The 57,671-nt window shown below is 34.5% G+C and carries 51 protein-coding genes and 2 riboswitches (1 of these 53 running past the window's edge); of the genes, 10 read left to right on the forward strand and 41 right to left on the reverse strand.

Features of this window, described 5'->3' with window-relative positions; translation table 11 throughout:
• Positions 1 to 872: 872 nt before the first annotated feature.
• Complete coding sequence (locus DFR66_RS11860; protein ID WP_114755049.1) at positions 873 to 2,099, reverse strand: ABC transporter permease; 1,227 nt, start codon at positions 2,097 to 2,099, stop codon at positions 873 to 875.
• Positions 2,100 to 2,295: 196 nt separating this feature from the next.
• On the opposite strand from DFR66_RS11860, the gene DFR66_RS11865 reads away from it, so the two are divergent.
• Positions 2,296 to 3,429, forward strand: a complete 1,134-nt coding sequence (locus DFR66_RS11865; protein WP_242008674.1) for an exo-beta-N-acetylmuramidase NamZ family protein — start codon at positions 2,296 to 2,298, stop codon at positions 3,427 to 3,429.
• Positions 3,430 to 3,506: 77 nt separating this feature from the next.
• Here the strand turns inward: DFR66_RS11865 and DFR66_RS11870 are convergent, their stop codons facing one another.
• Entirely contained in the window at positions 3,507 to 4,001 is a 495-nt protein-coding gene (locus tag DFR66_RS11870) for a YkgJ family cysteine cluster protein (protein ID WP_114755051.1), read from the reverse strand.
• A 73-nt stretch (positions 4,002 to 4,074) separates the two neighbouring features.
• Here DFR66_RS11870 and DFR66_RS11875 point away from each other — a divergent pair, with 73 nt between their 5' ends.
• Together DFR66_RS11875 and DFR66_RS11880 are read left to right on the forward strand one after the other, a co-directional pair.
• On the forward strand, positions 4,075 to 4,791 hold the full coding sequence (locus tag DFR66_RS11875; protein WP_114755052.1) for a class I SAM-dependent methyltransferase: 717 nt from the start codon (positions 4,075 to 4,077) through the stop codon (positions 4,789 to 4,791).
• Positions 4,792 to 4,804: 13 nt separating this feature from the next.
• A complete protein-coding gene (locus DFR66_RS11880) occupies positions 4,805 to 5,347 on the forward strand; it encodes a YfiT family bacillithiol transferase (protein ID WP_114755053.1) in 543 nt (180 codons plus the stop codon).
• Positions 5,348 to 5,413: 66 nt separating this feature from the next.
• Here DFR66_RS11880 and DFR66_RS11885 read toward each other — a convergent pair whose 3' ends face one another.
• The 7 genes from DFR66_RS11885 to DFR66_RS11920 form a co-directional block, all read right to left on the reverse strand.
• Positions 5,414 to 6,046, reverse strand: coding sequence for a 7-carboxy-7-deazaguanine synthase QueE (locus tag DFR66_RS11885; protein ID WP_114755054.1), 633 nt, complete (start codon positions 6,044 to 6,046; stop codon positions 5,414 to 5,416).
• Between the two features lie 211 nt (positions 6,047 to 6,257).
• Complete coding sequence (locus DFR66_RS11890; RefSeq protein WP_114755096.1) at positions 6,258 to 7,925, reverse strand: tetratricopeptide repeat protein; 1,668 nt, start codon at positions 7,923 to 7,925, stop codon at positions 6,258 to 6,260.
• A 16-nt stretch (positions 7,926 to 7,941) separates the two neighbouring features.
• Positions 7,942 to 8,862 (reverse strand): PstS family phosphate ABC transporter substrate-binding protein, encoded by a 921-nt coding sequence (locus DFR66_RS11895; RefSeq protein WP_114755055.1) that lies wholly within the window; start codon positions 8,860 to 8,862, stop codon positions 7,942 to 7,944.
• A 233-nt stretch (positions 8,863 to 9,095) separates the two neighbouring features.
• Complete coding sequence (locus DFR66_RS11905; protein ID WP_114755057.1) at positions 9,096 to 9,893, reverse strand: energy transducer TonB; 798 nt, start codon at positions 9,891 to 9,893, stop codon at positions 9,096 to 9,098.
• Between the two features lie 38 nt (positions 9,894 to 9,931).
• The gene (locus DFR66_RS11910) at positions 9,932 to 10,495 is read right to left on the reverse strand and encodes an ExbD/TolR family protein (RefSeq protein ID WP_114755058.1); all 564 of its coding nucleotides are present in this window, start codon (positions 10,493 to 10,495) and stop codon (positions 9,932 to 9,934) included.
• An 18-nt stretch (positions 10,496 to 10,513) separates the two neighbouring features.
• The gene (locus tag DFR66_RS11915; protein ID WP_114755059.1) at positions 10,514 to 11,125 is read right to left on the reverse strand and encodes an ExbD/TolR family protein; all 612 of its coding nucleotides are present in this window, start codon (positions 11,123 to 11,125) and stop codon (positions 10,514 to 10,516) included.
• 36 nt (positions 11,126 to 11,161) lie between these two features.
• A complete protein-coding gene (locus tag DFR66_RS11920; protein WP_114755060.1) occupies positions 11,162 to 11,980 on the reverse strand; it encodes a MotA/TolQ/ExbB proton channel family protein in 819 nt (272 codons plus the stop codon).
• A 373-nt stretch (positions 11,981 to 12,353) separates the two neighbouring features.
• Here DFR66_RS11920 and DFR66_RS11925 point away from each other — a divergent pair, with 373 nt between their 5' ends.
• Positions 12,354 to 13,874 (forward strand): helicase HerA-like domain-containing protein, encoded by a 1,521-nt coding sequence (locus DFR66_RS11925; RefSeq protein WP_114755061.1) that lies wholly within the window; start codon positions 12,354 to 12,356, stop codon positions 13,872 to 13,874.
• A gap of 59 nt (positions 13,875 to 13,933) precedes the next feature.
• Positions 13,934 to 14,296 (forward strand): cupin domain-containing protein, encoded by a 363-nt coding sequence (locus DFR66_RS11930; protein ID WP_114755062.1) that lies wholly within the window; start codon positions 13,934 to 13,936, stop codon positions 14,294 to 14,296.
• A 54-nt stretch (positions 14,297 to 14,350) separates the two neighbouring features.
• Here DFR66_RS11930 and DFR66_RS11935 read toward each other — a convergent pair whose 3' ends face one another.
• Positions 14,351 to 15,688: an FAD-dependent oxidoreductase gene (locus DFR66_RS11935; protein ID WP_114755063.1), complete on the reverse strand. Its 1,338-nt coding sequence runs from the start codon at positions 15,686 to 15,688 to the stop codon at positions 14,351 to 14,353.
• 62 nt (positions 15,689 to 15,750) lie between these two features.
• Positions 15,751 to 18,141: a penicillin acylase family protein gene (locus DFR66_RS11940; RefSeq protein WP_114755097.1), complete on the reverse strand. Its 2,391-nt coding sequence runs from the start codon at positions 18,139 to 18,141 to the stop codon at positions 15,751 to 15,753.
• Positions 18,142 to 18,308: 167 nt separating this feature from the next.
• On the opposite strand from DFR66_RS11940, the gene DFR66_RS11945 reads away from it, so the two are divergent.
• Both DFR66_RS11945 and DFR66_RS11950 read left to right on the forward strand, forming a co-directional pair.
• Positions 18,309 to 18,953, forward strand: a complete 645-nt coding sequence (locus DFR66_RS11945; RefSeq protein ID WP_114755064.1) for a flavin reductase family protein — start codon at positions 18,309 to 18,311, stop codon at positions 18,951 to 18,953.
• A complete protein-coding gene (locus DFR66_RS11950) occupies positions 18,953 to 20,485 on the forward strand; it encodes a cryptochrome/photolyase family protein (protein WP_114755065.1) in 1,533 nt (510 codons plus the stop codon). The genes DFR66_RS11945 and DFR66_RS11950 overlap by 1 nt, the downstream gene beginning before the upstream one ends.
• Before the next feature lie 75 nt (positions 20,486 to 20,560).
• On the opposite strand, the gene DFR66_RS11955 is transcribed toward DFR66_RS11950, so the two are convergent.
• Complete coding sequence (locus tag DFR66_RS11955; RefSeq protein ID WP_114755066.1) at positions 20,561 to 20,983, reverse strand: YMGG-like glycine zipper-containing protein; 423 nt, start codon at positions 20,981 to 20,983, stop codon at positions 20,561 to 20,563.
• 98 nt (positions 20,984 to 21,081) lie between these two features.
• Positions 21,082 to 22,359: a kynureninase gene (gene kynU / locus DFR66_RS11960; RefSeq protein WP_114755067.1), complete on the reverse strand. Its 1,278-nt coding sequence runs from the start codon at positions 22,357 to 22,359 to the stop codon at positions 21,082 to 21,084.
• 182 nt (positions 22,360 to 22,541) lie between these two features.
• On the opposite strand from kynU, the gene DFR66_RS11965 reads away from it, so the two are divergent.
• Positions 22,542 to 23,276 (forward strand): SIMPL domain-containing protein, encoded by a 735-nt coding sequence (locus DFR66_RS11965; RefSeq protein ID WP_114755068.1) that lies wholly within the window; start codon positions 22,542 to 22,544, stop codon positions 23,274 to 23,276.
• Positions 23,277 to 24,014: 738 nt separating this feature from the next.
• Here DFR66_RS11965 and queA read toward each other — a convergent pair.
• From queA to DFR66_RS12015, 10 genes are all read right to left on the reverse strand, one after another.
• Positions 24,015 to 25,064 (reverse strand): tRNA preQ1(34) S-adenosylmethionine ribosyltransferase-isomerase QueA, encoded by a 1,050-nt coding sequence (gene queA, locus DFR66_RS11970; RefSeq protein WP_114755069.1) that lies wholly within the window; start codon positions 25,062 to 25,064, stop codon positions 24,015 to 24,017.
• A gap of 174 nt (positions 25,065 to 25,238) precedes the next feature.
• Positions 25,239 to 26,474, reverse strand: coding sequence for a 3-phosphoshikimate 1-carboxyvinyltransferase (gene aroA / locus DFR66_RS11975; protein ID WP_114755070.1), 1,236 nt, complete (start codon positions 26,472 to 26,474; stop codon positions 25,239 to 25,241).
• A gap of 100 nt (positions 26,475 to 26,574) precedes the next feature.
• Entirely contained in the window at positions 26,575 to 26,901 is a 327-nt protein-coding gene (locus DFR66_RS11980) for a nucleotide pyrophosphohydrolase (protein ID WP_114755098.1), read from the reverse strand.
• Between the two features lies 1 nt (position 26,902).
• The gene (dtd, locus tag DFR66_RS11985; RefSeq protein WP_114755071.1) at positions 26,903 to 27,355 is read right to left on the reverse strand and encodes a D-aminoacyl-tRNA deacylase; all 453 of its coding nucleotides are present in this window, start codon (positions 27,353 to 27,355) and stop codon (positions 26,903 to 26,905) included.
• A gap of 36 nt (positions 27,356 to 27,391) precedes the next feature.
• Positions 27,392 to 28,369 carry a ribosome small subunit-dependent GTPase A gene (rsgA, locus tag DFR66_RS11990; protein WP_114755072.1) on the reverse strand — a complete coding sequence of 326 codons (978 nt, stop codon included), beginning with the start codon at positions 28,367 to 28,369 and terminating at the stop codon, positions 27,392 to 27,394.
• A gap of 203 nt (positions 28,370 to 28,572) precedes the next feature.
• Positions 28,573 to 29,655 (reverse strand): bifunctional 3-deoxy-7-phosphoheptulonate synthase/chorismate mutase type II, encoded by a 1,083-nt coding sequence (locus tag DFR66_RS11995; protein WP_114755073.1) that lies wholly within the window; start codon positions 29,653 to 29,655, stop codon positions 28,573 to 28,575.
• Positions 29,656 to 29,783: 128 nt separating this feature from the next.
• Positions 29,784 to 30,644 (reverse strand): prephenate dehydrogenase, encoded by an 861-nt coding sequence (locus DFR66_RS12000; protein ID WP_114755074.1) that lies wholly within the window; start codon positions 30,642 to 30,644, stop codon positions 29,784 to 29,786.
• Positions 30,645 to 30,705: 61 nt separating this feature from the next.
• Complete coding sequence (locus DFR66_RS12005; protein WP_114755075.1) at positions 30,706 to 31,857, reverse strand: pyridoxal phosphate-dependent aminotransferase; 1,152 nt, start codon at positions 31,855 to 31,857, stop codon at positions 30,706 to 30,708.
• 50 nt (positions 31,858 to 31,907) lie between these two features.
• The gene (locus DFR66_RS12010; RefSeq protein WP_114755076.1) at positions 31,908 to 32,735 is read right to left on the reverse strand and encodes a prephenate dehydratase; all 828 of its coding nucleotides are present in this window, start codon (positions 32,733 to 32,735) and stop codon (positions 31,908 to 31,910) included.
• Between the two features lie 391 nt (positions 32,736 to 33,126).
• Positions 33,127 to 34,380, reverse strand: a complete 1,254-nt coding sequence (locus tag DFR66_RS12015; RefSeq protein ID WP_114755077.1) for a dicarboxylate/amino acid:cation symporter — start codon at positions 34,378 to 34,380, stop codon at positions 33,127 to 33,129.
• A gap of 147 nt (positions 34,381 to 34,527) precedes the next feature.
• On the opposite strand from DFR66_RS12015, the gene gldA reads away from it, so the two are divergent.
• Positions 34,528 to 35,424, forward strand: a complete 897-nt coding sequence (gene gldA, locus DFR66_RS12020) for a gliding motility-associated ABC transporter ATP-binding subunit GldA (RefSeq protein ID WP_114755078.1) — start codon at positions 34,528 to 34,530, stop codon at positions 35,422 to 35,424.
• 128 nt (positions 35,425 to 35,552) lie between these two features.
• Here gldA and metF read toward each other — a convergent pair whose 3' ends face one another.
• The 11 genes from metF to DFR66_RS12075 all read right to left on the reverse strand — a co-directional run bounded on the left by metF (position 35,553) and on the right by DFR66_RS12075 (position 49,803).
• Entirely contained in the window at positions 35,553 to 36,509 is a 957-nt protein-coding gene (metF, locus tag DFR66_RS12025) for a methylenetetrahydrofolate reductase [NAD(P)H] (RefSeq protein ID WP_114755079.1), read from the reverse strand.
• Positions 36,510 to 36,589: 80 nt separating this feature from the next.
• Entirely contained in the window at positions 36,590 to 39,271 is a 2,682-nt protein-coding gene (gene metH, locus DFR66_RS12030) for a methionine synthase (RefSeq protein WP_114755080.1), read from the reverse strand.
• 363 nt (positions 39,272 to 39,634) lie between these two features.
• On the reverse strand, positions 39,635 to 40,132 hold the full coding sequence (locus tag DFR66_RS12035) for a GNAT family N-acetyltransferase (protein ID WP_114755081.1): 498 nt from the start codon (positions 40,130 to 40,132) through the stop codon (positions 39,635 to 39,637).
• A 105-nt stretch (positions 40,133 to 40,237) separates the two neighbouring features.
• A complete protein-coding gene (locus tag DFR66_RS12040) occupies positions 40,238 to 41,287 on the reverse strand; it encodes a homocysteine S-methyltransferase family protein (RefSeq protein WP_114755082.1) in 1,050 nt (349 codons plus the stop codon).
• A gap of 263 nt (positions 41,288 to 41,550) precedes the next feature.
• Positions 41,551 to 41,670: riboswitch (SAM riboswitch) on the reverse strand.
• A 92-nt stretch (positions 41,671 to 41,762) separates the two neighbouring features.
• Entirely contained in the window at positions 41,763 to 42,815 is a 1,053-nt protein-coding gene (locus tag DFR66_RS12045) for an NAD(P)/FAD-dependent oxidoreductase (protein WP_114755083.1), read from the reverse strand.
• A 188-nt stretch (positions 42,816 to 43,003) separates the two neighbouring features.
• Complete coding sequence (locus tag DFR66_RS12050) at positions 43,004 to 43,609, reverse strand: precorrin-2 dehydrogenase/sirohydrochlorin ferrochelatase family protein (RefSeq protein WP_114755099.1); 606 nt, start codon at positions 43,607 to 43,609, stop codon at positions 43,004 to 43,006.
• 68 nt (positions 43,610 to 43,677) lie between these two features.
• Positions 43,678 to 44,451, reverse strand: a complete 774-nt coding sequence (gene cobA, locus DFR66_RS12055; RefSeq protein WP_114755084.1) for a uroporphyrinogen-III C-methyltransferase — start codon at positions 44,449 to 44,451, stop codon at positions 43,678 to 43,680.
• Positions 44,444 to 46,534, reverse strand: a complete 2,091-nt coding sequence (locus DFR66_RS12060) for a HEPN domain-containing protein (RefSeq protein ID WP_114755085.1) — start codon at positions 46,532 to 46,534, stop codon at positions 44,444 to 44,446. Before DFR66_RS12060 ends, cobA begins: the two co-directional genes overlap by 8 nt.
• A gap of 139 nt (positions 46,535 to 46,673) precedes the next feature.
• Complete coding sequence (locus tag DFR66_RS12065) at positions 46,674 to 47,918, reverse strand: sulfate adenylyltransferase subunit 1 (RefSeq protein ID WP_114755086.1); 1,245 nt, start codon at positions 47,916 to 47,918, stop codon at positions 46,674 to 46,676.
• A 173-nt stretch (positions 47,919 to 48,091) separates the two neighbouring features.
• Positions 48,092 to 48,991: a sulfate adenylyltransferase subunit CysD gene (gene cysD / locus DFR66_RS12070; protein WP_114755087.1), complete on the reverse strand. Its 900-nt coding sequence runs from the start codon at positions 48,989 to 48,991 to the stop codon at positions 48,092 to 48,094.
• A gap of 110 nt (positions 48,992 to 49,101) precedes the next feature.
• Positions 49,102 to 49,803, reverse strand: a complete 702-nt coding sequence (locus DFR66_RS12075; protein WP_114755088.1) for a phosphoadenylyl-sulfate reductase — start codon at positions 49,801 to 49,803, stop codon at positions 49,102 to 49,104.
• A gap of 327 nt (positions 49,804 to 50,130) precedes the next feature.
• Between DFR66_RS12075 and DFR66_RS12080 the strand changes: the two genes are divergently transcribed.
• On the forward strand, positions 50,131 to 50,913 hold the full coding sequence (locus DFR66_RS12080; RefSeq protein ID WP_114755089.1) for a sulfite exporter TauE/SafE family protein: 783 nt from the start codon (positions 50,131 to 50,133) through the stop codon (positions 50,911 to 50,913).
• A gap of 78 nt (positions 50,914 to 50,991) precedes the next feature.
• Here the strand turns inward: DFR66_RS12080 and DFR66_RS12085 are convergent, their stop codons facing one another.
• The 7 genes from DFR66_RS12085 to DFR66_RS12115 form a co-directional block, all read right to left on the reverse strand.
• A complete protein-coding gene (locus DFR66_RS12085) occupies positions 50,992 to 51,402 on the reverse strand; it encodes an RrF2 family transcriptional regulator (protein WP_114755090.1) in 411 nt (136 codons plus the stop codon).
• A gap of 189 nt (positions 51,403 to 51,591) precedes the next feature.
• Positions 51,592 to 52,764, reverse strand: a complete 1,173-nt coding sequence (locus DFR66_RS12090) for a trans-sulfuration enzyme family protein (RefSeq protein WP_114755091.1) — start codon at positions 52,762 to 52,764, stop codon at positions 51,592 to 51,594.
• A gap of 138 nt (positions 52,765 to 52,902) precedes the next feature.
• Positions 52,903 to 53,331 carry an OsmC family protein gene (locus tag DFR66_RS12095; protein WP_114755092.1) on the reverse strand — a complete coding sequence of 143 codons (429 nt, stop codon included), beginning with the start codon at positions 53,329 to 53,331 and terminating at the stop codon, positions 52,903 to 52,905.
• An 84-nt stretch (positions 53,332 to 53,415) separates the two neighbouring features.
• The gene (locus DFR66_RS12100; protein WP_114755093.1) at positions 53,416 to 53,772 is read right to left on the reverse strand and encodes a hypothetical protein; all 357 of its coding nucleotides are present in this window, start codon (positions 53,770 to 53,772) and stop codon (positions 53,416 to 53,418) included.
• Positions 53,773 to 53,823: 51 nt separating this feature from the next.
• On the reverse strand, positions 53,824 to 56,238 hold the full coding sequence (gene thrA / locus DFR66_RS12105) for a bifunctional aspartate kinase/homoserine dehydrogenase I (RefSeq protein ID WP_114755094.1): 2,415 nt from the start codon (positions 56,236 to 56,238) through the stop codon (positions 53,824 to 53,826).
• 20 nt (positions 56,239 to 56,258) lie between these two features.
• Positions 56,259 to 57,221 (reverse strand): alpha/beta fold hydrolase, encoded by a 963-nt coding sequence (locus DFR66_RS12110; RefSeq protein WP_242008675.1) that lies wholly within the window; start codon positions 57,219 to 57,221, stop codon positions 56,259 to 56,261.
• 77 nt (positions 57,222 to 57,298) lie between these two features.
• Positions 57,299 to 57,406, reverse strand: a riboswitch (SAM riboswitch).
• Between the two features lie 232 nt (positions 57,407 to 57,638).
• A protein-coding gene (locus DFR66_RS12115) for a hypothetical protein (protein ID WP_114755095.1) crosses the window boundary here: on the reverse strand, positions 57,639 to 57,671 show its final stretch. 177 nt of this gene lie beyond the right edge of the window; the window shows 33 of its 210 coding nt (coding positions 178-210); its start codon lies beyond the right edge, outside the window; it ends in the stop codon at positions 57,639 to 57,641.

Raw genomic sequence — 57,671 nt, forward strand, 5'->3', positions numbered from 1 at the left:
AACTGGCAAGAAAATTTTGAAGTTTTTTTGAAATAATTTTTATCTCGCTTTCTTCTCTTTTTCTTATCAATCTTTCAAGGAACTTTGCTTATTTTATCTCACTTAACTCTTACTTGAAGAAGTGTTCGATGAACTTCGTTTGCGGGGTGCAAATGTAATATCCGTTTTCTAATCTCACAAGCTTTTTGAATTTTTTTTTGAAAATAAATTTTCTACTTTAATCCCTTTTGCTTGCCAGTATTTAAATGAACGTCTATCGTATTGCGGGTGCAAAACTACACCCTTTATTCGCTTTTACAAGCTTTTTAATCACTTTTTTTTAACGTTTTTTTATCCTTAACTTTAACTTGCTGGAAACGTGAATTTTGAAAGTATTATTTTTCACTTCCCTCCCTACACTTTTAGACTCTTCCTAGGAAAGGGAGGCTTTATAGATGAAATCTGGGCTTTTCATACCTACACATAAGCCTATCACACCTCGGTATATTTCGTAGATATTCCAGAATTCAAGTATAATTACTCTTTTCATGGCTTTGGATTCACTTTGCACACTCAAAAGTGTCTTCCTTTTTTAATGACACATACGTCTGCTGGAACTAATTAATGGTCTTCTACTATACATTATAGTATACTAAAAGCACCATTACATTTTTTGCTACCATATATCAAGGTGACATAATACAGGTTTAAACAACTAAACGCTTTAGTTTACTCAGGTTCGCGTTAGGGATAGAAGCGAAAAGCCCACAGTCCCGCCTTTTGCGGGGCGAGGACTTGTAGTGAATAGCCCGACCGTTTATAAAAAAGATAGGCTATTACCTTTTTTGATAATAGCCTATCTTTTTTATAAACGGTAACGCCCAAATGAAAATCTAATCGAAACGAATCGCTTTGACCGGTGAGATTTTCGTTATTATATAGGAGGGAATTAATAATACCAGGAAACAAACGGTCACTGTAAGCAGGTTTAATAAAAGTATATATCCCCAATTTAGATAAACCGGTGCTTGGTTGACGTAATAGTTTTCAGGTGGAAGTTGGATTATACCAAATTGTTGCTGTATTAACAATAAAGAGATACCGATAAAATTGCCCCAGAAAAGCCCTCTTATTATAAGATAGAAGGCATTGTAAAGAAAAATTATTCGGACTGACCAATTATTAGCTCCTAAAGCTTTAAGAATTCCAATCATTTGGGTTCGCTCGAGAATCAGCACTAGTAAAGCTACTACCATGTTGATTGTAGCGACAAGAATCATAACTACTAATATAACGATGATATTGAAATCGAATAGTTGAAGCCATTCGAATATGTAACTGTATTTCTCGATTATAGTTTTACTGTCTAATGTTGACGCCGTATGTGCATAGACTTGTTCGCCGGTAGATTCGATAGTATTAAAATCATTAACAAAAACCTCAAAAGCACCTATTTGATCCGGAGACCATTTATTGATACGCTGCATGTGACGAATATCTCCTATTATATAAGTAGCGTCGAATTCTTGAAAACCAGAATTAAAAATCCCAACAATATCAAAATTCCGCAGATTATACCCTTTCTCTTTCATAAAGAAAGTATTGAATGCATCACCCACTTTCAAATTCAACCTATTTGCAATAAACTGAGATATCACAACTTCTTCATTCAAATTTCCTTTATTATTTGGAATTCTACCTTGAACAATGTATTCCTTAATATTGTCCCACTTATAATCTGTCCCCACACCTTTGAAGATAATTCCTTCGAAAGCAGTTTCGGTTCTAATAATTCCAGCTTTACTGGCTATTGCTTGAATATGCTGTACTTCTGGAACTGATGTAAACTTTGGATAAAAATCCTGTTTTTTAGAAATAGGAACTAAGGTAACTTCGGATTGGTTGTTGTCGTAATTCGAAATAATGATATGTCCATTAAAAGCTGAAACTTTTTCCCGGATTTTTTGCTGCAATCCAATTCCGGTTGCTACTGAAATAATCATCATGATCATTCCAATGGCAATTGCCGAAATAGCAATTTTTATAATTGGCGCAGAAATGCTACTTTTATAATCTTTAGCAGTAATGAGACGTTTGGCTATGAAATATTCTAAATTCAATTTAATTACTTTTCTAATTTGGATTTGCTTCGCCAGTTTGCGTTGCTAAAGCCAAAAATACTGTTAAAACACGAAATACACTAATTGGCATTAATTTTATTTGAACCACTATATGATTCCATTTCTTAAAATACCACTTCATTTTATATCTTTCATAATTATCTCGACATCCTGCTCTGCGAGGAAAACAGATAAAATGGGAAATGTAACATCAGTTATAGAAAAAACTAATGACCGTCTAAATATTGAAATAAAAACTGGAGCCGATAATTATAGCACCTACTTACCATTATTAAAGGATAAGAAAATTGGCATCGTGACAAATCAGACTGGTATTCTCTCTAATAAAATGCATGTAGTGGATTTTCTTTTAGAAAATAATATTACCATCCAAAAAATATTTGCGCCTGAACACGGTTTTCGTGGAACTGCTGATGCTGGAGAACATGTGGTAGACGGAAGAGATTCTAAAACTGGGCTTTCTATTATCTCTCTTTATGGCGATAATAAAAAACCGAAACCAGAACAACTCGCAGGGATAGATATCATAGTTTTTGATTTGCAAGATGTGGGTGCACGATTTTACACTTATATCTCTTCGTTACATTATATCATGGAAGCTTGTGCCGAAAACAACATTCCACTTTTAATTCTTGACAGACCAAATCCTAACGGAGGTGTAGTTGACGGTCCAATTCTTGAGCCAGCTTTCAGCAGTTTTGTAGGAATGCACCCAATTCCATTGTTACATGGAATGACAATTGGAGAATATGCACAGATGGTTAATGGTGAGAAATGGTTAAAAAATCAAGTCTCATGTCAGTTGACCATTATTAAATGTCTTAATTACAATCGAAAAATGAATTACAGTTTACCTGTAAAACCTTCACCGAATCTTCCAAATGATCAAGCCGTGAATTTATATGCAAGTTTGTGTCTGTTTGAAGGTACAAATGTAAGTGTAGGGCGAGGAACAGAGAAGCAATTTCAAATTTATGGCTCTCCATATTTACCGAAAAGCAATTTTAGTTTTATTCCAAAACCAAATTTTGGCGCACAAAATCCAGTTTATAATGGCATCGAATGTAACGGTGAAGATTTATCTGAAGTTAAAAAGGTAAATCAATTGGAATTAAAATGGTTGATTAAAGCCTACCAAGCAACAACTGACAAATCAAAATTTTTTAATCCTTTTTTTACCAAACTTGCAGGAACTAAAAAACTACAGCAACAAATACAAAATGGAACTTCGGAAACAGCAATAAGAGAAAGTTGGAAAAAAGGATTAATTGAGTTCAAGCAAATGAGATCTAAATATTTGATATATTAGTCTAATTTTTTAACGTCAAAAACCCTAAAGCCTCTTTGAAATAACATTTAAGTTTCAGTCTATTTATTTTATGACAATTAAAGTGGCAGTTTCTTTTTCATTTCCTCTACTATGTTAAAAGCAGCAGGACAGATACTAACGTTTTTCAATGTTAAGTCTGTTATTTGCTGAAACTTTTTTCTATCCGTATGCGGAAATTCTCTGCATGCTTTAGGACGAACATCATAAATCATACAAGCATTCTCATTATCAAGAAAAGTACACGGCACACTTTGTAACACATAATCTTTATCTTCGTCAATACGAAGATACTGCTCGATAAACTGTTGTGGTTTTTGGCGTAAATATTTTGAAACACGTTCAATATCTGCATCTGTAAATAAAGGCCCAGTAGTTTTACAACAGTTTGCGCACTTTAAACAATCGGTTTTCTTGAATTCAGCGTCATGCAAATCCTGCATCACATAATCCAAATTTTTAGGCGTCTTCTTTTTAAGCTTATCGAAATACTTTTTATTTTCGATATGCTTATCTTTGGCTTCTTTAGGAAGATTGTTTAAAATGTGTTTCAAGTTTAAAATTTAAAGTTGGAGCCACAAAAGTAACAAACTTGAAACCTGAAACCTTAAACTTTAAACAAAAAAGATGAAAGACCTTTTTGGCAAAGCCATACTCGATTATCAAACTAATAATTCGCCAGAAGATATAATTACAGAGACTTCAATTTCTGAAGAGGATGAAATGAGCGTTGAATATTTATTTCGCTCGTATAACGAAATGCCAAAAATTGAGCAGAAAGCATTATTACTTGCAAAAGGAAAAATTTTAGATGTAGGTTGTGGCGCTGGAAGTCATAGTTTGTATTTACAAAATGAAAGAAATCTTGATGTTTATTCCATTGATATTTCTCAAAATGCAGTTGCAGCTTGTAAACTTAGAGGTTTAAAAAATACCCAAGTTCAAAATATTCTTGAAATGGATTCTAATGACCCACAAAATAAATTTGACACCATTTTATTATTGATGAATGGAACTGGTATTTTTGGGACTTTAAAAAAAACAACTACATTTTTACAGAAACTAAGAAGCTTGCTGAATCCAAACGGACAAATTCTTATCGATTCTTCGGATATCATTTATATGTTTGATAATGATGAAGATGGTGGGAAATGGATTCCAAGTAACGGATATTACGGTGAATTAACTTTTACGATACGTTATAAAAATGAAAAAGAAGAAGAATTTCCTTGGCTATATTTGGATTACAACACTTTACAAAATGCGGCTTTCGCCAATGGGTTACAAAGCGAATTAATTATTGAAGGAGAACATTACGATTATTTAGCTAAACTTTCGATTTAAAGAAAATTACAATATGGAAAACTCAACTTTAGAAAAATTATGTTATCCAATAGGAAATTTTATCGCCCCTGAAATCTATTCCAATGATTATCTCAATAATAGAATATCCGAAATCGCTAGTTTCCCTGACCGTTTAAAAAAGGAAGTAGTTTCGCTAAGCGAAGGACAACTCGATACGACATACCGAGAAAATGGCTGGACTATTCGCCAAGTAGTTCATCATTGCGCAGACAGCCACATGAATTGTTTTATTAGAATCAAATGGGCGCTAACTGAAGAAAATCCAATAATAAAATATTATCACGAAGATCGTTGGGCTGAATTACATGATAATTTAACAATGCCCATTCAGCCTACGCTTTCCTTTCTGGAAGGATTGCACTTTCGCTTGGCCTATTTACTGAATAGTTTATCTGACGAAGATTTAGAAAAAACATTTATACATCCTGAAAACAATAAGGAATTCAAAATAAAAGAAATAATAGGAACTTATGCTTGGCATGGAAACCACCACTTAGCGCATATAACGGAATTAAAAAAGAAAAAAAATTGGTAATCATAAACTTAAACTAAATGCTACTTATATTGAAAATGCCAGATACAAAAAGTATTTGGCATTTTTTTAAGGAATATTTAGATACTTATGTGTTTGTAAAGAAACACGCCATTTAGGATTATTCATTACATAATCAACAATCAGCGGAGTCATTTCTTCTTTTTTGCTCCATTCAGGCTGTAGGAATAAAATAGCTTCCCCATTTACTTTTTCGGCTTGTTCTTCTGCAAAAATAAAATCGTGCTTGTTATAAATAATAACTTTCAACTCATGCGCATTGTCATAAACCGTTTTTGTCGGTAATTTATTTTTCTTTGGAGACAGGCAAATCCAATCCCAGGTTCCTGTTAACGGATATGCACCAGAAGTTTCAATATGAACTTTTCTATTATTCTCTTTTAGCTTTTGCGTAAGCAAAGTCATATCCCACATTAATGGTTCTCCTCCTGTAACAACAACAGTCTCTGAATATTTACTAGCATTCGAAACTATTAAATCAATACCTGTTGGAGGATGCAATTCAGCATTCCAACTTTCTTTTACATCACACCAATGGCAACCTACATCACACCCACCAATTCTAATAAAGTAAGCTGCAGTTCCTGTATGAAATCCTTCTCCTTGTATAGTAAAGAATTCTTCCATTAATGGTAGCATAGCACCCTTATTAACTTCTAATTGTATTTCTTTTGATAACATTATTTAATTTTAAAGCACAAAGATAGTTAATTTGAAAAGGAGTTAATTTGAAAACAAAAACTAAAAAAAATAAACTTTAAAGAACAAAATTCTGCGATATGATATGATTCTGAAGAGTAACCCTGATTATTATAAAGTTTATATGCTACTAAAAAATAAAAAACCGATAGTTAAAAAAACTATCGGTTTAAAAAATGAAGAAATAAGAATCTTATTTTAATGTTTTCATTGATTCAGTTGCATAAGCATTAGAAGGATCTAGCTCTAATGTTTTTCTGAAATATTCCATCGCTTTAACTTTATCACTATTAGCATAATTAGCAGCAATGTTATTGTATGACTCAATAATTTTAGCTTTCACAGCAGGTTTAGCTGTTTCTTCTGCACCTAGAGCAGTAACTTTAGCTACATAATCCTCATAATTTTTAGTCATTACATCATCTTTTTCAAGCAATCTATTCGTTCTAGCTCTGTAAAGATATGCTTCATGGTATGCTGGAGAAGCTACTAATACTCTTTCGAAAGCAGCATCTGATTTTTGCAAAGCAATAACATCTGGTTTAACATCTTTACCATTATTAGCATAATAATTAGCTAAACCATAATAAACATTATCATCTAAATATGTTTTAGAATCTGAAATATTAGCACCAAATTCAAAAATTGAGGCAGATTCTTTATATAGTTTTTGGGTAAATAATTTTTTACCAACTTCACTTAAATCTTGCACTGCTAAAGGCTCCATTTCAACTGCCTTTTTAATATCTAATAAACCAGCGTTGAAGGCAACTGGATCAATTGTTAATCCGTCAGCAGAAGTACCTTTTTTAATTTTGGTTAAACCCAAATATAAATAATCTAATGCTATCACTTTGTTACCTGGAGCATTAATAAAGCTTTCTAATGACTTAATAGCTACATCAACATTTCCATTTTTGTAGGCAGCATATCCTAAATAACGGTAAATTCTCGGATTTACTTTATCTAATTCAATCATCTTGTTAGCTTCAATTTCAAGAGCAATATAATCTTCTATTAGAATAAGAAAATCTGCACGACGCATTCTTGAGTGAATTGAATAATCAGTTAATGACATATATTTGTCATAGTATCCTATCGCTGTTTTATAGTTTGCAGCAGCCTGAGATGGTTTGTTACGAGCAATTTTGTAATAGGTTTCAGCTAATTCTCTGTAAACTGGACCATAATTAGGATTCAATGCAATTACTTCATTGTATGCTTTTGAAGCTTCATCATAGGATTTTGCACCTTTTAACAAAACGCCTAATTGCATTTTAGCTCTCAACAATGTGTTATCCAATTGAAAAGCACTTCTATACGCTACATAAGCTTCATTTTGTTTTCCATCACCATAATAAGCATCACCTAATGCAAGTTGCAATTGTGCATCTTGAGAATTATTAATTGCAGCACGAGTCAAAATTGCAATAGCAGCTTTATAATCAGGCTTATTCGTATTCATATATGCTCTTGCAATATAAACAAACTCTTGAACATCTTTTTTTCTTATGTCCTTGGTGGCCAAAGCAAATTTAGATTGTGCACTTGTCATATCATTTTTGTCTAAATCCATCTGCCCTAAACCAATGTAATTTAGTTTACCACTCTCTGAAGCATTTAATCCTTCTTGAAAATAAATTTTAGCAGAATCTTCTACACTTTGAGTAAGGTAAACATTCCCTAAAGTAAAGAAAGCAGCTCCATTACTAGGTTTTGCTTTTATAATTGATTTTAAAATCGATTTAGCACTTTCAAACTGTTCTGCATCGATTGCTTTTCTAGCTTGATTAATGTCTTGTGCTTGAGCTGTAAAAGCAGAAGCCAATAAGGCCACGCTCAAAGTTGTAAGTTTAATCATTTTCATTGTATTTAATTTATTTTTGATTATTTTTTGTCCCTGAAATAATGAATTTCCTTCCAGGAATACGTATTGGTAAAAGACCTGATTTTAGAATAATCCGTTGCCCCACATCTCCAGCGACAAATGAAGCAAACCCCATCCCTAATCCTTGAAAGCCTTGACAATTTACTATATACAAATCGCGTGCCAAAGGGTAATTTTTTTCGGCAATATCATTTTGAGAAGGAAGATAATACGAATCACCTTTTAAACCCTTTACATGCAAAACGTTTAATTCTGTAACAAATTTTTGCATAACTGGTGAAGGCTGAGATAACCAATTAACACCTACAACACCAATCAATCCATCATTTTGAGAAACATGCTTAATGACTTCCTCATTTGTTTTGAACGAAAAAATACCATTATCTCGGACCGCAGTAATGCCTGCCAAATCATTCAAATAACGTAATGTACTAGAATTTAAATTATCAAATACAAGACCTTTTATAGATGGCACATCCTTTCCTTGCATAAAATCTATAACTTCTTTCAAAGCTACCAACGTATCATTGTTTCTTTTATTAGATACAAAAGCTATAGCGTCAGTTGCGAAAGGAGTTATCTTAGGTGTAATCTTTCTTTGCTTAAAAACATTTAGTTCTTGATCGGTCAAATTTCTAGATAATATAGCTATACCTCCCTTATCATTAAAAAGTGAATTAATAGTTTCAGACTCTGATTTAGATAACAGCGTAATTTTTGCATCATATTTACTTTCAAAAACTGCAACTTGGTCATCAATGATTGGTTTTAAAGTTTCATCAACGTAAATAGAAATAGTACCTTTTAGAATAGTTTCTTCATCCTTATCACCTTTCTTTTCAGTACATGAAAAAACTAATAGTAATAAAAATAATAGCATCAAAGCTGGTAGTTTAAATGTAATCTTCATAACTTAATAGTAATTATCATTTATAATTCTAAAGAATCGAAAAGATGCATATGCAATCAAAATGACTCCGAAAGCAACTCTATAAACCTGACCCATTTCCAAAGGAAAATTTTTCATAAATATTATAAAAAGACCTAAAACAAAATATAATAAAAAAAAGAAAATTCCTAAAACAAGAAGAAATCGCTCTTTAAGCGATTTCTTCTTAATATTATTAAGTATGTTCTTTACCATTACTCGGCAGATTGAATAGTAATTGGGAGTGAATAAAGTACTCTTACTTTTTTACCGTTTTGCTCACCTGGAGTCCATTTAGGGCATTTTTTCAAAACACGGATAGCTTCTTTTCCTGTTCCATAACCGATATCTCTAATTACTTTGATATCTGTTAAAGAACCATCTTTTTCAACTACAAAAGTAACGTAAACTTTACCTTTCAAGCCTTCTTCTTCTGGAGTTTGGTAGTTATTACCAACAAATTTATAAAACTTATCAATTCCTCCTGGAAAATCAGGTTTAACTTCAATACCAGCTGTATTATAAATTTGGTTGTCAACTTCTTCAACTATAGCAGTTGTTCCAGTACCTACTGGCTCAACAGTTAGAACTGCATCTGGATCTCCTTTAATAGTTTCAGCACCTACTTTCTTGTCTTTAATTTCAACAATTTTAGGCGGTTCCTCAGTAACATCTTCAGCCTTCGCGACAACCGGCTTCACAAACTTTACTTGATCCACTTTTGGTGGAGGAGGTGGAGGAGGAGGTACGTTTAATTTAGGCTCCTCTTTTTTAGGAGGAAGCTTAATAGCCGTGATTTTAATATCTCTATCAACATCCTCTTCTTCACTTGCAGGTAACAAATCCATGATAAGCGGAGCAGCCAAAGCTATACTAAAAAATATGGCACCGATAATAAGCGCTTTTATAGTAGTTTTTCTGTTTGATTGCCTTAATTCATAAGCTCCATAAACTTTATTTCGCCCTTCGAATACGATATCAAGCCATTGGTTTTTTAATATGTCTAATTTCATTTTTCTTACTTATTAGGTTATTAGGAAACAAGATTTTTCTATTTTCCGTCTAACAATTTTTGTTCTTCGGGAGAAAACTCAGGAACTATAGCGTAATTACCAAAATCCCCAATCCCAACAATTGCCATTTCATCAAGTATGTCAACTAAGTTTTTGTAATTAGATTTTTTGCTTGGTTTGATAATCACTATTAAACCATTTTTAGGCTTTCCAAGTGCAGCCGAATAAGCTAAAACAGATTTTTGTCTAGATAGAAGTTCTTTACGAAGACCATCCTTACCAAATGCTATATCCTTTGGTCCAGCTATAGGAGCATTCAACAACCCTACATAGTAAACTAATTTATTATCCTTACCTAACATTATGGTCATGGTACGGTTTTCATCGACTTTAATATCAACATTATCTTTGTTTGGGTCTTTATCTGGCAATGCCAAACTCATCGATTGAGGTTTTGACAAAGTAGTAGTCAACATAAAAAATGTAATTAATAAAAAAGCTAAATCAACCATAGCAGTTAAATCTACTTTTGCATTTGATTTCTTGCTCCTTACCTTACCACCTTTTTTGCCTCCACCGTCACCGGTATTTAATTCAGCCATTTTAGTGTGTTTTTTTTATTAAAAATCTTTTCCTCTTAAACCAGTAACCAAACTAAAGCTATTGATTTTTTGCTCTTGTAGAACATCCATGACTTTTTTAATAGCCGGATATTCCTCTTTTGCATCACCTTTAATAGCGATCTGCAGCTCTTTATCGTTAATTTCAATGTTAGCTATTCGAGCATTGTATATCCACTCTTTCAATTGATTATCCAGTGAATCCAATGGTATACCCGGTTGCCCAGCTTTACTTCTGTCTGCTGCCTTCATATCAATAATTTGTTTCAGATTAAGAAGTGGCACACCAAAATCGTCCATCATTGAGAAAGTAGCTTTATCTACATCTGAAAAATTAACATTGTATTTCTCGCCCATTAATTCTAACGTTCTCACACGAACTTCTCTGCCTTTCAAATCAAAAAATACCTTTCCTTTACCCACGGTTAGGGTAGCTAAATCAGTCTCAGGTAATTTAGTCTGAACTGTTGATGTAGGTGTATCTACAGGAAGTGCTTCCGGTATCTTGGCTGTTGAAGTCATTACAAAGAAAGTAAGCAAAAGGAATGCGACATCACACATAGCGGTCATATCGGTAGAGCCCGGATTTTTATTTATTTTAATTTTAGCCATTCTTTTTGTTTTTTTTTGATTATAAAATCAACAATATTATTGCTTCAAACTACCTCTAAATCTTCTGTAAGAGTTTACAATTGAAACCGCAGCTTCGTCGATTGAGTAAGTCAAATCATCTATTTTAGAAGTAAAGAAATTATATGAGATAATTGCTACAGCTGAAGTTCCAATACCAGTTGCAGTATTAATCAATGCTTCAGATATACCAGCTGCAAGTGCTGCTTGATCCGGAGTACCAGCCGCTGCTAATGCACCAAACGCTTTAATCATACCCGCTACCGTTCCTAACAATCCTACAAGAGTCCCCAATGAAACTAATGAAGAGATAATAGTCATGTTTTTTTGCAACATTGGCATTTCAAGTGAAGTTGCCTCTTCAATTTCTTTGTGAATAGTCTCTGCTGCTTCTTCGCTATTAAAACCTTCTTTCTTAACTGCTTGATATTTAACTAACGCAGATTTAATTGCATTTGCAACAGACCCTTGCTGCTTATCACATGATGAGATAGCTTCATCAATCTCTCCCGCCTTTATACTCGCTTGTATTTTTGTCATAAATACATCTAATTTAGTTTTACCCGCTGCTTTCGAGATTACAAAAAATCTTTCAATTGAAAAAACAAGAACCATTAACAACATTCCTAATAATACTGGAACAACTGCTCCACCATGATAGACTTGACCTAATGTATTAATTGGAGTACCAGTTTCAATATTACCTCCCTCAAAGTTTGCAGGATTTCCCATAACGAATTTCCAAATCAATACACCAACACCAATACAGGCAGCAATAATTAGCCCTGAAACCATTCCTCCACCGTTTGCTGTTTTTTCTTTTTTAACGTTTGCCATTTTTTTTAATTTTAATAGTTTTAAATAAATTATCTTAGTTATATTAAACTTGTAGTGCAGCAAATTTATATTTTTAGTTTAAATAAAAAAACTTTTTTTAATTTTATTACAATTAAATTTATTTCAAAAACACTTTCGCAATTTAACACTTTGCATTTATGTCAAAATAGTCAAACAAATCTACTCTTTTACAAAAAATAACGTATTTTTTTATGATATATAACCACAATATTTCAATAACCAACACCATCTTAATAAAACAAAAAATTTATATTATTAACAATAAAAAAGCAAGAAAACTGCAGTATACACTACTATTTCAGGTTTTAAAAAAAAATAATACCTTGCAAATGATTTAAATCCACACTCAATTATGAACAGAAAAGAAGAATTCATACAACAAATTACAGACGGATATAGTTCTAAAGGAGAAAGCATTATTCTTGGCGGAGCCATATTAAACGGAGAAACCATAGCTGAAGCACACGTAAAAATACCTCTAAAAACATTAAACCGTCACGGATTAATTGCAGGTGCTACCGGAACAGGAAAAACAAAAACTATACAAGTATTATCGGAACAGTTGTCCTCCTTTGGAATACCTGTATTAATGATGGATATCAAAGGCGACTTTAGTGGTATTGCAAAAGAAGGAGAAGAAAAAGCATTTATTACTGAACGTCACGCTAAAATAAATATCCCTTACAATACGGCTAATTTCCCTGTTGAATTATTGAGTTTATCTGAACAAAATGGGGTTCGTCTTCGTGCTACAATTTCAGAGTTTGGACCAGTTTTATTCTCTCGAATTCTAAATTTAAATGACACTCAAGCTGGAGTTGTTTCTGTTATTTTTAAATATTGTGATGACAATAAAATGCCATTATTAGATTTAAAAGACATCAAAAAAGTAATAAACTATATCACAGAAGAAGGAAAAGACGAAATTGAGGAAAGCTATGGTAAGATTTCAACTTCGACTACTGGCACTATTCTAAGAAAAATAATAGAATTAGAGCAACAAGGTGCCGAATTATTTTTTGGAGAATTGTCTTTTGACATAGACGATTTACTACGCTTTGACAAAAATGGAAAAGGATATATTAATATCGTAAGACTAACAGATATCCAAGACAAACCAAAATTATTTTCAACATTTATGTTGAGTTTATTAGCTGAAATATATCAACAAATGCCTGAAAAGGGAGATTCAGAACAACCAGAATTAGTTATTTTTATTGATGAAGCTCATTTAATTTTTAAAGAGGCTAGCAAAGCGTTATTAGAACAAATAGAGACGATAGTTAAACTAATACGCTCTAAGGGAATTGGAATTTACTTTATCACACAAAACCCAATGGATGTTCCAAGTGGTGTTTTGGCACAATTAGGTTTAAAAATTCAACATGCTTTGAGAGCTTTTACCGCTAATGATCGAAAAGCAATCAAGCAAACAGCAGATAATTATCCTACATCTGAATTTTATAAAACTGATGAAATTTTAACCAGCTTAGGTATAGGTGAAGCACTGGTTACGGCTCTAAACGAAAAAGGGATCCCAACACCTCTAGCTGCTACGATGATGCGTGCCCCTATGAGCCGAATGGATATTTTGACCGAAAGTGAGATTCAAGAAATCAACAACAAATCTAAACTGGTAAAAAAATACAGCGAACTTATTGACCGCGAAAGCGCTTATGAAATGCTAAATAAAAAAATTACTGTTATTGAAGAAGCAGCTGCTGAACAAGAAGAGGAAAAAGCATCTAAAAAAGTAGAAAGTAAAGGTCCGAGCACTGCGAACGTAGTAGGAAAATCTGTTTTAAAAGTGTTGACAAGTGCTACTTTTATAAGAGGAGCATTCGGTGTTTTAACTAAAATGTTTAAAAAATAAAGTACAATACCCTTTTAGAGTAAAAACTCTGAAAGGGTATTTAAAAAGTAATATTGACAATGAAAAAATATTTTATCCAAAATACCCCTTTTGTAGTCCCAACAACTGACGGCAAAATAATTGAAGAGCATCACGGAATTGCTACTACAAACAATCCCGAAATTTCGATTGCACACATGATTGCTCCTCCTAAATGGAGCGAACCTTTTCAAACACCTGAGTTCGAAGAATACACCTATATCATTAAAGGGAAAAAGCAATTTATCATTGAAGATGAAATTATAATCCTTGAAGCGGGTCAATCCATAAAAATCGAGAAAAACACTCGGGTGCAATATTCCAATCCTTTTGACGAAACTTGTGAATATATTGCCATTTGCAAACCTGCTTTCGATTTCAATAAAGTTCACCGAGAAGAATAAACAATTTATATAGAATTAAACACTTTTATAAACACACAGCAGTAGTTTAAAAAATTATTGTAGCAACTCTAAAATTTTATTTTCTACTGTTTCGCTGTTCCAAATATTCTCGATATTTTCCAGTTTCAAAACTTCTTCCATTATAGCATTTTGATAATCCCCAATTGCTAAAGCTTCCGCATAAGGACGATCACTGAAGGTTACTCTACTGTAAAGTGGAATCCATTTTTCAGGATATTTATCTGAGAATAATTTTTCTATTTTCTTTTGCAGCAAGAATTTCTCATCAGCCGTTTTAGAACTCATTTCCATAAAATTGCGATAGGAAAGCTCTGCAATGGCATCAGCATTAGGTTTTCTAGATTTTTGATATTCAGAGAAAATCGTTTTCCAATCATCTCCATACTTTTCTATCATATCATATAGAATCGAAATATCCTCAAACCCTGCATTCATCCCTTGCCCGTAAAAAGGAACAATGGCATGACAAGCGTCACCAATTAACGCAATTTTATCTCCGTAAGTCCAAGGAAAACATTTCATGGTTACTAAAGTACTTGTTGGATTTTTGAAAAAATCTTCAGTCAATTTTGGAATCACTTCAATAGTGTCTGGTAAGTTTTTTTCAAAAAAAGCTTCCACCTCTTTTTGATCTTTTAAAGACGCAAAAGAATTTTCACCTTCAAAAGGCATGAACAAAGTGCACGTAAAACTTCCATCTAAATTAGGTAGAGCTATCAACATATATTCCCCACGCGGCCAAATATGAAACGAATTCTTATCTAATTTATGAGTGGCATCTGAATTTGCAGGAATATTTAATTCCTTGTATCCGATGGGTAAAAACTCTTGCGAATAATCAAACATGCTTTGGCGTTGCATACGGTGACGTATTCTTGAAAAGGCGCCATCAGCACCAAAAACCATATCATATTTCATTTCTTCCCATGCACCTCTTTCAGTTTCTCCTATATGCAAAGTAGCGTCATCCAGGGTTACATCCCAGATTTTATGTTCGAAAAAGAATTCGGCTCCTGCAGCTTCAGCCAAATCTATCATTTTCCTGTTCAAAGTTCCTCTGGAAATGGAGTAAATAGATTCTCCTTCTTGTCCGTAATTTTGAAAATTAAGTTTATCGACAAGATGTATGGCTCGTTTGTCCATAGGGATGGCAATTTCTCGCACAGCATCACCTACTCCAACAGCATCGAGGGCTTTCCAACCTCGGTTGGACATGGCTAAATTTATAGAACGTCCGGAAAACTGTATTTGTCTAATATCTGGGCTTCTATCGAAAACATGAACCGTGTGACCAGCTTTACGTAGGTAAATAGCTAATAAAGATCCAACTAATCCAGAACCAACAACTGCTATCTTTTTGGGAATTTGCATTAATTTTTTATAAAAAGTTAAGCAAAATTACTGATTTTATTAGACTAAGAACTTTAAAACCATTAATTTTTATGTGGAATAAAAATCAATTTTGTTGAAGTCCTAACAATCTCCTCCTTGTTAAGCATCATTCTTCTAAATTTTCCTGCATTGTAAAGTTCTGCTTGATCACTATAATGCGCACTTAATGGATTCCCTGATTGCCCTGTGGGAAGAATACTCCAACTGTTTTCGATATCTGAAAAATCAATAATTCTTCTTGTTGAAGGACCCCCTTTTACGACATAATTTCCATCATCGGTAAAGTCAAAAAACAAATTGTTAATGACTTCTGTAGAACCCGAAACTTCAAAAGGTCCCACATTAAAAATTCTTCTAAACGCAGCCACTTGACCCAATGGATGTTGATGTTCTAACGTATGAACTTTGTTCCAAGTCCAATCCGCAACCGAAGAACCCAATTGTTCTTCTAAAGCTACAATAGACTCTTTAAACGATTGTGATATAATTTTACTTCGGGTTTCTTTTTCATTTTTAGTATTAACATTATCCCACCATGGTGATGCTGCATTATTAATTTGCTCTGCGATAATTTGCTTCATAATATGTGTCCCTAAAAATTGCTTGAAATTTTGAGCCCCAAGTTCATCCTCGAAGGTATTTTTCAAATAATTAAAAATCCATTTATTATAAATTGTTGGTCCAACATCAGCAAGATTATTAGAACCTTTCCATTCTTTTAAAATAGTCAAAGCTTCTTTCTCGTTTTCAGAAAGTAATTTCTGGTCCACATTTGAGATTAACTGCTTCACTACATCAGGAGCAACTGATGACGTGTTGTCAAAAATCATTTTCCCAACCGAAGCCATATCCCAATCTGATTTTGGGTTCAATAATTGTGTAATTCTTTTGGCTCTGTCTTCAGGAAGATAATAACCTGGATACAAAAATCCGTCAATTGGCTCCGGTTGGTTGTTGGCAGAATATACATAATTCCAGCTTGGATTCACTGCCGATGGATTTTTGGAGAAATCTAAATATTCTTTAATATCATCCTTACCGCTCGCTCCATCCAAAATAAAATTAGGGTTTACGCCCGGATTGTGTTTGTATAATTTTCCCGTTGCCCACCAAGCAACATTTCCTTTGGCATCGCCATACATCACATTCAATCCTGGTGCCGCTATCAAACGTACCCCTTTCTGGAAATCGGCTTTACTTTTAGCATGCGAAAGTTGATATACAGCATCTAAAATTTGTATCGGTTGCTGTGTGTAAATCCAAGACATCGCAACAGGTTTATCTTTCATTAAACCATCAATCAGGTCATTCATTACAGGTCCATGTCGAGTGGTTTTCACATTCAAAACCACATCAGCAGAATCTTTAACTTTGATTGTTTTTTTTCGAATTTCATAAGCGCTGAAACCACTTGGGGTTTTATATTCATTAGGGTTAGACGGATTACTCTGTTCTTGATACAAATCAATATCATCATTTTCAAACATAGTCAAACCGTAAGCATACTCGCGATTGTGCCCCAATAAAGGATACGGAGTTCCAGCCAGATAACAACCATACAATTCAAAATCAGGAGTTACAAGATGTGCTTCATACCAAGTTCCTGGTTGCGAGAAACCAATGTGTGGATCATTAGCAAAAATGACTTTTCCGTTTTTAGTTTTCTTTGGAGCGATGACCCAACTATTACTTCCTATAAAAGGCGAAATTGGTGATTGCTCTAAAAGTTGTGCTATAGATTTTGAAATAGCAGCGTATTCTTGCGGTCTGTCTTTAGCATTTTTAATTTTTGTTCTATTGAAGGAACCATCTATTCCAAAATCCTTCAAATATTCCATTCCGTATTTATTTCTAATATCAGTCAATAACGGATCCGATTTTTGGGCCATCGCAAAACTAAAAGACATGTATCCAAAAATATTATAAACGTCTTTAATAGTAAACTTCTCTTTTTTGACACCCACCAAACTGAATTCTACTGGCGTTGTACCCTCATCCATGTATTGATTAATCCCATCTAAATACGCCATAGTCAATTTATAACTTGGACTATTTTTATCTAAAGCAGCAATCGCTTTTGCAGAAGCCTCTTCGATCCCTACTCCAGCGAAAAATTTATCGCTTTTCAATGCCACTGAACCAAAAATTTCAGATAATCGTCCCGGAGCAATACGGCGCATTAATTCCATTTGCCAAAGTCTATCTTGCGCATGAACGTATCCCAAGGCCACCATGGCATCAGTTGAAGAAGCGGCATAAATATGAGGCACACCAAATTCATCAAAATAAACAGTAGTTTCTTTTTGAATGTTATTCAAGTGCAACTCCCCTTCATATTTTGGTTTCAAATAAAAGCCATATATAAAAGCCGCGATCACAAAAACAAATAGTAACGAAATTAAAACGAGAAAGAATTTTTTAAGTATTTTCATCATTGGATAAATTGAAAAACAAATATATAGGATTTGGAATTGAATTAAAACAATTTATTTCAATGGACAATTTCAAAATCGATGTGAATAAAATATTATCATATTTTGTTTAATATATTTTATATTTAATTAAACAAAAACTATATTTGTTTTAAATATTACTAAACATGAAACACATTTCAAGAGACGATATTTCTCAAATGGAAAAAATCGAAAGATTAAATTTAATCAATTCCTGCACTGGTTATAAATCGGCTAATCTTCTTGCCACGAAATCCCTTGACGGAAAGTCTAATGTTGCTATTTTTAGCAGCGTGACACATCTAGGAAGTAATCCTGCCATGATTGGGTTTATCTTGCGCCCAACGACTGTACCTAGAGACACCTACAAAAACATCAAAGACACCGGATATTTCACAGTAAACCACATTACGGTTGATATGATTGAGGATGCGCATCACACCTCAGCAAACTACGAACTGGGAATTTCAGAATTTGACAAAACCAATCTGGAAGAGGAATATAAAAATGATATTGATATCCCATTCGTAAAAGGAAGTCCAGTGCAGTTGTATTGCAAATATTTAAATGAATATTATATCAAAGAAAATGACACTATTCATGTGATTGCATCTATAGAAAATTTATTTTTTGAAGAAGATTTACAACATAAAGATGGCTGGCTACAAATTGACAAAGGAAATGTTGTGACATTAAATGGTTTAGATGGATATTGTTTGCCTAAATTAGTAGATCGTTTTCAATACGCACGAAAAGAAATTTCCACAACTTCATTTTTTAAAAAACAGTAATGCAAAAACTTCGATTAATCCTAGGTGATCAATTAAATTCAGAACATTCATGGTTTCAGCTATGTGATAAAGACACGATTTATCTTCTGGCAGAAATGCGTCAGGAGACAGATTATGTAAAACATCACATCCAAAAAGTAGTGGCGTTTTTCCAATCGATGCGTAATTTTTACAGCAGTATAAAAGCAAATGGACATCAAGCAGTCTATTTTCAAATTACCGATGCGGAAAATCCACAGGATCTAGAAAAATTAATTACCATTTGTATCAAAAAATATAAAATTGAAAAATTTGAATACCAATTACCCGATGAATATCGACTGGATGAACAATTAAAAACAATTTGTTCCAATTTAAAAATCGAATCTGAAAGTTTTGATACCGAACATTTTTACACCACACGCCTAGAATTATCTGATTTTTTTGAGGGGAAGAAGTTGTTGCTAATGGAGAATTTTTATCGAAACATGCGCAAAAAACACCATCTTTTAATGGATGGAAGTACTCCTCTAGGCAACCAATGGAATTTTGATGCTGATAATCGAAAAAAATACAAAGGTGAAGTTCCTGTTCCTTCAGAAAAGAATTTTCATGCTAATGTTTCTGATGTTGTCGCCCAAATCAAAGAAGCCGGCATAATCACTTTTGGCAACATCAATCCAGATAATTTCAGTTGGCCTACTTCACGCGAGCAATCGTTAGAGGTTTTAAAATATTTCTGTCAAAATCTGTTGAAACATTTTGGCGATTACGAAGATGCGATGCATACGGACGAAAAATTCCTTTTTCACTCCCGTTTGTCTTTTGCAATGAACAGCAAAATGCTTTCGCCAAAAGAAGTAATCGAGACTGTTATTTCTTTTTATCATGCTAATGAAACAGATATAACAATTTCACAAGTTGAAGGATTTGTTAGGCAAATTTTAGGTTGGCGCGAGTACATACGTGGGATATATTGGAAAGAAATGCCTAATTATGCCCAAATGAACATCTTGGAAAATACAAATAAACTACCTGATTTTTTCTGGACGGGTAAAACCAAAATGAATTGTATGAGCCACGCCATCAATCAAAGTTTAGATGAAGCTTACGCCCATCATATCCAGCGCCTAATGGTGATAGGTAATTTTACACTTCTAACACAAATTCATCCTGACGAAGTAGACGCATGGTATTTAGGCGTGTACATAGATGCTATTGAATGGGTCGAAATGCCCAATACTCGTGGGATGTCACAATATGCTGATGGCGGAATAATTGCCACCAAACCATATGTTTCCTCTGGAAGCTACATCAATAAAATGAGCAATAGTTGTGCTAAATGCCACTACAATGTAAAAGAAAAATTTGGTGATAAAGCGTGTCCCTTTAATACGTTATACTGGAATTTCCTTGATGAGAAAAAAGAATATTTCAAAGGAAATCAACGTATGGGAATGATGCTTAATTTATTAAAAAAGATAAATCCTGAAGAATTACATAACATCAAAGTAAAGGCAAACGATATTATTGAAAACATGGATTCGTATTAAACATAAATCAACCCAAAAAAAAGAGTGTTTGAATTCTTTATGAACTCAAACACTCTACAATATCTATAAAAAAATCTATTTGTTTTTACTTCCATCTATAATTGCTCCTGTTCCAGCTCCAACACCAGCACCAGCGACACCACCAATAATAGCTCCTTGAGCTTTTTTCTTGCTAATAATTGCTCCTGTAGCCGCTCCAACTCCTGCACCAATTAAAGCACCTTTAGCTGTATTACTCATACCTTTCTTTTGGGTAGTTGTAGTAGTTGTAGTTGTCGCAGCAGGTTGATTAACAACAACAACTTCCTTTTGTGCTTCAATTTTAGCTTCTTCTATTTTAGCCATCTCTACTTGCATAGAATCAATAACTCTTTGTTTTTCTATTTCCACTTTCATGGAATCTACAGTAGCTAATTTAGCTTTTTCAATTTCCATTTTACCTTGATTTTGACAAGAAACAATAACTGCAGCAACTAGTATAAAATATAATGCTTTCATAATTTATTTATTTTGTGATTAATATTTTTACAAAGTAACAATGAAACTGAGGAACATTTATTATAAAATCGAAATAATATTTTATAATATTTTAATGTCTACTTATTTATAATTCCTGCTTTTAATATTTGCCCAAACAGATACATGTCTTCAAAAGAAGTATATAAAGGCACAGGAGCTAAACGAATTACATTGGGTTCACGCCAATCTGTGATGACACCATTTTTCATCAAATAATCAAATAAACTGCGACCTTCCCCATGCAGTAATACAGATAATTGAGAAGCTCTTTCAGCAGGATTAGAAGGTGTAATAATTTCGAAAGTGCTATCTACTTCTTCGTCTATTTCGTGCAGGATAAATTCTAAATAGGCTGTAATTGTATCTCTTTTCTGAATTAAAGCGTCCATCCCAATTTCATTAAACATATCTACAGAAGCTAAATAAGGTGCTAAAGAAAGTATTGGAAGATTACTGATTTGCCAACCATCAGCTCCATGAACTGGATCAAAAGTCTGCTCCATTTTGAAACGGCGTTCTTTATTGTGTCCCCACCAACCCGCAAATCTAGGAAGCTCTGAATTGTCATGATGTTTTTCATGAATAAAACATCCGGATGCATTTCCAGGTCCTGAATTCATATATTTATAACTGCACCACGAAGCAAAATCAACATTCCAGTCGTGTAATTCTAACTTCACATTTCCTGCAGCATGCGCTAAATCCCATCCGACATAAGCTCCCGCTTTATGACCAGCTGCTGTAATGGTTTTCATATCAAAAACTTGTCCGGTGTAATAATTGACTCCACCAATTAAAACTAAAGCCAACTCATCACCAACTTCTTCAATTTTTGCAACAACATCCTCTAAACGAATGTTGTGTTCCCCATCGCGACGTTTAATTTCTACAATCGCATCTTCTGGTTTATATCCATGAAATGAAACCTGACTTTGAAACATATATTGATCTGAAGGAAAAGCTTTTTCTTCGCAAATGATTTTATATCGGGTTTGTGTTGGTCGGTAAAAAGAAACCATCAACAAATGCAGATTTACAGTCAAGGTATTCATCACAGTAACTTCACTTGGAAGCGCACCCACAATTTTACTCAAAGGATCTGCAAATCGTTCGTGGTAATCCCACCAAGGTTTGTCACTGTAAAAATGTCCTTCAACAGCGAGGTTTGCCCAATCATTCATCACTTCATCCACGTAAGTTTTTGTTCGCTTGGGTTGTAATCCCAATGAATTTCCAGTAAAATAAATTACCTTTTTTCCATTTACCTGCGGAAAAATAAATTCATCTTGGTATTTATGTAATTGATCTTGTGAATCGAGTTTTATTGCAAATTCAAGTGTATTTTCGAATGTCATGATTTGTATTTTGAATTGTAAAAGTAGTAAAAAATGACCGATAGATAAAAGACTTTTAGGTTATAGCCATCACCCAAGAGCATTAAAATTCTAGAAGAGAAAAAATAATTACCTATTCCTATACTGAAATAAGAAAACACTCGTTATTTAACTATATTTGATTGAACTTAATACTCTTAGCCATGATTAAAAACAGTTTAAACGTTATTATAATTGCCGTTGCAGTAGTGATTTCCTCGTATTTATTTTCGAATGCGTTTCAGAATAGAAATAAAAGTAACGACACGATTAGTGTAACCGGATCAGGAAAAAAGGATTTTGTATCGGATTTGATAGTTTGGAGCGGTTCGTTTTCTAAAAAAAACATGACTTTGAAGGATGCTTATGACGCATTAGATGCTGATAGAGAAAAAATAAAAAATTATTTATCAAGCAAAGGAATTGCGCCAAATGAAATGGTTTTCTCAGCAGTGAATTTCAACAAAGATTTTGAAACTACCTTTAACGAAAACGGAACTACAAGACAGCAAATTTTCACAGGATTTACATTGACTCAAAGTGTGAGCATTCAATCTAAAGAAGTAAATAAAATTGAAGAACTATCTAGACAATCTAGTGAGTTAATTAATTCTGGAGTAGAATTTTATTCAAATCCACCAGAATATTATTATACCAAACTAGCCGAATTGAAAATAAAAATGATTGCCGAAGCTACCAAAGATGCGAGTATCAGAGCGAAAAGTATTGCTGAAAACGCGGATGCGAGTTTAGGGAATTTAAAGAAATCAGATATGGGTGTTTTTCAGATTACGGGTCAAAACTCATCGGAAGATTTTTCTTATGGGGGTTCGTTTAATACACAATCCAAAAATAAAACGGCTAACATCACGGTTAGACTGGTGTATCAGGTGAATTAGAATTTAGAATATATGTCAAGTCGAGCGAAGTCGAGACCCAACAAGAAGCCTCGACTGCGCTCGACTTGACAAAAATTCAGCTCTTACAAATTTACATAGACAATATCTGAAATGTTGAGATACAATACTTAATCTCGAATACACTCGACTTGACAAAAAATCAGCTCTTACAAATTTACTTATACAATAACTGAAATGTTGAGATACAATACTTAATCTAGAATACACTCGACTTGACAAAAAAGCTTTAGCAAATTTACATAGACAATAACTGAAATGTTGAGATACTATATTTAGTCTCGACTGCGCTCGACTTGACAAAAAAACCTTTACAAATTTACATAGACAATAACTGAAATGTTGAGATACTATATTTAGTCTCGACTACACTCGACTTGACAAAAAAAGTTTTTACAAATTTACTTATACCATAACTGAAATGTTGAGATACTACACTTAGTCTCGACTGCGCTCGACTTGACAAAAAAAGCTTTACAAATTTAAATAGACAATCACTAACATATAATTATGGGATTCAACAATTGTACTTTGTACTGAAATTACTTTTACAAATACAGCATCGTGTGAGGGATGGAAGCGGCATCCTTTATTTTCTTTCTTTAAGAAAATAAAGATACAGCGTACAGCCCGACCCTTGGGGCACACACAAAAAAATCTCGCCATTACTGACGAGATTTTGTTATTTAGAATATGATTATCCCGAAATTTCGGGACAGATTAGATGATTAGCATGGCATCACCGTAAGAATAGAATTTATATTCTTCTTTGATTGCTTCTGCATATGCTTTTTTCATTAAATCATGACCACAAAATGCGGAAACCATCATTAATAAAGTTGATTTTGGTGTGTGAAAATTAGTAATCATACATGTTGGAATCGTGAAATCATGTGGAGGAAAAACAAATTTATTTGTCCATCCATCAAAAGGATTCAAAGTGTTTTGAGACGAAACTGAACTTTCAACGGCACGCATAGAAGTGGTTCCTACGGTACAAATACGTTTCTTTTTAGCTTTTGCTTCATTTACAATATCACAGGCTTCTTGAGTAATTTTTAACTCCTCAGAATCCATTTTGTGTTTTGATAAATCCTCAACCTCAACCGGATTGAAAGTTCCTAAACCTACGTGAAGTGTTACTTCGGCAAATTTAATTCCTTTGATTTCTAGTTTTTTTAATAAATGTTTTGAGAAGTGCAATCCTGCAGTTGGCGCTGCAACAGCTCCTTCTTCTTTAGCATAAATGGTTTGGTAACGCTCCGCATCTTCCGGAGTTACGTCTCTTGAAATGTATTTTGGGATTGGAGTTTCTCCAAGTTCTGTTAATTTATTTCTGAATTCTTCATAAGAACCGTCATAAAGAAAACGCAATGTTCTTCCACGAGAAGTCGTATTATCGATAACCTCAGCCACTAACGAATCATCATCACCAAAATATAATTTGTTACCAATTCTGATTTTACGTGCTGGATCAACTAAAACATCCCAAAGTCTTTGCTCAGAATTTAATTCTCTAAGTAAAAAAACTTCGATTCTTGCTCCTGTTTTTTCTTTATTTCCATACAAACGTGCTGGAAAAACTTTAGTATTATTCAGAATTAAAACATCTCCGTCATCAAAATAATCGATAACATCTTTGAACATTTTATGTTCTATTGTTCCTTTCTTGCGATCAATAACCATAAGACGAGATTCGTCTCTGTTTTCAGCTGGATATTCGGCAAGAAGTTCTTTTGGTAAATCGAATTGAAAATGTGATAATTTCATTTGATAAATTTATGAGTTATAGATTATGAAGTGTGAGTTTTGAGGTCATGCTTCTAAATCGTGTGCAAATATACGATTGTGAGATAGGCGTTGTCAAGTGTTTTGCAGTTTAATTTAGTTTCAAAGTTTCAAAGAAACGAAGGAACAAAGGTTTAGCCCCGTAAACATTGAGAATTAAGCTGTGATTTCAGATACGTCAAAATTTAATTTTTTCAAGTCTTCCCAAAAATCAGGGTAGGATTTTGAAACAACTTCGGCATTTTCGATTATAATTGGCACTTTTAAAGCTAATGGAGCAAAAGCCATTGCCATTCTGTGATCGTTATACGTGGCGATTTTGATGTTCGAATTGATTTCTGAAGTAGCCACAAGCGTCAAACTATCATTAGTTACAGATATATCTGCTCCCAATTTTGTCAACTCGATTCTAAGAGCTTCGAGTCGGTCTGTTTCTTTAATTTTTAGGGTATGAAGCCCTGTCAAATGACAACCTATTCCTAATCCAAGGCAAGTAACCACGATGGTTTGAGCAATATCCGGAGTATTATTTAATTCTAAATTTAAATTTTCCGGTTTAAAATCAGACTGTTTTACCAGAGTCATTATATTCCCATCAAAATGCGTTTCAACACCCATTTGTTTGTAGATATCTACCAAAGCAGAATCTCCTTGCAAACTCGTCTCTGTATAACTCGTCAAAGAAATAGTTGCTTTTTCGGCCAAAGCAGCCAAACTAAAAAAGTACGAAGCAGAACTCCAGTCGGATTCTACGGTCATTACTTTCGATGCTACTTCTTGTTTTGGATATACCGTAATCACATTTCCTTCGAAACTGGTTTTGATATCCAAATCATTCAGCAAAGCCAATGTCATCTTGATATAAGGAACGGAAGTGATTTCGCCTACTAAAGTAATTTCGATTCCGTTTTCCAATTTTGGCGCCACTAATAATAATGCTGATATGTACTGACTGCTCACATTAGCAGGAATATTCACTTTAGAAGCTGTGATTTTTTGCCCTTTGATTCGGATAGGCGGATAACCCACTTCTTTCTCGTAAGAGATTTTAGCTCCTAACTGTTCCAAGGCTTCCACCAAGACTTTTATGGGACGCTCGGTCATACGTTGAGAGCCAGTCAATACTACCTCGCGACCTTCGTTTACAGCAAAATAAGCTGTCAAGAATCGCATTGCTGTTCCCGCATGGTGAATGTCGACTATTCCTTCGTTTCCTTTTAATGCTTTTTGCATGACTTCACTATCATCCGAATTAGAAGTATTAGCCAAAGTAATATTTGGAAACAAGGCTTGTAATAATAATAGTCTGTTGGTTTCGCTTTTTGAGCCGGTAATATTTAATAGTGAATTATCAATTGTGAATTGTGAATTCGTAGTTAATTTTAAATTCATGTAGTTAATTATGAGTTGTGAATTATGAATTATGAGTGTTATAATTCAAGTTCGCAATTTACCACTCCACATTTTAAATTCATAATTTATACTTCACAAATTATTTGAGTTTTTCGTTGTTTTTGTGACGGTTTTTGTCTCGTATAGATTTTAAATCCATCTTTTTATCGAAAGCAGCCTGCAAATCGATTCCGGTTTGGTTTGCCAAACACAAAACCACAAAAACAACATCGGCTAATTCTTCTCCAAGGTCTTTGTTTTTATCGCTTTCCTTTTCGGATTGCTCTCCATAACGACGGGCAATAATTCTAGCTACTTCGCCTACTTCTTCAGTAAGTTGTGCCATATTAGTCAATTCGTTAAAGTAACGAACACCGTGTTCTTTGATCCAAGTATCTACGTCTTGTTGGGAATTTTTTAGGTTCATTTTACTCTCTATTTTTACTATCAATTACTATCGTTACTGGTCCATCATTTAACAAAAGTACTTTCATATCCGCACCAAAGATTCCCGTTTGTACTTTTTTCCCCAATTCTTTTTCGAGCTGAAGTACGAAACTCTCATACAATGGAATGGCGATTTCTGGCTTTGAAGCTTTGATATAGGAAGGACGATTGCCTTTTTTGGTAGCGGCATGCAATGTAAATTGACTTACCACAATGATATCGCCATTTATATCTTTTAAGGATAAATTCATAACATCATTTTCATCCCCAAAAATGCGGATATTGGCTATTTTTTGGCAAAGCCAATTTATATCTTCTTGGGTATCGGCATCTTCAATCCCAACCAAAACCAACAATCCTTTTTGGATATCGGCTACAATTTTATTGTCTATAGTTACGGAGGCGGAGGAAACTCTTTGAAGGACGATTTTCATTTTTGAAATTGAAATTGATTTTTGAAATTGATATAGTTATTCCCTCGTTTTATCACTGATTATCCTATCCTCGTTATGAATATCCGTACGGTAATTTTCATCGTCTCCTTCTAGAATTTTAAGGTAACTTCTATAACGGGACCAAGCGATTTCGTCTTTTTCTAAAGCTGCTTTGATGGCGCAATGCGGTTCATCTTTATGCAAACAATTATTGAATTTACATTGCTCTTTCAATTTGAAAAACTCAGGGAAATAGCCGCTAATTTCTTCTTTTTCCATGTCTACAATTCCAAAACCTTTGATACCTGGCGTGTCAATAATTTTAGCATCAAAAGACAAATCGTACATCTCAGCAAATGTCGTAGTATGTTGACCTTGTTTACTTGCTTCAGAAATCGTTTTGGTTTTTAAATGCAAAGAAGGCTCCATTGCATTTACCAAAGTGGATTTCCCCACACCGGAATGTCCGGAAAACATGCTCACTTTGCCAATCATCATTGCTTTCAATTCTTCGATACCTTTCATTTCAGTTGAAGAAACGCGCAAACATTTGTATCCAATTTCCTGATACACATGCTGCATATACAATTGTTCGTCCAGTGTAGCATCATCAAAAGTGTCTATTTTATTAAAAACTAAGATGGTTCCAATTCCGTATGCCTCGGCAGTAACTAGAAAACGATCAATAAAATTAAAAGTCGTAGGCGGATTATTAATAGTAACTAGCAAAAATACTCTGTCAATATTAGACGCAATTATATGCATCTGATGTGATAAATTGACTGATTTTCGAACGATATAATTCTTTCTGTCGTGAATTTTATGAATGGTTCCTGTAACGGTGTCGGATGATTCTTCAAGTTCATAATCCACAATATCACCTACAGCAATAGGGTTGGTACTTTTGATTCCTTTTATACGGAATTTCCCTTTCATACGGCATTCGATAAAATCACCTTGCTCGGATTTTACGGTGTACCAACTTCCTGTAGATTTATATACTAGTCCTGTCATGGTGCAAAGGTAAAATTTTGTTTCAAGTTTATCCCGACACTTCGGGATAAAGTTTAAAGTTTTTCACCTTGAACAACTTGAGACAACCTTAAAAATAAAAAATTCCCACAACTTTTTTTTACAAAAGCGGCGGGAATTTTTATAAAAATTTAAATTAATGGCTCACGAAATAAAAAATCGTTAAACCTCAACCTTAAATCATTTTATGAGTTCAATATTTTTTCTTGGTGACCGATACTTTCTTGGTGAATCGCTTTGAACATTTTTAGTACAAATTCTTCTGTCAATCCTTTTTTCTCACCCTCTAAAATCATTTTTCCTAAAATTTCATTCCAACGATTGTTTTGCAGTACAGCAACGTTAGCATCTTTTTTCACCTGACCTATTTCATCTGCTACTTTCATACGCTTACCTAATAAGTCCAGTAAAGTTGCATCTAAAACATCGATATTAGCTCTTAATTTAGCCATTTTTTGAGTAAATTCATCAGATATATCATTTACTTTTCTCACTTTCAAATCAATAAATATTTGTTTCAAAGCGTCTGGTGTAACTTGTTGTGCAGCATCACTCCAAGCATTGTCCGGATCGTAATGTGTTTCGATAATCATACCATCATAATTCAAATCTAATGCTTCCTGCGTTACTTCTAGAATCATTTTACGGTCTCCTGTAATATGAGACGGGTCGATGATTAAAGGCAAATCAGGGAATTTATTTTGCAATTCGATAGCAATCTGCCATTCTGGAATATTTCTGTATTTTGTTTTTTCGTAAGTAGAAAAACCTCTGTGAATCACTCCTAATTTTTCAATTCCTGCCATGTATAAACGCTCAACACCACCCAACCATAAAGACAAATCTGGATTTACTGGATTCTTAACCAATACGATTTTTTTAGTCCCTACTAAAGCATCTGCAATTTCTTGCATTGCAAAAGGATTTACGGTTGTTCTCGCGCCAATCCACAATACATCAATATCATATTCCAAAGCTAATTTTACGTGAGCAGCATTTGCTACCTCAGTTCCCATTAGCAATCCTGTTTGCTCTTTAGCCTTTTTTAACCATTTCAAACCTATTTCACCTACACCTTCAAATCCTCCCGGACGTGTTCTAGGTTTCCAGATTCCTGCTCTAAAAACACTTACATCTGAATCTTTCAATTCATGTGCAATTTTTAATACTTGTTCTTCTGTTTCAGCACTACAAGGTCCTGCTATCACTAATGGATGAGTCAAATTGAATTCATTCAACCAATTTCTCATTTCTTTCTTGTTTTCCATCTTTTCTAATTTTGCCCCACCCCAGCCCTCCCCAAAGGGAAGGGAGCCGTAAATGGATGATTGTTGATAATTATTTTTAGTTGTTTTTTTACTATTGACTGTTCCCGAAACTTCGGGATGATCACTGATTACTTCTTAACGTTCATTCCGTTTAATATTTCCTTAATTTTATTGACACTTTGCATTTCATTATAAATCGCATCGTAATCTTCCTTTTCTAATAATTCTTTAAACTTTGACAAATTCGAAATGTATTCGTCCAATGTTTTTACAACCTGTTTCCTATTTTGTTTAAAAATAGGCGTCCACATTGCTGGGGAACTTTTGGCTAAACGAACTGTGCTTTCAAAACCAGAACCTGCCATATCAAAAATATCCTGCTCGTGTTTCTCTTTGTCAATTACCGTTTTTCCGAGCATAAAAGCACTTATATGTGACAAATGCGAAACGTAAGCAATATGTTTGTCATGTGATTTCGGATCCATATAACGAATTCTCATTCCCATTGCCTTAAATAAATCAAGGGCTTTTTCTTGTAACTTGAAAGTCGTTTTTTCTACCTCACAAATGATATTCGTCTTTCCCTGAAACAATCCTTTTATCGCCGCCGAAGGTCCTGAAAACTCTGTTCCTGCAATAGGGTGTGTGGCAATAAAATTCCGCCTTTTAGGATGATTGGCAACCGCTTCACAAATAGGCATTTTAGTTGAACCTACTTCAAAAACAATCGTATTATCGCCTATAACATCTAATACTTTTGGCAAAACAACCAGCGCTACATCAACAGGAACCGAAACAATTACAAAGTCGGCGTTTACTAAATCTTCAAATGCAGCACCAGCATCCACAACTCCTAAAGTTATGGCTTCCGCCAAATGACTTTCGTTGTTATCAATTCCATAAATTTTAGTTTCCGGATACAAGGTTTTAATGTCCAATGCCATCGAACCGCCTATTAATCCTATCCCTATTACGTAAACATTAGTCATAAAGTCTTAAAGTTGTAAAGTCGAAAGTCACCAAAACTTCCAAACTCGTAATTCATAATTTTTAATTTATTATTCTCAGGATTGCTTCTTGTACTTTTTCTTCTTTTACACACAATGCAAATCGTATGTAACCTTCTCCATTAGAACCAAAAATGGTTCCTGGGGTAATGAAAATAGATTTGTCATATAAAATTTCATCAATAAATTTCTCTGCTGATGTAATTCCGTCCGGCAATTTTGCCCAAACAAATAATCCAACACCTTCCTTATACACTTTACAACCTAATTTCTCAGCCAGTTGCTCGGTAAGAATTCTGCGTTTTCTATAAATCGCATTCATCGATTCAAACCAAGTCTTGTCACTTTTCAATGCTTCAATTGCTCCTTTTTGAATCCCATAAAACATTCCGCTATCCATGTTGCTTTTCACTTTTAGAACTGCATCTATACAAGCTGCATTTCCTAGAAGCATTCCCACTCTCCAGCCCGCCATGTTGAAAGTCTTACTCAAAGAATTCAATTCTAAAACCACATCCTTTGCGCCATCCACTTGCAACAAACTCATCGGATTGTCATTTAAAACAAAACTGTACGGATTATCATTAACCAATAAAATGTTATTTTTTTTGGCGAAAGCCACTAATCTTGAAAACAAATCTAAACTTCCTCTTGCTCCTGTTGGCATGTGCGGATAACCTATCCACATGATTTTCACTTTCGATAAATCCAGTTGTTCCAGAGCCTCAAAATCAGGTTCCCAGTTATTATTTTCTTTTAAGTCATAATAAACTGGAACTGCTCCCACTAAATTAGTCACTGAAGTATACGTTGGATATCCTGGATTTGGAATCAGCACCTGATCACCTTCATTCAAAAAAGCCAGTGAAACATGCATAATTCCCTCTTTGGAACCCATTAAAGGCAATATTTCGTTAGCAGGATTCAATACAACTCCGTAATTATTTTTGTAAAAATCAGCCATGCCTTGACGCAATTCTGGTAATCCTTGATAACTCTGGTATTGATGCGCATTTTCATCTTGCATTGCCAGAACTACTGCATCAATTACTGCTTGTGATGGTTGTAAATCCGGACTTCCAATTCCCATATTGATAATGGGTTTCCCTTCAGAAGCCAGTTGTCTTACTTCTCTCAATTTTGAGGAGAAATAGTATTCTTCAATTATGTCAAGACGTTTCGCTGTAGTAACCATGTTTAATTTTTAAAATTCTTTTGACTTTTGACTTAATAACTTTTGACTAATTATAGTTTCGTATTTTTATATTCGCCCAACACTTTGAAATATTCCGCCATGATAATCAATAGTGACTTTGCTTTTGCGTAATCTTCGTATTTCTCGAAAGTAACATCCACAAAAAATGAATATTTCCAAGGCGTTTCTATTTTTGGCAACGACTGAATTTTGGTTAAATTCAATTTGCAATCACTCATTACATTTAGTACTGCAGCCAAACTACCGCGTTTGTGATCCAATTCGAATTTAATGGACGCTCTGTTTATTTCGTTTTCTGGAACAAAAGAATTGTACTTTTTGATAATCACAAAACGAGTCATGTTATTTTTAATCGTTTGAATCTCTGGAGCCAAAATCTCTAAATCATACATTTCAGAAGCAGTTCTGCTGGCAATTGCAGCAATTCCTTTCAACTGTTTTTCCTGAATTCTACGCGCCGTTTCAGCAGTATCTTTGTCTTCGACTAATTTTATGTTTGGATATTTTTTCAGAAATTCCATACATTGTAAAATAGCCATAGGATGCGAATGTACTTCTTGAATGTCTTCTATTTTTTGACCTTTTAAAGCCATTAAATTTTGGTGAATTCTTAAATAATGTTCTCCTATTATGTGCAAATTATTTTTGTCAATCAATGCGTAATTCGGAATAATAGGACCGGCAATAGAATTCTCTATAGCCATAACTGCCTGATCTGATTTGCCTGACAACAGGTTATCTACTAATTCTTCAAAGGACAAACATTCATCGACGATAACTACCTGATTAAAATATTCCTGCGCTACCTGATGATGAAAAGAACCCGTTATCCCCTGTATTCCAATTATTTCATTCATTTTTACACCTTTTTAAGCAAAAAAAAATCCCGATTTACATCGGGATTGTATATTTATAGTATCAATTTAATTTTATAATCAAATAACCATACAACAATCCCTTTCTACTTTCCAGAAGAAATAATAAGAATTGCTAAAATAAAATCGGTTACTCAACATCTTGTTGCTTTTTTTGTATTAATTACTCTGCGAATGTATACATAATTTCCAGCTAACCCAAAAAAAAAGTTGATTTTATTAAACAAAAGGGAGATTCGCTAAAAAACTGGCTATTAATTATGTAATAATTAAAAAAAGGCTTTTAAAATATTTTTTACTTAGTTCGCTTTTCAGATTTTAGAAAAATAAAATATTATTTCTCTAAGAATTTCGATTTAAATTTTTGCTTAAATTATACTTCTAATTTAGCCGTAAGCCATTTTTTCCCTTCCGAAATTCGGGTTACCATCATTGCCGAAACCAAATCTCCATTTGCATTCAGCAACGTCGCCATTGGATCTACTAATGTTCCCACAATCATTGCTGCAGGTAAAGCTTGTTCCATTGGAAATCCATAAACAGTTATTGCCAGAATTTCTCCTATATAACCTCCATTTGGAATACCGCCTTCGACTACCGATACAATTACCGTAATTCCTAACGCCATTAGTATCGTATTAGGATCCGTTAAATCTTTTCCAAACATGGCAAAAATCACAGCGATTTTTATAATCGATGACATGCTCGATCCATCTTTATGCAAAGGCGCGCCTAATGGGATAACTACATTTCTTATATGAGCTGGAATATTCATCTTTTCGGCACCTTCTAAATTAGCAGGAATTGTTGCTATGCTGCTACAGGTTCCCAAAGCTGTTAAGGAAGGCGTAATATTATTTTTCCAAAATACTTTAAACCCTAATTTTCCCCCAGCCAGAAAAGCGTACAAACTAAAAAACACGACAAAATAAAACGCACAAACGGCATAATACAATCCCAAAGGTTTTGCATAAGCGCCAAATAATTGCGGTCCAAAAATCCCAACTTGGTATGCAAAATAAGCACCCAATCCTATTGGAGCCGTTTTCATAATGATGTGCAAGAGTTGTTTCATCACTTCATTGCCTGAATTCAAGAATCTACTAAAATCTTTCCCTTTTTCTCCTGATTGCAAACTGGCAAATCCTATTAAAAACGAGAATATAATTAGCGCCAACATATTTTTTCGAGACAACAATTCAAAAAAGTCACTTGCGGTAAGCAATTGCGTAATTTGTGAACCTGCAGAACTTTCATGAATACTCTCTAATGGAAGTTTAGATATGATAATATCTTGCTGAATGGGAAATAACAACACACCTACTAGCATCAAAATAGCCGAAATCAATACAGTGCTTAAAAATACACCTATCACAATTACAAATAACTTACCCAGTCTTTCTGTTTTTTCTAAATTAGCAATCGAAGATGCAATCGTAAAAAACACCAACGGTATAATTGCTGTAAACAATAAATTCAGAAATATATCGCCTAAAGGCTTAATCACTTCTACTCCTTTTCCGTAAACCAAACCCAATATACTTCCTGCTAAAATTCCGCCAAGAAGCAATAAAATACTTTTGTAATTTTTCAAGAAACTACCCGATTGTGTATTTTTTAAATTCATATTTATTAGTTTGTCGTAAATATATAAATCTAATATAGAATATCATCTCGCTTTGTATAACTTTGACAAAGGACTTTTTAGCTATTGGGCTACAAAAAACTATAAATAAATCCTTTTTCTGTTTACTTTTGCAACAAATAAAATTCCATGTCAATAGAAGTTACTAATATATCAAAAAGTTACGGTGCTCAAAAAGCATTAGATAACATTTCATTTTCTATAAAAAAAGGAGAAATTGTTGGTTTTTTAGGTCCAAATGGAGCCGGAAAATCAACATTAATGAAAATATTAACCACGTATATTAATGCCGATGAAGGTTCAGCAATCGTAAATGGAAACGATGTAAATACTCAACAAAAATCAGTGCAACTTTCGATAGGTTATTTGCCGGAACACAATCCGCTATATTTGGATTTGTATGTGAGGGAATATTTAGCTTTTAACGCTGATGTGTATAAAGTAGCCAAATCCCGAATCGAAGAAGTAATTCAATTAACCGGATTGAGTACCGAAAGTCATAAAAAAATAGGGCAATTATCCAAAGGATATCGCCAGCGCGTAGGTCTTGCCAATGCTTTATTACACAATCCAGCTGTTTTGATTCTTGATGAACCAACAACTGGTTTAGACCCGAATCAATTAATGGAAATTCGTAATGTGATTAAAAACGTGGGGAAAGACAAAACTGTTTTCCTTTCCACACATATTATGCAGGAAGTCGAAGCCATTTGCGACCGCGTTATTATCATTAACAATGGTAAAATTGTTACCGATAAAAAACTGGACAATTTAATTTCTGAGGATAAGGAACAAGTTATCGAAGTAGAATTTGATTTTAAAATAGAAGAGCAAGTTATTGCCAAAATAGAAAATCTTGTTTCTTATAAAAATACGCATGATATGATTTGGGAATTGACTTTCAAAGCGGATAAAGACATGCGCCCAACTGTTTTTGATTTTGCTACTGCAAATGGTTTGAAAACCTTGCAACTTAATCAAAAGAATAAAAACTTGGAGGCTGTTTTTAGAGAGATAACGAAATAGTTGGAAGTGTTCAGTTTTTAGAGTTCAGTCTAATTTTCGACTAAAAAACAAACTCTTTTAAAATAAAAATAAAAAAAGCTTCCAGCTTTTTGAAGGCTGGAAGCTTTTAAAATATAAAGATTAAATTGCTAAAAAACCTTACTTGCTATTTGTCGAATATTTTCTGATTTCCCCATTGAATAATAGTGTAAAACTGGAACTCCGGCTGCTTTCAATTCTAATGATTGTTGAATAGCCCATTCGATACCGACTTGTTTTACATCCGCATTGGTTTTACATTTGTCTACTGCATCAATTAAATCTTCGGGCAAATCAATCCTGAAAATTTGAGGTAAAATTTGCAAATGTCTTTGCACTGCCAAAGGCTTGATACCAGGAATAATAGGCACCGTAATTCCCATCTCTCTAGCTTTGGCAACAAATTCAAAATATTTGGCATTATCAAAAAACATTTGTGTCACCACGTAATCAGCACCTGCGTCAACTTTTTCTTTCAAACGTTTTAAATCCGATAGTAAAGACGGTGATTCTAAGTGCTTCTCTGGATAACCCGCCACACCAATACAAAAATCAGCTTTATTATCTACATGAATCACATCATGCAAATACTTGCCTTCATTCATGAGCTTGATTTGTTGCACTAAATCAACTGCGTAACTATTTCCACCCGCTTTAGCTACAAATGATTGTTCCTCTTTCATAGCGTCACCGCGCAAAGCCATCACATTATTGATTTCAAGATAATGACAGTCTACCAGTAAATATTCGGTTTCTTCTTTAGTAAAACCACCACAAAGCACATGAGGAACTGTATCCACATTGTATTTATGCTTGATTGATGCACAAATACCCAAAGTCCCCGGACGCATACGGGTGAGTTTTTTATCTAATAATCCGTTGCCTTTATCAACATAAATAAATTCTTCGCGAGAAGTGGTTACGTCTATAAATGGTGGTTTAAACTCCATCAACGGATCAATATTATCGTATAATTCCTGAATACTTTTTCCTTTTTGAGGCGGTATAATTTCAAAAGAGAACAACGTTTCTCCTTTTGCATCTTCTATATGTTGTGTTACTTTCATCTAAGTCTTAAGGTTTGAATGTCAAAAGTCGAAAGTCATGTCTTTTGGACTTTATGACTTTTGACTTTACGACTATGTTTTTAATCTGCAATATTTGGGTTCAGCCATTTTATGGCTACTTCTGTTGAAACACTTCTGCGTTTAGCGTAATCAATAACTTGGTCTTCTTTTATTTTTCCAAGTCCAAAATACTTACTTTCCGGATTCCCAAAATAGTATCCTGAAACCGAAGAAGCTGGCCACATCGCCATACTTTCCGTTAAAGTCACTCCTATTTCTTGTTCTACATTCAGTAATTTCCAAATGGTAGGTTTTTCTAAATGGTCAGGACAAGCCGGATAACCTGGTGCAGGACGAATTCCTTTATAAACCTCATCAATCATTGCTTCGGTAGTTAAGTTTTCATCAGCAGCATAACCCCAAATTTCTTTACGGATTTTTTCGTGCAAATATTCAGCAAAAGCTTCTGCAAAACGATCCGCTAATGCTTTTACCATAATGGAATTGTAATCGTCTAAATCTTTTTCGAATTCAGCCGCCCATTCATCAACACCAAAACCAGTCGTGACACAAAACGCTCCCATATAGTCCGTTTTACCGCTGTCTTTCGGAGCAATAAAATCTGACAATGCAATATTTGGAGCACCTTTTGTTTTTTGTGATTGTTGACGAAGTGTTAAGAACGTTTGTAATGGTTTTCCGTTTTCATCTGTTAATTCAATATCATCATCATTGACTTGATTCGCAGGAAAAATTCCGTAGATTCCTTTGGCGGTCAGTTTCTTTTCTTTCAAAATAACGTCTAACATTTCCTGTGCGTCTGCAAAAACAGATGTTGCTTGCTCTCCAACAACTTCATCAGTCAATATCGCTGGATATTTCCCGAACAACTCCCATGTTCTAAAAAATGGTGTCCAGTCAATGTAAGGAACCAAAACATCCAAATCAACTTCGATTGTTTGTTCCCCAATTACATTTGGTTTTACAGGAGTATAATTATCCCAATCCAACTGCAATTTATTTTTACGCGCTTGCTCAATGGTTAAGAAATTTTTGTCACGCGAACGATTCAAAAATGTTTCTCTGAACGTATCGTATTCAGCACGAATATCACTAGCATAAATTTTTCTATTGTGATCTAATAAATTTCCTGCTACAGTAACTGCTCTTGAGGCATCGTTTACGTGTATTACTGTTGATTTGTATTGCGGTGCAATTTTCACGGCAGTGTGCGCTCTAGAAGTGGTAGCTCCTCCAATCATCACAGGAATATTAATATTTCTTTTGTCTAATTCTTTAGCGAGGTACACCATTTCATCTAGTGACGGTGTTATTAATCCGCTTAATCCAATAATATCAACATTGTGCTCAATGGCTGCGGCAATAATTTTTTCTGGAGCAACCATTACCCCTAAATCCACAATCTCATAATTATTACAAGCCAATACGACCGAAACAATATTTTTTCCAATATCGTGAACGTCTCCTTTTACGGTGGCCATTAGGATTTTTCCATTACCAGATTTGTCTCCAACTTGCTTGGCCGCTTCAATATAAGGCAATAAATAAGCCACTGCTTTCTTCATTACACGAGCAGATTTTACCACCTGTGGCAAAAACATTTTACCCGAACCAAACAAATCGCCCACGACATTCATTCCTGCCATTAGGTTTATTTCGATTACTTCGATAGGTTTTGTTGCTGCAAGTCTAGCTTCTTCTACATCAATTTCTATAAATGCATCAATTCCTTTTACAAGTGAGTGTGTAATTCTTTCTTGAATCGTTCCTGAGCGCCATTCTTGGACTGCTTTTTCATTACTCTTAACATCTCCTTTTACGTTTTCGGCGAAGTCCAACAATCTTTCGGTGGCATCATCACGACGGTTTAGGATTACATCTTCAACGTGTTCTAATAAGTCTTTTGGTATTTCATCGTAAATGGAAAGCATTTCTGGATTCACGATTCCCATTGTCATTCCATGTTGAATCGCATGATATAGAAACACTGAGTGCATTGCTTCTCGAACTGTGTCATTTCCTCTAAACGAGAACGAAACATTACTTACACCTCCGCTAATATGTGCATGAGGAAGATTTTCTCGAACCCACTTAGTTCCTCTAAAGAAATCCAAAGCGTTCAAGCGGTGTTCCTCCATACCTGTAGCCACGGGAAATATATTCAAATCGAAAATAATGTCCTGCGGTGGAAAACCCACTTTGTTTACCAAAATATCATAGGAGCGTTGGCAAATTTCTATTCGGCGCTCATAATTATCGGCTTGTCCCGTTTCATCAAAAGCCATAATAATTGCTGCAGCACCGTAGCGCTTAATCAATTTAGCATGATGAATAAATTGCTCTTCACCTTCCTTAAGAGAAATAGAATTTACGACACTCTTTCCTTGAACAACCTTTAGACCCGCTTCGATAATATCCCATTTTGAGCTGTCAATCATGATTGGCACTCTGGAAATATCAGGTTCAGCAGCAATTAAATTCAGGAATTTTGTCATAGCATATTCGCCATCAAGCATTCCCTCATCCATATTAATATCGATGATTTGTGCGCCGCCTTCTACTTGCTCTTTAGCAATGCTAAGTGCCTCTTCGTATTTTTCTTCCCTGATTAACCGAAGGAATTTTCTAGAACCTGTAACATTCGTTCGTTCCCCAATATTCACAAAAACGCTTTCGGGCGTAATGATCAAAGGCTCTAATCCCGACAATACAAGGTTTCTTCTCTTTTCTGCGTGTGCCATTTTTTATTTATTTGATCCTGCAGGGTTTCTAAAAACTATACTGGAGTAACTTGTTTTTCTTATTATTTAGGCGTGTTCGCCGCGGCGAACGGGCTATTCGTTCCCGCTCTTTTTCTTCCGGCTCAAAAGCCTTAAAAAAGGAGCTTCACTGCTATCCCTCACGCGAGTTTTGTTCATTTCATGTCATTGCGAGGAATGAAAAAATCTCTTCCATTAGGTACTTAAACATCCTCGACATTTTTTGTCATTCCGACGAAGGAGGAATCTCAACAAACGTGAGCAACAAACAGAGATGCTTTCTTCGTCGGAATGATAAATAAATTTTTAACTTAATGACATTCTGCTCGCGCTAGCGGGAGAGTATTAGCCATCCTGCAAATCTTTAAACATTATATAAGTATCCACAAATCCTAAGTTTTTATGCCTAAATCCTTTTGGCGTTGTTCCGATAATCTTAAATCCATATTTCTTCCAGAGTTCAACCGCATTTGTATTTGTGCTTACAACAATATTAAACTGAATTCCTAAATACCCTTTGTTCTTTGCAAACTTTATTGAATGTTCGCATAAAATTTTACCTATTCCCTTGCCGTGATATTTAGGTTTTACCATATAACTGCAATTAGCGATATGGTCTCCTAAATCAATTTGATTAGGCTTAATAATATAAGTACCAAATATTTCGTCATTATTGTCTACTGCAACAAACGTGTCCATATAATCTGCAAACCAATTTTTATGCAATGTGTCTTTAGGAGTATTGGGATCAAAAACATAAGTATCACCTGTTGATATAACATTTGTGAAGATGTCCCAAACTTTGTCGTAATCTTTTTGCTCGTCACCTATTCTGATATTCATAAATGCAACTGTTTTGTTTTGTTGATGATCGTTCAAAATACCACCGTTATGTCATAAATATACACATTACTTAATAGTCAGCCGCGATAAATCGTGTCTCTATAATTACATTGTTGCTGTCGAAACTCTCGGTTTATAGTCCTTTGCGATATCAGCAATCAACTTGATGTGTTCTGGCGTTGTTCCGCAACAACCGCCTATTATATTTACTAAATTATCGTCTAAATATTCTTTGATGAAAGCTTGCATCTGTTCCGGTGTTTCATCGTACTCTCCAAAAGCATTTGGTAATCCTGCATTAGGATGTGCCGATACATTGAAGGAAGTATTCTGTGACAACGTTTGTAAATAAGGCTTCAACAAATCAGCTCCTAAGGCGCAATTGAAACCAACGCTCAATAACGGAATATGCGAAACTGAAACTAAAAAAGCTTCTACGGTTTGACCCGAAAGCGTTCTTCCTGATGCATCCGTAATCGTTCCTGAAACCATGATTGGAATATCGATATTACGTTCGTCTTTGACTTCTTCAATAGCGAAAAGTGCTGCTTTTGCATTTAAGGTGTCGAAAATTGTTTCTACCAATAATAAATCACTTCCTCCATCAATCAAGGCATTTACTTGTTGCTTATACGCAATACGCAAATCATCAAAAGTTACGGCTCTGTAACCCGGATCATTTACATCAGGCGACATACTCGCCGTTCTGTTTGTAGGTCCTATCGAACCAGCTACAAAACGAGGTTTGTCAGGATTTTTAGCGGTAAATTCATCGGCTACTTCACGGGCGATTCGTGCCGATTCGTAGTTGAGTTCGTACACCAAATCTTCAAGATGGTAATCAGCCATTCCGATAGTCGTTCCTGAGAAAGTGTTGGTTTCAACGATATCTGCTCCTGCTTCAAAATAAGCAGCGTGAACTGCTTTGATGGCTTGTGGTTGTGTGAGTGACAATAAATCGTTATTCCCTTTTAAGGAATGTGGAAAATCTTTGAAACGTTCTCCTCGAAAATCTTCTTCGGAAAAATTGTAGCGTTGCAACATCGTTCCCATAGCTCCATCGAGTACGAGTATTCTATTTTTAATGGCTTCTTGAATGCTCCCCCTAACCCCCGAAGGGGGAACTCCTAAACTATCTTTTATATCTTGTGACATATTCTTATTTTTTAAATATAAAATTGTTTGGTTTGAATAATTGCAAAAAATTACAATTAATCATCCTTTAGCCCCGATTGTAGCGATATCCTTTTTTTCTGGTCCCTACGGTTCGGGACAGAAAAAAAGATATAGCGGAAAGCGGGAACGGTATTGGCAAAAAAAACGCCAATTGTTCGCTCCTGATACTGAAATTAATTCAGTAAGCTAAATATCGATATGTTGTCAAGAAAAGGTTTGAGAAATACTAAGTGTGTATTCGTGTGTTATCTATCTTAGATGCTGAAATAAATTCAGCATAAAGTAGAATGTAGCACCTTCTTTAAAGATAAAGGGTTGCTAAGGTTTCATTGGGTCTTTCCCTCCGCCTTTCGTGATAACTTTCAATAAATATATGAACAGTGCAAAGTAAAGACAAAGCGCTAATACTTGCAAGTATTAGCGCTTAATTTTTTAACTAGTTTGGGCTAAGTTGTTAAACTATTGCTTTCACTACGGCTTTTGGAGCTTCTTTACGAGTTCCGTCAAATCCATCAACACCAGAAACTGTAGTATATTTTAATACGTATTTCTTACCTGGATTGATAATTTGATAGGCTGCCTGACACATAATAGTTGCTTCATGGAATCCACAAAGAATTAATTTTAGTTTCCCTGGATACGTGTTTACGTCACCAATGGCAAAAATTCCAGGAATATTGGTTTGGTAATCTAAGGCATTATTTACTTTGATTGCATTTTTTTCGATTTCTAATCCCCAGTCTCCGATAGGACCTAATTTTGGTGTTAATCCAAAAAGCGGAATAAAATAATCCGTTTCAATCGTACGGTGTGCGCCGTTTTCTTCGACTACTACAGCCTCAAGGTGTTCAGCACCTTTCAAGCCAACAACTTCTCCAGGTGTAATCATTTTTATTTTACCGGAATTTTTTAATTCCTGTACTTTTTCTACAGAATCTAAAGCACCTCTGAATTCATTTCTACGGTGAATCAAAGTCACTTCAGAAGCTACATTCGACAAGAAAATACTCCAGTCTAAGGCTGAATCTCCTCCTCCAGCGATTACTACTTTTTTGTCTCTGAATTTCTCTGGATTTTTGATAAAGTATTTGATTCCTTTGTCTTCGTAAAATTCGATGTCTTCAATCAATGGTTTTCTTGGTTCAAAACTTCCTAATCCACCTGCAATAGCTACTACAGGAGCATGGAATTTTTTTCCTTTGTTTGACGTTACAATAAAAGTTCCATCTTCTTGTTTTTCGATAGTTTCCGCACGCTCGCCCAGCGTGAATCCCGGTTCAAATTGTTTGATTTGTTCCATTAAATTATCTACTAAATCACCCGCTAATACTTCAGGAAATCCTGGAATATCATAAATAGGTTTTTTAGGATACAATTCAGATAATTGTCCTCCCGCTTGTGGCAAAGCATCCAGAATATGACATTTTAATTTTAACAATCCTGCTTCAAAAACTGCAAATAAACCCGTAGGTCCCGCTCCTATTATAAGTATGTCTGTTTTAATCATTTTTTTATTAATTAGCTCCCCTACCTTAAAATGGAATTAGAGGAAATGTTATTTTGTTTATTTTTGATACAAATCTCGACCGTATTTTGATATTTTTCAATGACAAATATCATTATTATCTGGTGTAAAAAATAGTAAAAGCTATTATTAAGATTTATTATAATTTATACTTTTTGATTGTGTCGTTTTTACTGTTCCGCGGAGCTGCTATTATTTTTTAGAGCTTCAGTTATTTCATTCATCTTCTGAACTTTTTCTTCGAAATTTCCTTTCAGCGTTTTGCGATATTCATTTAAGTTTTCGACCATTTTATTAATATCGTCCGGGATTATCTCTTCAAAAAACTCCCGTAATCTTTTGGCCGTTGTCGGTGATTTTCCATTAGTCGAAATCGCAATTTTTACATTTCCTTTGGTTACAATTCCACCTAAATAATAATCACACAAAGGCGGTGTATCGGCAATATTGCAAATCAAATATCTTTTTCTGGATAAATCATAAATCCTTTTATTCACTTTCAAATCATCGGTGCAGGCAATTACCATGTGGCGTTTGCGAAGCATCCACCTATTGAATTTTCTATAGGTTAGCTTTACTGATGTATGGCTTGCCGCCAAAGTTTCTAACTCTGGCAAAAACCAAGGTGCCACCACCTCAACATTGGCGTTTGGACTTGATTTCAAAAGAAATGATAATTTTTCTAAACCCACATTTCCTCCGCCTACAATAAGTACATTGAGGTTGTGTAATTTTAAAAAAATAGGATATAATTCGTTCCTCTCCCCTCCCGAAATTTCGGGACGCTCCAAAGGAAATGGAGTTGAGTCTTGATTATTGGTATATGCTTTATTTTGTTCCACAATTATTTTAATTCTTTAGCAATAAATTCTTCGTAAAATCCTCTCAACTTATTACTTTCTTTTACTACTTCTCCTATCACAATTATGGCAGGCGAACTTAATTTATGTTCCGTTACAACTTGTTGTATTGTATTGATTGTTCCGACACCTATTTTCTCTTGAGCAGTAGTTCCGTTTTGAATAATCGCAACAGGAGTTTCGCCTTTAGACTCCTTTTGGAACAAATTTATGATTTGAGTGAGTTTACTCATTCCCATCAAAATCACAACAGTTGCCGATGATTGCGCAGCTAAAGCCACATCATTTGATAATTTTCTATCAGAAGTTGTACCCGTAATTACCCAAAAACTTTCTGAAACACCTCGTTTTGTTAACGAAATGCCTTGATAAGCAGGGACAGCAATTGACGATGAAATGCCGGGCACTACAAATGTAGGTATCCCAAAACTTTCTACAAAGTCTATTTCCTCACCACCACGACCAAAAATAAATGGATCACCACCTTTTAGTCGAACCACATGCCCGTAAGTAAGCGCGTTGTCTACAATTAATTGATTGATTTGATCTTGCGTATATTCATGACAGCCTTTTCTTTTTCCTACGAATATTTTAATTGCTTTTTTAGGAGCATAACTTAAAATTTCTTCGTTTGCCAAAGCGTCATACAAAACAACATTTGCCTCAGCTAGTGCCTTTGCCCCTTTGATTGTGAGTAAATCCGGATCACCTGGACCCGCACCCACTAGTGTTACTATTGGTTGTGTCTTTTTAAGCATCGGCTAAGTCTTTATCTCTGTATGATTCAATTGCTTCAAAAAAGACACTTGCATCTTGAATGTATTTTTGTGCAAATTCAGCAGAAGGTTCATTCTGATTGATTTGGTATACTAAATCTCTTAATGATGATTGCAATTGAATGATATTCGTTGCTACAAAAACGGTATCAAACAAATCGATAATTCCAGCTTGATGATTTGTTTTTTGGTTTTCAGCCAATAACAATGCTTTGGCTCCATTTACAAATCCTGCGTATGCCAAATAAATTGCATCAGCCCATTTTGCATCATCAAAAGCTTCCTGTGCGAAAGTTAATTTGTCTTTAGCTTCCAATAATAATGTAGCCACTAAATCAATAACAACACCGGCGCATTCTCCCACTCCAACTGCTTTTACGTAATTATCAGCATTTCCCCAATCTACAAAATCAGCTTCAGTAAGATTAGTCAAGTCTGCTAATGGCTTCAAAAATTCATAAAAATATTTTTCGCCTTTGGCATCATAATAATTCAAGAACGATTGTCCGTTTCCGTTTGCTTCAAAATCATTTAAGATGAAACGCAATGCATCAGGTCCTCTTCTACTTGGAATTTTGATTACTTTATCCGAAAATCTTCCGTTTCCGTTTCCTAAATTTCCTCCGCCTAATAATACCTGTAATGCTGGCGCCACTAATTTCCCTGAATTGATAGACATTCCCTGGAAACCAATTTCGGCCATATTGTGTTGTCCACAAGCATTCATACAACCACTGATTTTAATCGTGATTTCCTGATTGTTGCTGTATTGTGGATATTCTGTTTCTAAAACTCTTTCTAATTCTACAGCAATTCCGGTACTACTTGCAATTCCTAAATTACAGGTATCTGTTCCCGGACAAGCTGTAATATCTGAAATGGTATTGTAACCAAGAGCGACAAAATCTAATTTGGCTAATTCTTGGTAGAAAAAAGGTAAATTTTCTTCTTTTACGTGACGAATTAAAATGTCTTGTCTCAATGTAAAACGCAATTCATTCGCCGCATAATTTTTGATTAATTCTGCCAATGCTCTTGCTTTATCTGTATAAAAATCGCCTAATAAAACTTTGATTCCTATCGCTACATAACCCGCTTGTTTTTGAGCGATTACATTTGATTTTTTCCAAGCTTCGAAAGCTGGCGTATCTTCGATTACTACTTTTGGAACATCTAATAAAGGAGCTGGAATTTCAGCATCAAAAGCGGCTGTGTCGATTTCAACTATTTGGTGAGACAACGCTTTTTTCTCTTCATCCACCAATCTCAAAAACTCATCTCTTCCCAAATCTTTAATTAGGAATTTCATACGTGCTTTCAAACGTTTCGCTCTTTCGCCATAGCGGTCAAAAATTCTCAAAACGCCTTCAGTTGTTGGTATAATTTGGTTTACCGGAATAAATTCTGATAATAATTCGGCATGACTTGGTTGAGAACCTAATCCTCCACCTAACATTACTTTGAAACCTCTTTCGCCATTTACAATTCTTGGTATAAAACCTAAATCATGCAAATAACTCAATGCAGTATCTTTATCAGAAGACGAAAATGAAATTTTGAATTTACGTCCCATTTCCTGACAAACCGGATTTCTTAAGAAAAACTGAAACATAGTATGCGCATAAGGTGACACATCAAAAAGTTCTTCTGTATCAATTCCCGCTGTTTCGCTCGCCGTAATATTTCTCACGGTGTTTCCACAAGCTTCACGAAGTGTAACATCATCTTTTTCTAATTCAGCCCAAAGTTGTGGCGTTCTGTCCAAACTTACATAGTGAATCTGGATATCCTGACGCGTTGTAATGTGCAAACGTCCGGTTGAATATTCATCCGAAACTTTAGTAATACGAGTCAGTTGTTCGCTGGTCACTTTACCAAAAGGCAATTTGATACGAATCATTTGTACGCCTTCCTGACGCTGACCGTACACTCCTCTCGCCAAACGAAGGCTACGAAAACGCTCATCATCAATTTTCCCGTCACGGAATAAAGCAATTTTTCTTTCTAAATCGATTATGTCTTTTTGGACAATCGGGTTTTCTATTTCGGTTCTAAAACTTTCCATACTTTATTGGTTTTCCCCACCCAAACCCTCCCCGAAGGAGGGGGAGCCGAAACTGGGAATGTTATATTATAATTTAATCGATTCTATTCTCTACTCTGGCACCATTTTCGCCGCGGCGAAAGGGCTGGGGTGGGGATTCTTATTTTATAAATCCAACTCCCGCTGTTGTATTAGTTGCAACGTCTATTAAAATAAAAGCGCCGTTTGATTTGTTGTCATTGTAGGCATCAAAATACAAAGCTTTGCTTAATTTAATATTTACCTCGCCTATTTCATTTATAGCCAATTGAGCTGCTGGTGTAACTCCCGAATAATCTGTAGCGATAACGTTTTTTACACTTTCAATTTTTGCCAAAACTCTATTCGTATTGTGTTGTACCAAATATTTAGCACCTGGAACTAACTTTTTGCTATCCATCCAACAAATCGTTGTATTAATATCTTTCTCAATTTTAGGAAGCTCATTCGATTTTACAATCATGTCGCCTCTTGTTACATTGATATCGTTTTCCAGCTCCAAAGTAATCGAAGAACCTGCTGTAGCTTCATCAAATTGTTTGTCAAAAAAGTGAATCTTAGTCACTTGAGATTCTGTTAACGAAGGAAGTATAGTTACTGCATCACCCACTTTGATGTTGTTCCCGTATAATTTTCCGGCATATCCTCTGAAGTCGTGATACTCTTCCGTTTTTGGTCGGATTACGGTTTGAACTGGGAAACGTGCTTTTCCTGTTTCAAAAACATCTTCAGGCTCTAAAGCTTCTAAATGTTCCAAAACAGTTTGACCTGTATACCAAGGCATATTCTCCGATTTATCTGCAACGTTTCCTCCATTGATAGCACTCAACGGAATGTAACTAACGTTTTGCTCTTTGAATGAACTTTTGCTATTCAATGCCTGAAAATCAGCTTTGATTTTGTTGTAAACTTCTTCAGAATAATCAACTAAATCCATTTTGTTTACCGCAACAATCACTTCTTTTACTCTCAATAAATTATTGATGAAAAAGTGTCTGTATGTTTGCTCAATAACGCCTTTACGAGCATCAATCAAAATAATTGAAACTTGTGAAGTCGAAGCTCCCGTAACCATGTTACGTGTATATTCTACGTGACCCGGAGTATCGGCAATAATGTAACTTTTCTTAGCTGTCGAAAAATAAATATGCGCCACATCAATCGTAATTCCTTGTTCTCTCTCAGCAACCAATCCATCGGTAGCCAAAGAAAAATCAAGATAATCATATCCTTTTTGTTTGCTGCTTTTTTCTATTGCTTCGATTTTATCTGTAGTCAATGATTTTGTATCGTATAATAATCTCCCGATTAAGGTACTCTTTCCGTCATCTACACTTCCTGCTGTTGCTATTTTTAAAACTTCCATATCTACTTTCCCCTCCCCGACCCTCCCCGAAGGGGAGGGAGCCGAGTCCGACGTTTTTTTTAATTAAAATTTTACTTTCTTATTTAGTTATTTTTTCCCTAAACCCCTAGACTATAAAATTTATTTTTTTTAGCTAGGCTCCTTCCCCTTCGGGGAGGGCTGGGGTGGGGATTCTAAAAATACCCTTGTTGTTTTCTTTTCTCCATCGCAGCTTCAGATCGTTTGTCATCAATTCTGGCTCCTCTTTCTGAAATAGTCGAAGATCTGATTTCGCCTACAACTTCTTGAATTGTTGCTGCGTAAGAATCAACAGCTGCTGTACAACTCATATCTCCAACGGTTCTAAAACGAACAATTCTTTCTTCAATTTCTTCATCTTCTTCTTGGTACACAAATGGAGAATGTGACCAAATCATACCGTCTCTCAAGAATACTTTACGTTTGTGTGAAAAGTAAATCGATGGAATTTCGATTTGTTCTTGCTCAATATAACTCCACACATCCAGCTCTGTCCAGTTAGAAATTGGGAAAACACGAACGTTTTGACCATTTTCAATTTTTCCGTTCAATAAATCAAATAATTCTGGACGTTGGTTTTTCTCATCCCATTGACCAAAATCATCACGAACAGAAAAAATACGTTCTTTAGCTCTTGCTTTTTCTTCGTCACGACGTGCACCACCAATACAAGCATCAAATTTGAATTCTTCGATGGCATCCAAAAGTGTAGTTGTTTGCAAACTATTTCTGCTAGAGTATTTCCCTGATTCTTCAACTACTTTACCTTCGTCAATAGCATCCTGAACATTACGAACGATTAATTCCAATCCTAATTCTGCCACTAATTTATCTCTGAAAGCAATAGTTTCCGGAAAGTTATGTCCCGTGTCTACGTGCAACAATGGAAAAGGTATTTTAGCAGGAAAAAATGCTTTTTGTGCTAAACGTACTAAAGTAATCGAATCTTTTCCACCAGAAAAAAGCAATACCGGTTTGTCAAATTGAGAAATTACTTCTCTAAATATGTATATCGCTTCGCTTTCTAATGCGTTTGTTTTTAATATGGTACTCATTATTATTAGTTTAAAAGTTTAAAGTTTAAAGTTTAAGGCTGTTGAAACCTCATCTAAAATCTCTTAACTATTATTATTTTTTCTTTTCTCTTTATTCTAACCTCTGCTATCTATTTCTGGTGTAAACCACATTCTTTATGACTGGATTCCCACCACCATCGACCTGCTCTGATATCTTCATCCGGAGTAATGGCTCTAGTACAAGGCGCACATCCGATGCTTACAAATCCTTTTTTGTGTAATGTGTTTTGTGGCACATTATTTTTTTCTAAATATTCCTCTACTTCCTGCAAAGTCCACCTTAATAAGGGATTGAATTTTATAATATCAAAGTTAGAGTCGTACTCAAAAAGATCTAAATCATTTCTGTTTTCGGATTGTTCTGCTCTTAAACCAGTAATCCAAATCGAATTCCCATTTAAAGCTTTAGTCAAAGGCGCTACTTTCCGAATAAAACAACATTCTTTTCTATTCTCCACCGATTCATAAAAGCTGTTTGGACCTTTTTTATTCAATAATTCCTGTACAGCTGTAGTGTCCGGAAAATAGGTTTTAATATCTATTTGATATTTTTTCAATGTCTTATGAAAAACATCATACGTCTCTTGAAATAATCTTCCAGTATCTAAAGTAAAAATGGTAATTGGCAGATCATTATTGGCAATTAAAGCAGTAATCACTTGGTCTTCCTGTCCAAAAGAAGTAGAAAAAACTACCTTATCTTTAAATTCATTTGCCAAAAAAGCTAAAGTCTCTTCAATTGAAAAGTCTTTTACTGCATTTTTTAAATTTTGTACTGTCGTTGCACTCATTTGGTCCTTGTTTTTATCATTAAATCTAATACCCTATCGGTTTAGTAGATTATAGTGCAAAAATAGTATTTATTTCCAAACTACAAAACAAAATAATACTTTTTTGCTTTAGTATAAATATCAGCATTAGTTGTTAAACTACCTCAAATTAAACTTATTATAACAAACAACTACTACAAATAACGAGTCAGTTAAAAAGTACTTCTCAACTTTTAATCCTTAAAAACCAAGCATTGCTAATGAAATATTTTAAATTATTTACACTTAGTCTACATATCCTATAGGATAATAACTTTATTGTTGTTATTTTTGCCACAAATTTTATTTATGGACTTTCAAATAGGATTAGTAGTTGCAGGTTTAAGTGTTGGGTTTATCGTAGGATTGACTGGCGTAGGAGGCGGTTCTTTAATGACGCCTATTTTATTATGGTTTGGAATTCCTCCATCTACTGCTGTAGGAACTGATTTATTATATGCTGCATTTACTAAAATGGGGGGCGTATATGTTCACCACCAAAAAAAGAATATAAATTGGTCTATAACAGGTTGGCTTTCTCTAGGAAGTGTTCCTGCTGCACTATTAACATTATGGATTTTACATAGTATAAAAACAGACATTACCGTTTTGAATTCAGTAATAAAATATAGTTTAGGCTGGGCATTACTTCTAACTTCGATAGCCGTTTTATTCAAAAAGAAACTATTAATTTTTTCTCAAAAACATGCTGGTGACAAATTCCACAGTGAAAGTAAAACCCAAAATGCATTAACTGTAGCCATAGGCCTTTTATTAGGTGCAACAGTTACACTTACATCTATTGGAGCAGGAGCATTAGGCACTGTAACTTTATTTTTCTTATATCCACTTTTAGCTACACCAAAGTTAGTTGGGACAGAGATTGCCCATGCTGTACCTTTGACACTCGTTGCTGGATTAGGCCATGCAACAATGGGAAATTTAGATTTAGAATTACTTGCTCAACTTTTATTGGGATCACTTCCTGGAATTTACATAGGTAGTATGTTGAGTGGAAAAGTTCCCGATTTATTTCTTAGAAATGCCATAGCACTAATGTTATTTTTTGTAGGGTATAAATTAGTTTTCTAAAACCATACTTTTACTATGTTTCGTCTACGCCTTTAGTAGACTATCCATTTATTAGAGTTCAAAATTGTATAAAACAAACTAGAAAGCAATATCGCCCAATGTGTTACTTTCCAGAATTTTCAAGGTGTTATCCCGAACTTCAATCATTAGTTTCCTAACAGCACAAGTTGCTTCATCAGTACAATCCTCACATTTTTCGTAAAAATTATGGCTTGCACAAGGTAATAGTGCAATGGGACCCTCAAGAATGCGGTACACATGAGCCATATTGATGTCCTTAGGATCTTTTATCAAATAATAGCCTCCACCTTTTCCTTTTTTGGCTCCTAAGAAACCAGAATGACGAAGTAATAATAAAATACTTTCTAAAAACTTAACTGAAATATGCTCAGCCTTTGCGATATCAGCAATAGCAACAGGAGTATTATCTTTTTGGCGAGCCAAAAAAGTCAAAGCTTTAATTCCGTATTTTGTTTTTTTTGAAAGCATTTAAAAAAGATATAAAATTGAAGATTTACGATTTTTGATTTCGAATTTTACATTATCAGAAATTTAATTGTATTATGTTGTAACAACAAAAATATACTTTTTGAATGAAAAATGGTGAAAGGAGATTAACGATTGTTGTCAAATAGAAAATCTGCAATCAAAAATCGTTAATCCCAAATCAAAAAATCACTAAGACAATGCTTGCTCTAAGTCGGCAATGACATCCTTTACGGTTTCTAAACCTACAGAAACACGCACTAATCCATCGGTAATACTCACAGCCAAACGTTCCTCAACAGATAATTTACTGTGCGTTGTCGAGGCCGGATGCGTAACAATAGTTCTCGTATCACCTAAATTTGGCGAAAGCGAACATAATTTAATTTTATCTAAGAAAGCTCTTCCGGCTTCTAATCCTCCTTTAATTTCAAAAGCAACAATATTCCCACCCAACTTCATTTGCTTCTGTGCAATTTCATATTGAGGATGCGATTTCAGGAACGGATATTTTACTTTATTCACCTGAGGATGATTTTCTAAAAACTCCGCTACTTTCAAAGCATTTTCGCAATGTCTGTCCAATCGAATGGCTAATGTTTCTAAACTTTTAGACAATACCCACGCATTAAAAGGTGATAAAGAAGGTCCTGTAAGTCGAGAAAACAAATAGATTTTCTGAATCAATTCAGCATCACCAACAGTTATTCCTCCCAAAACTCGACCTTGACCATCCATTAATTTAGTAGCCGAATGCACCACTAAATGCGCTCCCCATTTGATTGGTTGCTGCAAATAAGGCGTTGCAAAACAGTTGTCAATTATTAAAATTAAATTGTGCTTTTTGGCAATATTTCCAAGTAATTCCAAATCAATAATATCAACAGCGGGATTGGTTGGAGACTCTGCAAATAGAATTTTTGTATCAGGTGTAATCAAACCTTCAATAGTCTCGGGTTGATTGATATCAAAATACGAGGTTTGTATGTTCCATTTTGGGAAATAATTTATAAACAACGAATGCGTGGCTCCAAAAACACTACTAGAAGAAACAATATGATCTCCAGATTTTAATAAAGCAGCCATAGTCGAATACACCGCAGCCATTCCAGATGCAAAGGCAAAACCAGCTGCAGCACCTTCCATAGCACACACTTTGTCTACAAATTCGTTGGTGTTTGGGTTGCTATATCTGCTGTAAATATTCCTGTCTTTTTCCTCTGCAAACGAGGCACGCATATCTTCGGCATCTTCAAATACAAAACTGGAAGTTAAATATAAAGGTACCGAATGTTCTAAATATTGTGTTCTTTCTAACTGATTGCGTATGGCTTGGGTTTCGAAACCAAAATCTTGTTCGTTCATTGTTAATATATTTCAAAGAGTTGTTTCACAAAGATTCACGAAGAAATCACCGAGATTCACAAAGTTTTATTGCGTAATTTTTTATAAAAAACTCTTTATTGTTTAAAATTAAAGTTTTAAAAGTTGATGAATTTAACTTTACGCCAACTCTACTCCGTTCAAAACTACTTTATAATGTATCGTTGCTGTTGGTTCTAATGTTTTAGAAACCGAACAGTACTTTTCGAAAGAAAGCTGTGCGGCTCTAGCTGCTTTTTCTTCATTGATGGGACCTTCCAGATAAAACACAATGTGAATATCCTTGAAAGGTTTCGCTTCTCCAACTTGTACGCGTTCTCCTTCTACCTCAGCTTTGAATGAAGTGATTTCCTGACGCTGTTTTTTCAAAATCGAAATCATATCGATGGCGCTGCAGCCCGAAACTCCCATCAATACTAATTCCATCGGACTGGCACCCATATCATTTCCGCCAAATTCTGGTCGGCTATCAACGTTAACTATGTGCCCTCTTTCGTTTTTTAATTCAAAATGGAAATTGTCGTTTACTCTGTTTAATGTTATTTTCATAATATTCACCTCCCCAACCCTTTCGCCGTGGCGAAAAGGGAGCCAAGACTGGAGGCAGTCCCTTTTTTTTAAATTTATATTTTATTACAACACGAATAGAAAAAGTAATATTGAAATAAGCCAGAACATATAATTGAACCACCCATCTAAAAATAAAGACTTATCCATTGTCCAAAAAGTATCGACACTGTTTCTTTTATATTTTAAGTAAAATGATTTGCTTAATACATAATATGCAAACTGCGCCATCAATGGCACAAATAATGAATTAATGGCTGTGTTCTTTCCAAAACCAGTAAAGTAACTTATCAAAGCAATTAAAAATAATATTACATTTAAAATTAATAGTTTAAAAAACCATTCTTTGCTATCTAACTTACTTTTATCAAACAAGAATATCAATGACACATTCATTCCAATTATAATAAAAATGACATTCATATCAATTGCTTTTCTTACTGATTACTCAAAACTGATCACTGAACACTATCTTTACCCTTTATCCGACAACCTTAAAATATCTCCAAAAACACCTCTTGCCGTTACTGCTGACCCTGCGCCTGCGCCTTGAATTACAATTGGTCGGTCGCCATACGATTCTGTGTAAATTTCGAAGAAAGAATCTGAACCTTTCAATCCGCCCAATGCAGTATCTGATGGTACAGAAACCAGTTTTACTTCCAAATTTCCTTTGTCATTTTGCAAATCTCCCGATAATTCGCCTATGTATCGCAACACGTGATTCGGTTTTTGCTCTGCTTTTATTTTAGCATATATAGGATCAAACTCCGTCAATTTATTCAAGAAATCAGAAACATCACCTTCACGTAAATGTTCTGGAATCAAATTTTGAATATTAATTTCTTCAAACTCATTTTGCAAGTCGAGCTCTCTAGCCAAAATCAATAATTTTCGTCCAACATCATTCCCACATAAATCTTCTCTTGGATCTGGCTCGGTATATCCGTTATCAATTGCTTCTTTCAATATCTCGCTGAATGGAGCCTCTTTTGCAGAAAAATTATTGAACAAATAACTCAAGGTTCCCGAGAAAACACCTTTAATTTTAGTGATATTTTCACCCGAAAGATGTAGTAATTTAATGGTGTCAATCAACGGCAATCCAGCTCCAACATTCGTTTCATAAAGATAACTTTTTTGGTTGAGAGCTAAAACTTTTCGCAATTTTTTATAAAAACTATAACTCAACGTATTAGCCACTTTATTAGACGATATCAAATCAAAACTGCTTTCTGCAAGAGGAATATAATTTTCAACAAATGTAGCACTTGCCGTGTTATCAATCGCAATCAAATTCTCTAAGTGATGCTCATTTGCGTAGGCAATTACATCATCAATAGTATAAGAGAAACCATTGTTTTGAATTTCGTTTTTCCAGTTTGGAGTAACACCGTTTTTATTTAAAAGTACATTGCTAGAATTTGCAATCGCAAAAACATTCAACTTGATATCTTTTCTTTTTTCGATGGCAGCAGCTGATTCCAATATTTGGTTAATCAACGTTCCGCCTACCAATCCATGTCCGAAAATAGCGATATTGATTTTCTTAGACACTCCAAAAATCTCTCCATGAATCACATTTAAGGCTTTGTGCAACTGTGATTTCTTTACAACCAAACTTACGTTTTTACCCGTTACAGTATTATTGAAAAGAATTGGGACAATTTTATTTTTTATCAACGCCGTGTAAGGCTTGTGGAACGTACTCAAATCCTGACCAATTATAGAAATCACCGAAACATTATCCGTTACCGTTATTTTATTTACATCTTTAGAATAAAAATCATTTTCGAATTCTTTTTCTAATTCAATCATCGCTTTTGTCGCTTTATCAGCAGCTACGACCAAACCAATCCCTCGCTCTGAAGAACCTTGTGAAATGATACTCACACTGATATCATTGTCACCCATCACTCTGAAAATTCGGGCATCTACACCCGTTTTCCCTAACAAACCTCTACCTTCTAAATTGACCAAAGCTACGTTTTCAAGCACTGAAAGTGTTTTGATTCCTTCCTTGTTAGAATTAGAAGTAATTAAGGTTCCTTTATTCTCGTGATTGAAAGTATTCAAAATACGGAGAGGAATGTTTTTTTCCAATAAAGGAATTATAGTTTTAGCATGAAGAATTGTCGCACCAAAATTCGCTATTTCATTCGCTTCATTAAACGATAAATGATCGATTTTTTTAGCATCAAGAACTAAGTCAGGATTCGCAGTATAAATTCCGTCTACGTGTGTGTAGTTCTGTAATTCTTCCGCATTTAAGTAATTCGCAATCAAAGAAGCAGTATAATTACTACCATTTCTTCCTAAAGTAGTGGTGTCATTATTATTATTAGAGCCTATAAAACCAGTAATAATGTTAACTGTTGTTCCATTATTTTGTTTGAAATAATTAATGACATTTTTCTTTGAAATTTGTTCCAAAGGTTGTGCATCTCCAAATTTAGAATCGGTTTTTATCAATTCTCTGGTATCTGCAAAACGGGCATTTATTCCATTTTCGATTAAAATAGCGGTAAGTAATTTGGCAGAAAGCAGTTCTCCTTGAGATAAAATTTGGTCTTTTATTTTGTTACTGTAATCACCAATTAAACTTACACCTTCAAATAATTTCTCCAAAACATTAAATTCCTCAGACAAATCTATCTCACTATAATCATCAATCTGGTATTTCTTAAAATCCTCAAAAAGCGGTTTATAATCTTCGTTTTTAGAGGCGACACTTAAAATTTCTTCTAATTCATCAGTAGCATTACCTCTTGCAGATACTACAATTGCAATTTCTTCTCCTTGATTTACTTTATCGGAAATAATCGCAACCACTTTATTTATTCCTTCGCCATTCGATAAAGATTTACCTCCAAATTTTAATATTTTCATTGTGTTGTTGTTTTTTTAGCTTAGAATATATCCTGAAGCAAATTGTGTAATTGTTTGTATTCTATCAAGAAAGCGTCGTGTCCGTGAATGGAAACAATTTCCTGATAGGTAACATTATTTTTATATTTTTTTAATTCCTCGTAGGTTGCTTTATTTTCATTTGCCGTAAAAAACAAGTCTGAATTAATTCCAATAATATGAATATCAGCTTCAATTCGAGATGTTATTTCCTTAAATGAATCGCTGTTTCTAGTAATATCTATAGTCTTCAATAATTGATTCATCATTTTATAGGACGATATTTGAAAACGTTTTTGCAACTTTTTACCATGATGACTCAACCAGCTTTCTACATTGAAAATGGCTAATTCCTCATTTGTGGTTCTCTGAAATTTTGCAGTAAAAGATTCTGGTGTTCTGTAGCAGAGCATCGCATGAATTCTAGCATCTTCGATAGGTTTTGACGAATTTTTAAGGATTTGTTCCTGCAAAAAGCAATTCGCGATTAACCAATCCGTCGATTTCCAATCGGTTGCAATAGGAATTAATTTTTGGGTTATTGTTGGTTCCAAAGCAACAAGTTCCCAAGCAATTCCGCCACCAACTGACCCACCAATAATAGCATAAAGTCGTTCTATTTTAAGAAAACGAATCACTTCAATAAAAATCCTGGCAATATCTCTAGTAGTGAAATCCGAATAATTTTCAATAATAACATCATCAAAACCATTTCCGGGAACATTAAAAGCGAGTATTGTATATTTATTGGTATCGATGGTTTTGTTGGCACCAATTAAATCATTCCACCAACCGTTATCTCCCACAACTTGGGAATTTCCAGTCAATGCATGATTGACCAAAACAATGGGAGCTGTGTGTAAGGCTAATCCAAAAACTTGAAAGCTCAAATTTAAGCTAGCATAAAAAACCCCGCTTTCTGTGGTGAAATTTTGTAATGTAATAGATGTGATTTTATTTTCCAATTGCAAATCTGTTATGATTTTTGATTTGTGTCTGGAAATATTAGAAAGAAAGCTAGGTTTAACTAGACAAATTCTTAGTGTTATCTTTCCACGTTAGGCGTGGTAGAATGCAGCACCTTCTTCGATAAATCGAAGGGTTGCTAAGGCTTCATCGGGTCTAATCCCTCTGCCTTTCTTTATAACATTTCAATACGTTTTTGAACTTTAAAGCACAAATTAACTACTATTTTTTGTAACAACCAAATTTTTATACGCAATCGATTTTTTAGTTGGTTCAACTAAAAAATAAAAAACATTAAACATACAATTGTTATTTTGACGAAGTAACATAAAACTAATTACAGTTATCACCGCGTCAAAACAACAATTTTGAATGCCTTTTTGAAAATCTCAATGCCGAAAATAAATTCGGATTTCTTAAATAAAAAACGCTTCATTCTCTTGGGAATA

The organism is Flavobacterium glaciei (genome assembly GCF_003350545.1).
GTDB classification, from domain to species: domain Bacteria; phylum Bacteroidota; class Bacteroidia; order Flavobacteriales; family Flavobacteriaceae; genus Flavobacterium; species Flavobacterium glaciei.

Excerpts from the sequence above, each read along its gene's own strand:
- DFR66_RS11995 (WP_114755073.1), bottom strand. The coding sequence starts at position 29,655 with ATGGAAAACAAGAAAGAAATGAGAAATTGGTTGAATGAATTCAATTTG.
- queA (WP_114755069.1), bottom strand. The coding sequence starts at position 25,064 with ATGAAATTATCACATTTTCAATTCGATTTACCAAAAGAACTTCTTGCC.
- DFR66_RS11910 (WP_114755058.1), bottom strand. The coding sequence starts at position 10,495 with ATGGCTGAATTAAATACCGGTGACGGTGGAGGCAAAAAAGGTGGTAAG.
- DFR66_RS12095 (WP_114755092.1), bottom strand. The coding sequence starts at position 53,331 with ATGAAAATAACATTAAACAGAGTAAACGACAATTTCCATTTTGAATTA.
- DFR66_RS11935 (WP_114755063.1), bottom strand. The coding sequence starts at position 15,688 with ATGCAAATTCCCAAAAAGATAGCAGTTGTTGGTTCTGGATTAGTTGGA.
- DFR66_RS11950 (WP_114755065.1), top strand. The coding sequence starts at position 18,953 with ATGCAAAAACTTCGATTAATCCTAGGTGATCAATTAAATTCAGAACAT.
- DFR66_RS11925 (WP_114755061.1), top strand. The coding sequence starts at position 12,354 with ATGAACAGAAAAGAAGAATTCATACAACAAATTACAGACGGATATAGT.
- DFR66_RS11915 (WP_114755059.1), bottom strand. The coding sequence starts at position 11,125 with ATGGCTAAAATTAAAATAAATAAAAATCCGGGCTCTACCGATATGACC.
- DFR66_RS11930 (WP_114755062.1), top strand. The coding sequence starts at position 13,934 with ATGAAAAAATATTTTATCCAAAATACCCCTTTTGTAGTCCCAACAACT.
- DFR66_RS12000 (WP_114755074.1), bottom strand. The coding sequence starts at position 30,644 with ATGACTAATGTTTACGTAATAGGGATAGGATTAATAGGCGGTTCGATG.
- DFR66_RS12090 (WP_114755091.1), bottom strand. The coding sequence starts at position 52,764 with ATGAACGAACAAGATTTTGGTTTCGAAACCCAAGCCATACGCAATCAG.
- DFR66_RS12035 (WP_114755081.1), bottom strand. The coding sequence starts at position 40,132 with ATGAATATCAGAATAGGTGACGAGCAAAAAGATTACGACAAAGTTTGG.
- DFR66_RS12040 (WP_114755082.1), bottom strand. The coding sequence starts at position 41,287 with ATGTCACAAGATATAAAAGATAGTTTAGGAGTTCCCCCTTCGGGGGTT.
- gldA (WP_114755078.1), top strand. The coding sequence starts at position 34,528 with ATGTCAATAGAAGTTACTAATATATCAAAAAGTTACGGTGCTCAAAAA.
- DFR66_RS12060 (WP_114755085.1), bottom strand. The coding sequence starts at position 46,534 with ATGGAAAGTTTTAGAACCGAAATAGAAAACCCGATTGTCCAAAAAGAC.
- DFR66_RS11940 (WP_114755097.1), bottom strand. The coding sequence starts at position 18,141 with ATGAAAATACTTAAAAAATTCTTTCTCGTTTTAATTTCGTTACTATTT.
- DFR66_RS11905 (WP_114755057.1), bottom strand. The coding sequence starts at position 9,893 with ATGAAATTAGACATATTAAAAAACCAATGGCTTGATATCGTATTCGAA.
- DFR66_RS11885 (WP_114755054.1), bottom strand. The coding sequence starts at position 6,046 with ATGTTATCAAAAGAAATACAATTAGAAGTTAATAAGGGTGCTATGCTA.
- cysD (WP_114755087.1), bottom strand. The coding sequence starts at position 48,991 with ATGAGTACCATATTAAAAACAAACGCATTAGAAAGCGAAGCGATATAC.
- DFR66_RS11965 (WP_114755068.1), top strand. The coding sequence starts at position 22,542 with ATGATTAAAAACAGTTTAAACGTTATTATAATTGCCGTTGCAGTAGTG.
- rsgA (WP_114755072.1), bottom strand. The coding sequence starts at position 28,369 with ATGACAGGACTAGTATATAAATCTACAGGAAGTTGGTACACCGTAAAA.
- DFR66_RS12005 (WP_114755075.1), bottom strand. The coding sequence starts at position 31,857 with ATGGTTACTACAGCGAAACGTCTTGACATAATTGAAGAATACTATTTC.
- DFR66_RS11895 (WP_114755055.1), bottom strand. The coding sequence starts at position 8,862 with ATGAAGATTACATTTAAACTACCAGCTTTGATGCTATTATTTTTATTA.
- dtd (WP_114755071.1), bottom strand. The coding sequence starts at position 27,355 with ATGAAAATCGTCCTTCAAAGAGTTTCCTCCGCCTCCGTAACTATAGAC.
- metF (WP_114755079.1), bottom strand. The coding sequence starts at position 36,509 with ATGAAAGTAACACAACATATAGAAGATGCAAAAGGAGAAACGTTGTTC.
- metH (WP_114755080.1), bottom strand. The coding sequence starts at position 39,271 with ATGGCACACGCAGAAAAGAGAAGAAACCTTGTATTGTCGGGATTAGAG.
- DFR66_RS12080 (WP_114755089.1), top strand. The coding sequence starts at position 50,131 with ATGGACTTTCAAATAGGATTAGTAGTTGCAGGTTTAAGTGTTGGGTTT.
- DFR66_RS11865 (WP_242008674.1), top strand. The coding sequence starts at position 2,296 with ATGGGAAATGTAACATCAGTTATAGAAAAAACTAATGACCGTCTAAAT.
- DFR66_RS11880 (WP_114755053.1), top strand. The coding sequence starts at position 4,805 with ATGGAAAACTCAACTTTAGAAAAATTATGTTATCCAATAGGAAATTTT.
- DFR66_RS12015 (WP_114755077.1), bottom strand. The coding sequence starts at position 34,380 with ATGAATTTAAAAAATACACAATCGGGTAGTTTCTTGAAAAATTACAAA.
- DFR66_RS12065 (WP_114755086.1), bottom strand. The coding sequence starts at position 47,918 with ATGGAAGTTTTAAAAATAGCAACAGCAGGAAGTGTAGATGACGGAAAG.
- cobA (WP_114755084.1), bottom strand. The coding sequence starts at position 44,451 with ATGCTTAAAAAGACACAACCAATAGTAACACTAGTGGGTGCGGGTCCA.
- DFR66_RS11955 (WP_114755066.1), bottom strand. The coding sequence starts at position 20,983 with ATGAAAGCATTATATTTTATACTAGTTGCTGCAGTTATTGTTTCTTGT.
- DFR66_RS11875 (WP_114755052.1), top strand. The coding sequence starts at position 4,075 with ATGAAAGACCTTTTTGGCAAAGCCATACTCGATTATCAAACTAATAAT.
- DFR66_RS12010 (WP_114755076.1), bottom strand. The coding sequence starts at position 32,735 with ATGAATGAAATAATTGGAATACAGGGGATAACGGGTTCTTTTCATCAT.
- DFR66_RS12085 (WP_114755090.1), bottom strand. The coding sequence starts at position 51,402 with ATGCTTTCAAAAAAAACAAAATACGGAATTAAAGCTTTGACTTTTTTG.
- kynU (WP_114755067.1), bottom strand. The coding sequence starts at position 22,359 with ATGACATTCGAAAATACACTTGAATTTGCAATAAAACTCGATTCACAA.
- DFR66_RS12100 (WP_114755093.1), bottom strand. The coding sequence starts at position 53,772 with ATGAATGTCATTTTTATTATAATTGGAATGAATGTGTCATTGATATTC.
- DFR66_RS11890 (WP_114755096.1), bottom strand. The coding sequence starts at position 7,925 with ATGATTAAACTTACAACTTTGAGCGTGGCCTTATTGGCTTCTGCTTTT.
- DFR66_RS11945 (WP_114755064.1), top strand. The coding sequence starts at position 18,309 with ATGAAACACATTTCAAGAGACGATATTTCTCAAATGGAAAAAATCGAA.
- thrA (WP_114755094.1), bottom strand. The coding sequence starts at position 56,238 with ATGAAAATATTAAAATTTGGAGGTAAATCTTTATCGAATGGCGAAGGA.
- DFR66_RS12075 (WP_114755088.1), bottom strand. The coding sequence starts at position 49,803 with ATGAGTGCAACGACAGTACAAAATTTAAAAAATGCAGTAAAAGACTTT.
- aroA (WP_114755070.1), bottom strand. The coding sequence starts at position 26,474 with ATGAATTTAAAATTAACTACGAATTCACAATTCACAATTGATAATTCA.
- DFR66_RS11980 (WP_114755098.1), bottom strand. The coding sequence starts at position 26,901 with ATGAACCTAAAAAATTCCCAACAAGACGTAGATACTTGGATCAAAGAA.
- DFR66_RS11920 (WP_114755060.1), bottom strand. The coding sequence starts at position 11,980 with ATGGCAAACGTTAAAAAAGAAAAAACAGCAAACGGTGGAGGAATGGTT.
- DFR66_RS12045 (WP_114755083.1), bottom strand. The coding sequence starts at position 42,815 with ATGATTAAAACAGACATACTTATAATAGGAGCGGGACCTACGGGTTTA.